Below are 57,671 nucleotides of genomic sequence, written 5' to 3'. Positions count from 1 at the left end.
ACGGAGACATCAAAAATACGCGACGTCCCTCTCCGTATTTCTTTTTCGTGTATTTAAAATAACTTACCTGCATAACGACAGAAAGATTCTCCATCAAGAAAATCCCACATAGAATAGGGATCAATAACTCCTTATGGATAATAATGGCAAACACGGCAATGATTCCACCTAATGATAAACTACCCGTATCCCCCATAAACACTTGGGCGGGAAAAGAGTTGTACCATAAAAAACCGATCGTAGCACCAATAAATGCAGCGATGAAAACCACCAGCTCGCCGGAATGCGGTATATACATAATATTCAAATAATCAGCATACACCATATTACCCGACACGTAAGCCAATATTCCCAAGGTGGCCCCGACAATAGCCGATGTGCCCGTCGCCAGACCGTCCAATCCATCGGTCAGATTAGCGCCGTTCGACACGGCCGTCACTATTAAAATGGTAATGACAATAAAAACAATCCATCCCACCTCCTCTGCATATTTGCCCGCGAATACTCCGAACCAGGCGTAATCGAACTCGTTATTTTTAAAAAACGGAATAGTCGTTTTAGTCGATTTAACATCTTTTGCCAATGCTTTAGCCGAATCTTTCGTAGAAAAACCTTCGTCTACCGTACTTACCAACTCGCCGACTTCCGAAAAAGAGACCTTTTCACGAATCACGACACCGTCATTCAGATAAAGGGTTAATCCCACGATTAATCCCAATCCTACCTGACCAATTACCTTAAAACGCCCTTTCAGCCCCTCCTTATGTTTCCGGAAAACTTTGATATAGTCATCCAAGAAACCGATTAACCCCAACCAGATCGTTGAAATAATCATCAATTGAATATAAACATTATCCAAGCGGGCAAAAAGAATAACCGGAAGCAAAATAGCCAGCAGAATAATAACCCCTCCCATTGTCGGAGTGCCTTTTTTCTGCATCTGTCCCTCTAATCCCAAATCCCGGATCTCTTCTCCGACTTGTTGACGCTGCAACATACGTATGATACGTTTTCCGACTACCGTGGCTATAAGCAACGATAAAATAATCGCACAGGCAGAACGAAAAGTAATGTAATGAAACATGCCCGCTCCCGGAAAATTTAACTGCTCCAAATAATCAAAAATGTGATAAAACATGGTTATCGATTAAATATTTCTTGTATAACTTCTTTATCGTCAAAATGGTATTTCACCCCTTTTATCTCCTGATAATTCTCGTGTCCCTTTCCGGCTACCAGCACCAGATCTCCTTTTCGGGCCAACATCAAAGCCGTACGGATAGCTTCTTTCCGATCCGAAATAGCCAAGACCTTTACCTCTTCATGCCGGGGTATTCCGGCACGCATCTCTTCAATAATAGCCGAAGGCTCCTCGCTCCTCGGGTTATCCGAAGTCAATATCACCTTATCGCTTAACCGGCAAGCAACCTCAGCCATTTCCGGCCGTTTGGTGCGATCCCGGTCTCCCCCTGCCCCGACAACGGTAATAACCTGATTATTCTTCCCCTTCAGATCCTGTATCGTTGACAACACATTCTCTAACGCATCCGGCGTATGAGCGTAATCCACTATCGCCATGATCCCCGTCGAAGACAACACGGTCTCAAAACGCCCCGATACCGGAACCAACAAACTCATTGCTTGCAAAACCTCCTCATTTTCCAATCCCAACAGACAAGCAGAAGAATAGACTGCCAACAAATTATACGCATTAAAATCCCCCGTGAATTTAGTCCATACCTCCCGGCCGTTCAATGTCAGCAAAGTCCCGTCCAAATGTCGTTCGATGACCTTTGCATTAAAATCAGCCATTCTTTTACACGAATAGGTATATTTCCGGGCAACGGTATTCTGCAACATGACCGTCCCGTTCTTATCGTCTAAATTAGTCAAAGCGAAAGCCCGGGCTGACAATCCGTCGAAAAAGGCCTTTTTAGCTTCTATATATGCTTTGAACGTTTTATGGTAATCCAAATGATCGTGCGTTATATTTGAAAAAATTGCCCCGTCAAAATCCAAACCGCTGATTCGTTTCTGATCAATAGCATGCGAACTCACTTCCATAAAACAATACTCACATCCGGCATCCACCATCCTCCGCATCAAGGCATTAATCTCCAGAGCATCGGGCGTCGTATGCGTAGCCGCCACTTTTTCCTCCCCGATGTAATTACAGACGGTAGACAAAAGCCCTGCCTTTCCTCCTAAAAGGCGGATCAATTCATACAACAAGGTAGCCGTCGTCGTTTTTCCGTTGGTACCGGTCACTCCTACCAGCTTCATCTTTTCCGAAGGATTACCGTAATAATTAGCAGCCATCCGTCCTAAAGCATCAGAAGAATCCTCCGTTACGACATAAGTCACATGCCTTGACAAATTCTCCGGTAATTGCTCGCAAACAACTGCCCCGGCACCAGCGGCAACAGCTTTATCTATAAATACATGCCCATCGATATTCACTCCTCGCTGAGCCACAAAAAGATCATTCCTATCCACCTTTCTGGAGTCGAAATGAATAGCATGAACATCTATGTTCAAATCCCCTTCCACGGACAAACAAGCTACTCCATCCAATAGATCTCCTAATTTCATCTCTTTTATTTTAGTTCTATACTGACATAACTACCCCGTTGTACCCGATTACCCGGTTGTAACGATTGTTTGTTTACGGTTCCCGAACCGATTACCCCCACTTTCAAACCGCTATTCTCCAAAATATATAAAGCATCCCTTAACCCCATACCTTTCACGTTAGGTACCAAAGTTTCGGAAATACTTCTGGGTTTCAGTACAAAACCCTCATCATTCCGGGTCGTCATGACCCATTTCGACTCTTCGGCAGGTTCGTCGTCCACGTGAAATCCGAACTCATCATATATACTCAAAAAATCCGATTTCAATCCGTTTTTACTGATGGGCAGTACAAACTCCTCCGGAACATCTTCCGACTCCTCAAACTCCAAAGAAGCCTTAGCGTATACCTTATCCGCTATTTCGCGAAACACATTTCCGGAAACAACATTCCCGTAATATCCTTTGGATAACGACGGATTTTCCACCACCACGATACAGGAATAGAGAGGATTATCTGCCGGAAAGTATCCGACGAAACTGGCTCGATATTTTCTTACTCCATATCCTTTTGAACGATCGGCGACTCTTGCCGTCCCGGTTTTTCCCGCAATTTTACACGGGGCATGGCTCAAGTTTTTCGCCGTCCCGTTTTCCACGACCCCCTCCATCATGTCCCGTAAAGCAGCCAGCGTTTTATCGCTGCAAATATGTCGATCCATCACTTCCGTACCAAACCGTTTAACAACATCTCCCCGGTTTCGTATCTCCTTGACCAATCGAGGCTTCATTCTTTTCCCATTATTCGCGATGGCATTATAAAACGCCAATACTTGCAAAGGGGTCAATTTCACCTCGTAACCAATACTCATCCACGGCAAAGAGATACCACTCCAATCTTTATCGGTCGGATACTTTATATAAGGTTCTCCCTCTCCTAATAACTCAATCCCTACCTTTTTATTCAATTGCATCGCATACAGGCGATTAATAAATTTTTCTGGTTGATTCTTATAATTTTCATACACCAACCTCGAAATTCCATTTGAGGAACGTTCGAATATCTGCTTCACGGTTATCTTACCTACCGGTTTACCATTCGACTCCCGTAATGTCTTTCCATAATAAGTATAAGTACCGTCACCCAAATCGACTGTATCCTCCGGGTGTACGTAACCGTCTTCCAACATCGCCATCATAACCGCCGCCTTGAACACGGAGCCCGGTTCCGCGGCATCTCCGATCGCGTTATTCAACATCTCCCGATAGCCTTTAGGTGTTTTGGTCAGATTAGCAATCGCCTTAATATCTCCCGTTTTCACTTCCATCAGAACGGCAGTCCCCGCGTCCGCATCGTAAATCTCCATCTGTCTATCCAGCGCATTCTGCACAATATCCTGAAAATCGACATCTATCGTGGTAATTACATCATTTCCATCCACAGGATCTTCAACGGTTACCGACACCCAACGTCCGGACATCATTTGTCGTATACTCCGTCCCAATTCACCCTTCAACTCGTTCTCGTAAGCCTTTTCCAAGCCCACGCGTCCCTCGAACGTTCCATCATTGCTCTCGTTTAAATAACCAATCGTCCGGACGGCTAAATCCCCATGAGGTTGCAATCGAACATTTTCCCGTTCCAGAATCAACCCACTCCTACTCCCCTTCTCCCGAAAAATAGGAAAGGTCTTTAACTCTTTCAACTCGTTATAAGAGACCTTTCGCCGGTTGATCAACAGATACTGGTTCGGCTTAGCTCCGTATTTTCCCTTCCACAACTTGCTTCTATATTCCACGGCAGGCGCATCCTTAAAAAAACGAGATAATTTGAAAGCCAAACTGTCTATCTTCTTTTTAAAAATATCATCCGGAACAGCCTTACAATCGAAACGTAATGAATAATAGGGAATCGAACTGGCCAACACTCTTCCGTCCGCCGCACAAATATCTCCCCGGTTGGGAGCGACAACAAAATCTTTCACGGAAACATCTCGGGACTTACTCCGCCATTTCTCTCCCTCCCAAATCTGGACATGCAAAGCCTTTACCACAATCAATGCGGCTATCCCCATCACGCAGATGTACACAAACCCCAAACGTCCGGCTAACTCATGTTTTATTGACATATCCCTATCGACACCCGTTAATTTTCGTATATCTTTGTCGGCGGTTCCTTACTTTCCACCAAATTCAATCCCTCTTTACGAATCTGTTTTATCACTTCCGATTGCGTACTGATCTTCATCAGTTCCGAAGCCGTTGTTATCGACTCAAACCGCAATTCGCTCAACTCCTTTTCCAACTTCACTTTCTTCATATACAATTTCTCCGTATTATACCCGTTAGCGATATACAATATTCCCAAAGCCGTCAAAAAAAGAATAAACAGAATATTTTTCCGCAACACGGTGTCTGCCAAGATACGTCCATCCAAAAGTTCCTTCATGGACTCTCCCAACACCTCTTTCTTCTCTTCCGAAGGCGAAACAAAATCTTTATATTTCTTTTTCTTAAACCACCTCATATTATAACTTCTCCGCAATCCTTAACTTCGCACTCCGAGCCCTCGGATTGCGATCAACTTCTTCCTCCGTCGGCACGATCACTTTCCGATTCACCAACTCAAAACTCTTTTTAACCCGACCATAAAAATCCTTTTCAACTTTTCCCTCAAAATTTCCGGATTTCAAAAAATTCTTTACGATACGATCTTCCAACGAATGGTAAGTAATAATTACCAAACGTCCCCCGGGACGCAACGCCATCTCGGCCTGTTGCAACATATCTTCCAAAGCTTCCAATTCTCCATTGACCTCGATACGCAAAGCCTGGAAAACCTGAGCCAAATATTTTTTCTCTTTCAATTTAGGAACGCATGGAGCTATAACCTGCAAAAATTCATCCGAACGAGCGATCTCCTTTTCCTCACGCTCTTTTACGATCAAACTTACCAAGCGCCGAGCGTTCTCCACTTCACCGTAATCCCGGAAGAGATGTATCAAAGACTCTTCGGTATAAGTATTCAACACATCGGTAGCTTTCAATCGGTTTCTTCTATTCATACGCATATCCAACGCCGCATCAAAACGAAAAGAAAACCCCCGCTCCGCTTCGTCAAATTCATGCGAAGAAACACCCAAATCCGCCAGTATGCCGTCAGCGTGTTCAAAACCGCAATAACGCAAGAAATTGCGTAAATAACGGAAGTTATGATTTACGAAAATAAACCGATCATCTTTCGGCACATTTTCCAATGCATCAGAATCCTGATCAAACCCGATCAAACACCCCTCGGATAGACGTTTCAGGATCTCTCTCGAATGACCTCCCCCTCCAAAAGTCAAATCCAGATAAACGCCGTCAGGATCAATATTCAATCCCGCCACAGACTCTTCCAATAATACAGGTACATGATATTCCATAACTTCTAATTTATGATTCACAATCACTTCCACGCCCGGAAATCACAGCCATGCGGCACGTTTATTTTTCCTGCTTTCCAAAAACCCGGGTCGTCAAATTTACAAAATCCTCCGTATTCATAGCACTTTCTTCATAGTTTATTTTATCCCATATCTCTATTTTTGAATCCTGCCCTACCATCACGATATCCCCCACTACTTCAATACTATCCAACATCTTCCTGGGAATTAAAATTCGACCGTTTCCATCCAACTCGACCTCCAAAACTCCCCGGAAAAATTCCCTTTTAAAACGAGACTCCTCTTGATCAAACGAACTAATCCGATTTCGTAAATCATCAATCAAATTCAACCATTCCCCCTTCGGATAAAGATCAATACATTTTTCGAAAATATTACGACGCAAAACAAAAAAACTCTCCCCCACGGCAGCCGCCCCTTTGCGAAACGCCGACGGCACGACAACCCGTCCCTTGTTGTCCAATTTGCATGTATAATCCCCTATAAATGACAACATATAGTTTTTCTAATTTATGATGTAAAGTTATGAAAATATTTCCCACTTTAAACCACTTTGAACCACTTTTTTCAATATTTTTATTCAAACTGCCAAAATCCACTTGTAATCAACGCATTTTATATAATCGATAAATCGAAAAGTATAAATTTTAAACGTAGAAAGCTTCTCGACTACCGCGTATAAATAATAAAGTTATAATTCCAATTGTTCGGGATGCCGTTATATAAAAAATCCGCAAGTATTTCTTGCGGATTCTATTTTCCACGCTCTAAGCGTCATTATTTTATAAAACAGCGGATCGTTGTGTTAACAACGTCAAAATCGAGTATGTCAAATGATTTGATTTTTTCTTTTTCCAATGTATTTCATCCTCCTTCTCTCCGGGTTCAAAACATTACTTCGAACTGTGGCGAACCACGGGTAATTAACCGATATTACATGTTAAAACAATCCTCATAGGCACTCCTTTCCGCTATGGGTTCGTAACTGAAAGAACTGTACGTCGACGACTTTCCGTTTTTTATCAAAACATCGATGAATGCACCGATCACATAGCATCAACGGACACTATAAAATTACGAATTTTTTTCCACAAAAACAAGTATTCGAGCCTCACTTTGATCTTCTGCTATGCATCCGTCTCTCTAACAACCCTTTTCCCTGTTCTCCTCTTACGTATCCGACGCAAATAGGTCGGAAGCATACAGACGATTAAATGAGATTTCGGCCATTTATAACATTTCAAAAAAAACAACATCGCCACACCTATAAAAACAGCTGTCCCCACGGCAATTTGGAAAGGAAACCATAACAGATCTTTCGCGGGAATGATCATGGGTATCAAAGCGACAGCCCCGGCAGGAGCAAAAAACTTACCGGACAATTCAAACAGAGTGAATAGACAAAGAAACAATACACAAGCAATCATGCTTTCCGGCAATTCCCATAAAACATAACCGACAAACTGAGATACGCTTCCTAACACGGCTGCCGTGACCAACAACAAATAGATTTGGACCGGACGATTTCTGAATCCGGATTTCGAGTTGGCAAATTCAACATAAGTTACAACCAAAGGGGGCAATATACAGTAGAGATTAGATGTATATACCGGAAAAAATGCGATAAGCACCCAGGAAAACAACAACCTTCCCCATCTGACGATCTCTTTCTTTCGATCCTTCCCGACCGGAACATGAATAATCTTTTTTCGAAGTCCGTATTTTTCCATTACCCCCTGGCCTATAACAAGTATCACAGACATAACCGACACCGCTATAGGATAAACCCAACTTTCTGTTTGTAGCACAACCGGCAACATACAAGCCGATAGTAACGGTATCAGACTGGCTCGCATCAATAGCAGAATCGCGGCAGCAAAAGAGAAAGCCAATGCCAAATTCACCATTAAAGGCAACGCGGAATAGCGCACGAGCACAACGCCCCAAGTAGCCCCCGACGTCATCATCACGATCATAGCAATCCGGCCCACCCGCCATACCCGTTTGTCAACAATCCACATGCCGACGGCAAGGGCTGCCATTTCCGGGAAGATAATCTCTTTTTCCCCCAGAAACTCGGACACTCCGACCATTGCTAAAATCATCAGCAATGCGGCCAAATAACGTTTTCGACCAGAAACATCGGAAAATACCGCTCTTCCCTTTTTTCCCGGAAATGTCGATTTACCTTGACCCATATCCCATTTTTTCATGACAGATCGTCAAAAGTAATATTTTTCATCCCAAAATGACACAGAAAACAAGAATCATCCGTCTAATTTTCCAGTCGTTCTTTTAATTCGTATATTTACGAAAAAATTAATTGTTCATCATGGAATATCACTTCGTTACCCGTTTAAACGGAAATATGAGTTTAACTCATGCTTTCCATGCCGATTCATCCCTTCAAAGAAACAACAGCCTTTATAAATTTATCTGGATTCAAAACGGTACACTAACATTAGAAATCGACCACATTATTATCACGTTAAATCAAGACGAGATGATCTCTTTAACCCCATTGCACCACATTGAAATAAAAGAGATCAATGGAAAATACCTAACCCTATTGTTCAACAGTAATTTTTACTGTATTTACGGACACGATAACGAAGTATCCTGCAACGGTTTCCTTTTCAACGGAGGTTTTCAAATTATGAAATTGCAATTGACGCAAGATCAATCTTCCCAGCTAAAAGAACTAACCGACAAACTCGCGGGAGAATACCGAATCAAAGACAATCTCCAGGAGGAGATGTTACGTATTCTTCTAAAACGCTTTATTATCACCTGCACGCGGATCGCAAAGGATAAATACGCGATAAGCCGGGAAAAAGAGAAAAATTTCGATCTGATCCGTCAGTTTTACGTATTGGTAGACCGCCATTTTAAAGAAAAGAAAAAAGTACAGGAGTATGCAGAACTTTTATTCCGCTCGCCCAAAACCCTCTCTAACCTTTTTGCCGCCTATCATATACCTACCCCCTTACGTATTATTCACGAAAGGATAGAAACCGAGGCGAAACGATTGTTGCTATACACTTCTAAAAACGCCAAGGAGATCGCCGATATTTTGGGATTCGAAGATCTTTCTGCTTTTAGTCGTTTCTTTAAAAACATGACGGGAGAGAGCATTTCTTCCTACAGACAAAGAGAGATCGGGAAGAATTGACAATATATCCGGTAAAATGGCCATCTATTTCCGAGGTAAAACATCCGACCTTCGTATCGTAAGTTTAACCATTTAAAACGGAAATAACATGACAACAAAATTAAACGACCTATTTTACAACTTTCTTCTAATTGCTTCCTCAACCCGGCAACTCGGTATCCATCTAATACGTATAGCCATTCTGATTATTTTTGTTTGGATAGGGGGATTGAAATTTTGGAACTACGAGGCGGAAGGGATCGTACCCTTTGTTGCCAACAGTCCTTTTATGAGTTTTTTCTATAACAAACAAGCTCCGGAATATAAAAATCACAAGATGAAAGAAGGAGAAAGAAACGAATTGAAACAAAACTGGCACCAAGGGAATAACACGTACGGGTTTTCTCATGGCCTCGGTATGCTGATCATAAGCATAGGAATCCTGGTGTTTTCAGGGTGGTTCTTTCCGAAAATAGGAGTTATCGGGTCATTACTCGCCATTATCATGACACTGGGAACCCTCTCCTTTTTAGTCACCACACCAGAAGTATGGGTTCCCGATCTCGGAAGCGGAAAATATGGATTCCCTCTACTGAGCGGAGCCGGACGATTGGTCATAAAAGACACGGCCATTCTTGCCGGAGCCGTTGTATTGCTTTCAGAATCCGCACAAAGAATATTAAAAAACAAAAAGTTATGAAACAGTACGATGCCATCATTATCGGTTTCGGCAAAGGAGGTAAAACACTTGCCGTTGAATTAGCCAAACGAAACTGGACAGTAGCCGTGATCGAAAGTTCAGCACAGATGTACGGGGGAACCTGTATCAATATCGGGTGTATCCCGACGAAAACATTAGTACATCAGGCAAAGATCGCCGAATGCCAAGCCTTTACCTCGTTTGAAGAAAAAAAGGTATTTTATCGTCGATCCATCCGTAGAAAGAATGAAGTGACCGCCCTGCTCCGCAATAAAAATTTCCACAATCTGGCCGATCAGGAAAACATAACGGTCTACACGGGAACAGGTTCTTTCGTAACTCCCGAGATCGTTGCGGTACAAACACCCGAAAAGAACTTTCAATTGCAGGGAAAACACGTGTTTATCAATACCGGAGCCGAAACAATAGTACCTTCTATCGATGGCATCGAAGAGAGTAAACGAGTGTATACAAGTACTTCCATCATGGAACTCGCGGATCTTCCCCGCCATCTTGTAATTATCGGAGGAGGCTACATCGGTCTCGAGTTCGCATCCATATACGCCTCTTTCGGTTCCGAGGTAACCGTTTTGGAAGGCTTTGCCGAACTTATCCCAAAGGAAGACAGGGACATTGCCGAACATGTAAAAAAAACGCTGGAAAAGAAAAGTATTCGTTTCCACATGAACGCCAAGGTAACGGCTATTCACGATAAAGGAGACTCAACCATAGTGACTTACCAAACTCCGGGAAACACGATCTCCACTGAATTAAAAGCAGACGCCGTTCTATTTGCCACCGGTCGTAAACCCCATACCGGGGGATTAAATCTGGAATCCGCCGGAGTGAAAACCGATGAAAGGGGAGCCATTGTCACAGACGAGCATTTAAGAACGAGCGTTCCGAATATATATGCCCTGGGAGATGTAACCGGGGGATTACAATTTACTTATATCTCCCTGGACGACTACCGAATCGTCAGCAACTACCTCTTCGGCAACAAAAAGAGAAATAGCTCCGACCGAAATCCCGTAAGTTATTCGGTCTTCATCGATCCGCCTCTATCCCGGATAGGCATGAGCGAGGAAGAAGCCCGAAAAAATAACCTGGAAATAACGGTAAAAAAATTGGCCGTAGCCGCCATTCCCAGAACCCTGACAACAGGAGAAACCGAAGGCATTTTAAAAGCCGTCATCAACGTAAAAAACGGAAAGATTTTAGGATGTACCCTTTTCTGCGCGGACTCACACGAAATGATCAACACGGTTGCTCTGGCAATGAAAAACCAGCTGGATTATACCGTACTCCGGGATTTTATCTACACGCATCCCAGTATGACCGAATCCTTCAATATATTATTTTCTTAATAAATAAAAGCGAGTATTTTCTCGCTTTTATTATAACTACCCGTTATCCTCCCTCTTTCAAACCTCATTCTACCATTTATCTTGTTTTTTAATTCAAAATATATTTATAATATAAAAATTATATGCATATTTGTCACCACACCATACAAAATAGGACAATACGTGAATCATCATTACAATATATCATTAAAAGATGGAACTCGAATAAACTTTCAAACGGTATTCGATCGATATTTCAACTCATTGGTTCTTTTTGCCGAACGTTATCTGAATAATTCTGAAGAGAGCAAATCCGTTATACAAGATGCTTTTATGGCCCTGTGGGAAAACAGATCGATCCTTCAGGACGAAACGGCAATCAAAGCCTATTTGTACTCTACCGCAAGAAACAAAGCCCTGAATCTTATAAAACATCAAAAAATTGCAGACGAATACAACCGGGAACGGTTGCAAAGAATAGATTCGGAATTTTATTATATGCAGTCGGTTATCGAAGAAGAAACCCAAAGAATGATCTTCACGGCTATAGATTCTTTACCCGAACAATGCCGTAAAGTCTGTTTACTGAATTTAGACGGATGGAATAACATGGAAATCTCCCGTCAATTAAATATCTCTCTGAACACGGTAAAATTCCACAAAAAAAATGCTTATAAACTTCTCCGGGAAAAATTACAGGATTATTTCCACCTGTTGTTTTTAGTTTAAATTATTAAATATTCCGACACGAATCGACTATCTATCAAAAATCTATCCAATACAGACCGGATAATTTTCATTACAAGATAGATTATATTTTCAGGTATCCACTACCCGTTTTTTCTTTTCAGTTGTTTTAGTAATAAAATCGAAGAAAAAATGACGCAAAAATACTTCAAAATAGCAGAGCTTATCTACAAACAAAAAAGCGGAATCATTTCCGAACAGGAGCAAAAGGAGTTGTACAAGTGGATACAAGAAAGCATTTCGAATCGAACCCTATACGACAAGCTCCTGAAAGCACCCGATTGGGCTCAAAAGTATGAACGGTATAAACAGGTATCCGGACTAAATGTATGGAGTGATTTGCAACAACGGATATCTCTTCGGAAACGACGGACCATACTGAAGCAAATGGGTTACGCGGCCGGTATCGTACTATTGCTGGGAATAGGATTCTGTCTTCAGCAACATATAAAAAACAAGGAAAACACACTCTCCTTCTCCTCACCCGTCCCGGGTTCCCGGCAAGCTATTCTTCGGCGGGCGAACGGTGAAAATGTTTTGTTAACGAATGCCGATAGTATCATTGCCTGCGACGGCAGGTCCGGAGATATCAAAAAAATAAAAAACAAACTGATTTACGCGGCAGCTAAAAACGATTCGAAAGAGGTTTGGGATACCCTTGAAACTCCAAACAGTTGTGAATTTCAAGTAACCTTATCCGACGGCACCAACGTGTGGCTAAATGCCCGATCCCGTCTTATCTATCCTGTAGGCTTTGTCGGCGAGACAAGATCGGTTCGGCTGGAGGGCGAGGGGTATTTCGAAGTCCGGCGGGACGAGAAACATCCTTTTATCGCGGAAATAAACGGCATGACGATTAAAGTACTGGGAACCTCGTTCAATCTGAAATCCTTCCCGGAAGAAGGGCGTACGACAGCCACGTTATTGAATGGAAAGATCGAAATAAGTACGGGAGGTAAAAATATCGTGTTGACCCCCGACATGCAGGCTGATTTAACCGGTGAACACCTAACGATAAAACGAGTAGATGCAAAGTCTTACCGGGCATGGACCAAAGGCAATTTTGTATTCAGAAGAGAGCGGCTGGAATCCATCATGAACGATCTTGCCCGGTGGTATAACGTGGAGATCAGGTATGAAGAGGGGACAAAAGAGATCCTGTTCTCCGGTATCATGAATCGTTACGAAACCATAAGCGAAACCTTATGGATGATAGAAAAAACGGGAAAAGTAAAATTCGACATTACCGGATCCATTGTCACGGTAAAAAAGCAATAAAAACGGGGAGATGCTCCAACACCTCCCCGATCAAAATTCAATCGTTGTCCGTTTGCTCCAACAACAGGATAACCATGTGTAACTTTTAATACTGCAAATCTATGAAAAAAAAACGAGAACCCGGCCCGCACTCCAAAGGAGAAGAGTCCGCTAATTTTGTAAAAATGAAACTAACGATCCTACTCTTTCTAATCAGTATACTTCAAAGCTTCGGAGGAGTATATTCCCAGTCCGTGAAATACGATATCTCGTTAGAGAAAGGGACATTGGAAGAAGTTTTTAAAATCATCGAACAAAAAGGAGAATATACCTTTCTCTACTCTATCGAAGACATCGACAAAATAGCCCCGATTAAAATCGATGTAAAACAGGCTGAGTTAAAAGAGATTCTAACCATTTGTTTGGCTAAAACCGATTTGACATACGAAATAAATCACCAGCTCGTCATCATCAAAAGCAGGGAAGAGAAGAAAGAAAAAATAACCATGATCACGGTAAAGGGCATCGTAAAAGACGAAGCCGGAGAACCTTTGCCGGGCGTATCGGTTATTTTGAAAGGAAGCCACACGGGGAGTACGACCAATATAAAAGGAGAATTTCAGCTGAACGTCCCTGAACAGGATACGATCGTATTGACTTTTTCTTTCGTGGGAATGAAAAGCCAGGAGGTTATGTATAAGGGAAAACCGATGAGCGTCGTTCTAAAGGAAGATATACAAAGCGTGGAGGAAGTAGTGATAACCGGATATCAAAAAATCGACCGCAAACTCTTCACGGGAGCAGCTTCGAAAGTAGACATGAAGGATATCTATCTACCCGGAGAACCGGATATCACCAAAGCCCTGGAAGGCCAGGTAGCGGGAGTCTCCATTCAAAACGTATCGAGTACTTTCGGTAGTGCTCCCAAATTACGGATTCGCGGGGCCTCTTCCATTTACGGAAACCAAAAACCCTTATGGGTAATCGATGGCGTAGTACTGGAAGATGCCGTGAATGTATCCATGGATGAGCTGAATTCCGGAAATATAGCGACCATCATCAGCTCCGGCGTGGCAGGATTGAACACGGACGACATCGCTTCCCTGCAAATATTGAAAGACGTATCGGCAACGGCCCTATACGGAGCAAGAGCCATGAACGGAGTCATTGTAATCACCACCAAAAAGGGACGACAAGGAAAGATGTCCGTGAACTATTCGACCAATATCAGCATCAAACCCATACCCTCATACGACGACTACAACATACTGAACTCCGGAGAACAGATGTCCGTGAACCGGGAACTCTATGAAAAAGGTTGGATCAACATAGCCCAGACCCCATCCGCTATCGATCACGGTCCTTACGGAAAAATGTTCGACCTCATCGCCAAAAACGAAATCGCGTGGGTAGATAACAACAACGGAATCAATACTTTCTTACGGAAATACGAGACCGCGAATACGAACTGGTTCAAGGAACTTTTTCGTACGGGAATACAACAGCAACACACGCTCAGCATTGCGGGAGGAGGAACCAAAAATACCTTCTACGCTTCCATCAGTTATCTGCACGACGACGGATGGACGATAGCCGATAAAGTAGATCGCTACACGGCTTTATTAAAAGGAACATTCGATATCACGAAGCAATTGACGGTAACGGCCTCCACCAATATGTCTTTCCGGAAGCAACGCCTGTCAGGCGCCTCGCAAAGTACGGATGATGTGAACGGCGTGGATCGTTACACGGGACGCATCGAACGAAACTTCGACAACAACCCGTTCCTGTATGCCCTGCAAACCAGCCGGGCTATTCGTTGCCGGGATGAAAACGGCAACCTGGAATTCTTCCGGAAAAATTATACGGACTACAATATCGTGGATGAATTGTCCAAAAACAGGATTGAAGCGACGGTCCGGGATATGTCTTTTACGGCAGATATCAATTACAACATCACGAGTAGTTTTTCCCTTTCCGGAAAAGTATCCGCCCGGTATTACCTATCCAAACTGGATCGAAAAGTACACGAAAATTCCAATGAAGCCAAAGCTTACCGGGCTGGAACCGGACCGGACGATTCCGGCCTGATCCAAGAAAACAATGGCCTGCTATTCCAGAAGCCGGGCGATAATTCGGGGATCAAATACAGTATCCTGCCGGAAGGGGGCATTTACGAAACCTATTGTGACGAGATGCTCAATTATTACCTGAATGCAAATGCCAACTGGAATCCCCGGATAGGCTCCGACCATATGTTTACCTTCCTGTTGGGAACAGAAATCCGTTACATCAACCGGGATAAGGATTGGAATTACGGTTACGGTCATTTTTTCGACGCAGGAAACGTATCGGCCAATTACATGGAGTATTTGGAATCGGTAGGCGGCTCCTATTTCGGAAAAGCCAAAGGTTTCGACCGTTTTGCCGCCTTTTTCCTGAATTACGGCTATTCATTCCAGGGAAAATACACCTTTAACGGAACAATTCGCTATGACGGCTCCAACCGCCTGGGACATGCCCGCTCCGCCCGTTGGTTGCCTACCTGGAACATCAGTGGCAAATGGGCCGTAAAGGAGGAAGATTTTATGAATCGTATCGAATGGTTAAGCCAGCTGAACCTGCGTCTGACCTACGGGCTGAACGCTTCCCTCGGTAACGCGACCAACTCCACCCTATTAGCCCGTACCCGGGTGAACAACCACCCCTTCCATCCCTCCTTTTCCGAATTGGAGATCGACATTGTCAGCTTGGGAAACCGGGATCTCACCTGGGAAAAGCAACATGAATTCAACGCCGGAATAGACGCGGGATTATGGGAAAATCGGTTAAACCTGATCATCGACTATTACAACAGAAAGGCCTTCGACTTGATAGGAGCCTACCCATCGTCGGGAGTGGGCGGCGAACGTCTTAAACTGGGAAATATTGCAGATATGCATTCGCACGGTATAGAATTAACCTTAACCTGCACTCCGGCACAAACACAAAAATTCCGATGGAACTTTAACATCAACTACGCCTATCACCACAGCAAGATTGTAAAACTGATCAGCCAGGACTGGGTGGGAAGAGCGGTAAGCACATACGGCGTTCCGGTACTGAACGGCCCGGTAAGAGGCATTTATTCCTCCCGCTTTGCCGGATTGGACGACCACGGGGTTCCCATGTTTTTCAATAAAAACGATGAACAGGTATACTACCTGAAATTACAAAGCTACGATTGGAGCGATTTCGTCTATAGCGGGAATTTGGAACCCACCTCGAATGCCGGCATGCAACATACTTTTACCTTCGGCAATCTCTCGCTTTCGGCCTTGTTCACCGGACAATTCGGTCACAAAAAACGGGTAATGCAAAATTACAGCTACGGATATTACGATTCGGAAGCTTTACCTTCCAAATTAAAAAACCGCTGGCGGGTAAAGGGAGATGAAAAAATCACTTCTATCCCGGCTATTTTGGATAAGGATTACTATAACCGTTCCAATGAAACGGATATCTCTACGGCCTACAATCTATACGGTATGTCGGATTTATGGTTAGCCGATGCTTCCTTTATCCGCTTAAAGAACTTGTCCCTATCCTATTCCCTGCCTAAAAAATGGATGCAAAAGCTATCGATAGATCATGTAAACCTGGGCTTTTCAGCCACGAACGTGGGCTTATTGTGGTTGGCGGATAAAGAGAAATTAGGCGGTGAAGACCCTGAATTTTCCTGGTCGGGAGGTACCATCATGCCCATCAGCCGTCAATATGTATTCACCTTAAATATAGGATTCTAAGTTTACGACAAACGTAGTAAGAAAAGAATAAACAGAACTAAAATTCAAAACGATGAAAAAATATTATTTACCGCTATATGCCATGCTCTTCTCTGCCGTTCTTTGCTTCACGGGATGCAACGACTTTTTAGACGTATCTCCGGACGAGCGCATGGAAATCGATAACCTCGACAAGGTCTATCAAACGGTCACCGGAGCTTACCAGAACAAGTACGGTTTCAGGTTTACACACATGTCTTCCGACGATGTCACTGCCGTAAAGGGGGTAAACCGCACGCAGGAAACAATCGAAGACCTGTATACATGGAATCGCGATTTCCGGAACCAGACGCATCAGGATGCTCCGGCATCTTACTGGACGATCACGTACAGCTCCATTGCCAACATCAACCATGCCCTCGAGGCTATGGATAAATTGAAAATCCTTCCGGAAGAATCGGCCAAAGCGGAAGTTATACGGGGAGAGGCCCTGATTGTCCGTTCCTACTGCCATTTCATGTTGGTCAACCTATTCGCAAAACATTTTGACAAATCCACGGCCTCGACAGATCCGGGCATTCCTTACGTTGTCAAACCCGAAGACCGATTGGTGGTTCATTACAAAAGAGCTTCCGTAGAAGAGGTATACCGACTGGCAGAAGAAGATTTGCAGGAAGGAATCCGCTTGTTGGAAAAACATCCCAAACTATTCAATCCGAGTAAATACCATTTTACGTTTCCGACGGTATACCTGTATGCCTCCCGTTTTTACACCTTCCGAAATCAGGATAAAAAAGATGTAGAGCTGGCTATCCGATATGCCAATAAAGCAATCCAACAATTCGGAGGCTTACTGGTGATGCGCTCCTGGACCGAATACGGGAAAGACCAGGAAGGTCCTGTCGATGTCACCCAAGGCGAAGTGGGATTGGTGCAGGTTTCGGCTACCATGGTCAATTATGCTTTTATTTATCAATTGACAGACGGAATTAAGGACACGGAATTAAAAAATCCGTTCAAACAAAACGACCTCCGTTTAAAAGGCAAATACCTTACCTCAGGAAACATATTTACGCCCATGTACTTTTTTGTCCCGGAAAAAGAGAACACCCTCTATTCGGCATACGATCTGTTTCCCATGTCGGAAGCCTTACTCAATGCCGCCGAAGGATACGCCCGGGAAAAAGATTTCGATCAGGCTTTGGAGATGTTACATGCTTTGGGCAAAAAAGTCTATTACAACTACAACAGCTCCAAAGTAAGCAGAGCCGCCATACAAAAAGCCTATCCGGACGACACGGAACAGGAATCCATGATCCGGTATATTCTTTTCGAAAGACGGGTACAATTTCTGATGAAAGGTATGAGATGGTTCGACATTAAACGCTACAACCTGGATGTGGAGCATCTGCTGCAGGACGGTACCACTATTCGTTTATCCGAGATCGCACCGAACAAAGATTACCAAATTCCCGGTTACGCGATCGAAGCCGGACTTGAACCCAATAAATAAATGAACATATGAAAACAAAGATATTTTTTGCCTTACTCTTTGTCGTCTCGGTCCTAACCGGATGCTCCGACAACGATTCGTTACTCCCCTCCGAAGAAGAACTTTTTCCGACAAAAACAAACACGGAGCTGGATAAGCAATTAAACGAACTTTTCCGACCCTATAACACGATTGTCGAATACCGGTATATTAAAAACCTGATTCCGGACGACTGGTATTATATTTATCCGGTCGAAGAAGAGCTGGTAGTACCGATGGCCGAATTTTTAAAAGCGTATTGGATCGGCCCCCTGGAAGCCGGATCTTCCCGCGAGTTCGTGGTAAATAACTTCCCGCGCATGATCCTCCTTATCGGGTCATCGGCCTACAACATGGACGGCACGCGGGTCACCGGACAGGCCGAGGGAGGAACTCTCATCCGCTTCACGGAGGTAAATGACTATAACATCGAAAAAGAGAAATGGATATTGGGACAATTGGAAACCGCTTTCCACGAATACGCCCATATTCTCCACCAAACGTTCGGTTTTCCGGACGATTATCGCAACATCACCCCTGACAGTTACACGAAAGGAGGATGGAAATCGTTGAAACTCAAAGACGCCATTAAACTGGGTATGGTCTCCAATTACGCCTGCTCTGCCCCGGAAGAGGATTTCGCGGAACTTTTTTATTTCTGGATCGTCAGCCCGTATGCAGATTTGGAATACGTGTTCAACGAACAACCGACCGGCGGACTTAAACCCTCCCAGGTACAAGACGTGGTAGAAATGAATGCGGGAAGAAGAATTATCCAGAAAAAATTATTGACAATGGAAAAGTACCTGCAACGGATCGGTGTCGATCTGCAAAACATTCGAAATGACTTACAACACCGTTTGGGACATGAAGAATAAGACCATTGTCAAATCCAAAAATAGAAACGATATGAAAACGACTACCTTTTTACTATTGATATGCACAACGTTCATTGTCTCTTGCCAGGACAATAAAGTAGACGACCTCTTTCAACTCTCCCCGGAGGCAAGAGTCGCCCAAAGCGTCAGCGAAATTCAAAACGAATTAATCGCCGCCAAAGAGGGATGGATCGCACACTATATTTACAACGAATCGGCCGACGATATCTACCTTAAAATTATTTTTAAAGAGAATAATCGGGCTGAAATCACCTATTCCAAGAAAGGAAAGATCATAACGGAAGAGAGCAGTTATGCCCTTCGTTATTCCCAACAAGTAGATTTGATTTTTGACACCTACTCCGTTTTCTCCATGTTTGTAAACAGCATAAACAAGGGCGATTTCCGCTTCGAACTCGAGCGGAAAGAAAACGGATTACTCTATTTCACAAGTCGCGGCAGTACTTTTGAGCCGGAGAGTCATATCGAATTCGAACCCAACACGGGCAACCCCACTTACGAAAAACTGCTGGCCATGTACAACCGATTGCTCCCTGACCCGAGCCGACCTTTTTACCGCGTTATGAATATCCAGGGTGTGGATACAAAATACTGCGTTTGGAGGGGAAGCGGCCTCAACTTGGAATGGGAAGAGGATAATGTATTTCACACCCAACGTTTACCCGTTAAAATTACGGAAAACGGATTCGAGTTCAGAGCCCCTTTTAAAGTAAAGAATACGAATATCGCGAAATTGGTTTACAATGAAACGGAGGATCATTTCGAGATTTGGGATAAAAGGGCCAAAGTGGGAACTTTGGATTACAGCGATGAAAAACCCTTCCGATTCGGAAATTCCACACAAGATTTTTTAAAAGAAGTAGGCGGATTCGTGGTCATCGAATACAGTAACCGGATGCAAGATATGGTAGACTTGGCATATGAAAACGACCCGGATTTTTACGATATCGAATTTTACGTGAATTACGGGAAAGACGAAGATATGAACGAATTGAATTTCTTTAGCGAAGAGTGGGGATACCTGGTATGGGATATGGACTTCCGGTACGACAAAGATGTCATGACGATGAATGTCATTGAAGCGCAATCGGATGAAGCCGAAGAATACGCTGCCGATATCGCTCCCGATCTGTATCAGGTCTTCGCGGACCGGGCGTTCACGTTAGTTTTACGAAACGGCAAATACTGGTTTATTCAAAACGACGATCCCTATATCTACATGCTCGTAGAGCCCTTATAAGCCCTCAAAGAGGTTGTCTTTCCGTCTCAGGCTCGATAAACCGGCAAGAACGAGATCGAAGACAACCTCTTTTCCTTATATCAGATTACCTCGTAAGTGAATTTATCGGTCGTTTTCTCCTCGCTGAGAGCAATCATTTGGGGGACCAAACGGATAAAATGTTCCGTATGACGATGAGCTTCCAGTACTCCGGCATCCGCCCAGGTTTCGATGATCTCCAACTGATCCGCTTCCATTACATTTGAAAAAATAGCATATCCCACGCATCCCTCCTCTTGCCGCGACTGAACGGCGAGTTCCCGCAAAACCGCCAATAATTTTTCTTTATTCTCCGATTTTACCCGAAGAGCAACATTAATTCTAATCATATCCTTATTTTTCTGGTTATCCTCATTTCAGCTGTAACATTTTGAATAACTGAGTTCCCAATCCCACCCTATATCCCTGGGATACGAAGATCACTTCCCCTTTCCGGTTCGCAACAACGACACAGGGCAATTGCCCCGTTTTTAACTCCAATGTCTTTTCCCATGCACTCCGTATCCTGCCCTCGATGTCATAACCGAAACTCAGTATAGCCGGGAAAAGACGAAAAACAGAACGATCAAATTTTTCCCATTGTTCCTTATTTCGGAAAATAAATGTCATCGGTATCCCCAACTCTTCAAAATCACTTTTCATGCCGCTAACATCCCGCAACAGGTGATTGGTCGGCTCTTTATCCGCTTCTATCAAAGCCAAAGCAGTATAGCCCGTCGAAGGCCAACTTAAAAATTCCCTCCCGCCGTCTTTTCCCGACCCGTAAACCAAATCGGGATCGATATATCCTTCGATCCGGCTTGTTTCCTTACACGGAACGATACGCATGTCCATGACCGTTATTTCATCGGCCCTTACTCGAAACGAAGTCATACCGGACAGCGCGGCACCGTCACTTCTGCGATTACCCGTGATCAAAAGATAGCTTCCCTCCTCTAAAGTTACCGGCTTTGCAAATATGCTTTTTAAAGAAGCTCCGGCTCCCATATCCACCGCGGCATTGCTTCCCAAATCCACGGTCCGCACTGCCCGGTCTTTCAATTGGGCGATCGTGAAATTCAAAAAATAATGGGGATCCTTTACCTCATCTCCCTTGTAACGTATCATCAGTCTCCCTTTGGAACCGGCGATATTCGAAGCGACAACCGGAAGCGATTTCCAGTTTCCGGCCTCATAATATTCCGGTCTTCCCGAAATCGGATCGATCCGAGCCGGAATCCCCAAAGAGCGGCAAGCCGCAACGAAAAAAACATCTCTCGAACGGGAATCCGTAAAACCTGTCCGCAAAACTCCTTCCGGAGGAGTAATGATTTTTGCCGGATAAATAGAATCTACCAAACAGATACGATCTATCTCCTCCGTCAAATCGGACACGGAAGAGATCCGCTTTTTCGACAAATAATCGGTCAATAACGAACGATAAGCCGTCAGAAATTCATTCCTGATTCGGGGGTTCAAAACATACTCTTTAAACATCGGGGTTTCCCTGTACTTCCATGCCGAATTCAAATGATCCGTCCATATCCGGGCCGGGGTATCCTGCAAATCCTTTTCCGGCACGACGCTTAACAACGCCATAGCCATCCCTCTCCTCTCCGGGGATATCTCCCGGATAAAACGGACCGTTTCCTCGTAGTTTCCCCGGCTTATTTTTACGAATCGGACGAATCGCTCCGGATCTACTCCTAAATCCCTCGCGATCTTTTCGGCTTCCCTTTCCTGCATAAAGGAAGCGATATAAGCATTCCGGATCGAATCTTCCCGGGTAAATCTCTTGTCATTCAAGGCTCGCTCTTCACTGTTGGCAATAGCGGTGACAGGTTCAGCGACCGGTGGCACCAGAATATACTCTTCCGCGTATCGACTATCCGAATCCTTATTCAAGACAATCCGAAGGGTATCCCCCTCCCTTACATCATACTTGCCAAAGCCGTATTTTTCTCCCTTGGAAACCCAAACGATCAGATCACCCAATCCCAAAGTCAAACGGGATTTTCCATCTTTATCCGAATATAAAGTCGCTACCGGATAATACTCCCCGTAATTAAACAACCTATATTCCACTTTTGCTCCGGCAACAGGTTGTTGTAAAGAATCAACAACCTGAACCACCGTCGGTACGACTTTCGTATAATGGGATGTCACGTTGATCCCGGTACTGTTCCCCGTGGCATACACCACCTCTTCGTCTCCCTTGTAACGCCCGAACACATCAGCCTCCACGTAAACAGCCTGCTGTACCGGAACGGTGAACCAGGCCATATTCAACCGGGGTTCGGGTTCACAAGCCCCCAAGTACTTCCAATCACCGTCCACCCATACCTCTATCCAGGCGTGGTTATCGTCACAATGTGCCCAACGGGGTGTATAAATCTGCCGAGCAGGAATAGCTACAGCTCTTAAAGCCGCCAACGCGAATACCGACTCTTCTCCGCAACGTCCGTAAGCCGTACTCACGGTTGCCAAGGGAGAAAAAGTACGTGCATCCGTCGGTCTGTAAACAACTTTCTCGTGACACCAGTGATTGACCTCTAAAGCCGCTTCTTCCATGGATTTACAACCTCTTACCCTATCCTTTAACTCCCTGTAAAAAACAACACGGGAAGAATCCAATGCCTCCTTTCCCCCTCTAACCGGAAGAACAAAATGACGAAAAATCACCTCCGGAATCTCTTTTCCCCAGGGCATCTCCTCTTTAGCCCGAAGCGAAGCCCTGACATTTTTTAGAAAGAACGCACCGCTTTGCATGGAGATATCCACCAACGGAGAATAGGCATACAAAAACTCCATCGCTTCCCGTTCTTCCCAATTCATGGGAGTATCAAAAATTTCCAACAGATTCTCCGTAGACTTTATCAGTAAATCTCTTTTACGATCGAAATCATGCCGGACCTCCACTCGATAATCCCGATCCGAAATAAAATGCGGATGCTTACAACAAGTAAAAAACAGGGACATAACCAGTCCGATAATAAGTAGTTTCATCTTTCAGGAGTTTATATAGCAAATATAACGGATATTTTCCAGAAATCTTTTACTATTTTACCAATACATGAACATTCCAAAACGGAAAATCGATATCGACGTTTTAAAGAATTCGGGATGGGTACTATTAGACGAATACGAACTTTCGGAAGAAGAAAATAAAGTAACCCTTTCGGACAAAGGAATAAAAGGGCAACGTCTTATTGCCGACGTCGTGAAATGGAAACAGATCAAAAAATAATCCGATAAAAATCGGATCTCTCTATGAATGATAAACGAGTGTACAATCGAAAGTAGGTTTATACAGGTACACGTTACTTTTAATTACCATGTCCAACCAAAGCCGTATGAAAAAAGAATTAACAAAAAAAGGACTCATGCTTTTTATTTTTATAATCGGATTGAATATAAGCGTTTTCGCTCAATTAAAACCTTAAAAGGAGAAGTAAAAGACGATTACGGTCCTCTACCCGGAACTACTGAACGCTCAACAACAGAGCACTCAGTCCCCTCTTTTTCCAAGAACTTGACACAGATCAAAAAAACGTGTTGAGTCTCCCCAACACGTTTTTATAAAACATTCGATTATCTTATTTTTTCACAGCTTCCAAAGACAAAAGAATTGATTGGTAATGAGCTTTATCGGCAGCATTAGCTGACGGAATTCTACTCTTAAGCAAAGAGATCATTTTTTCCATCAAAGCCGTATTGTAAGCCCCGGTCTCATCGATATTGTCGATGCGAACCTCACGTTGCCATCCGTATCCGTATACATCACCGAATTGATTTTTCTGCATCTGAGCGGCAACACATCCGGCACCGTACTCGCTTTCGATATGACGTAAACGTTTTTGGAAACGAGCAACAGCTCCCGACTCATCCAATCCGTAAGCAACAATCTCGTCTACGGAAGGAGCATAGGCATCGAGTTCCAGGTTTTCACCCTGCAATCCGAACAATCCGCCACTTTTCTTTCCTACTACTTTGTTAACAGAGGCTACAACTTCTGCGGCCAAATTTCTCTGCAACAATTTATCGCCTTCAGTTAATTTACGACCTTGAATCGTCGGTTCCCAAATTCCGGCATACAAATCGTCATAGAACTCTTTCAAAGAATAAGCTTTGTCAGCCACATGAGAAGATACCATCACGTTCTTATTCAATCCGAATAATTTCTTAGCGACAGCAGCTCTCAAAGTGATAGACATATTCAAAGCCAAGGGGAATTTGGAAGTCAACTCTTTGTCATTCAACCAATCGCTGTTACGAACTTGTTTGATAGCCCAATTCATCGCTTTCTTTTGAACCTCTTTCGGTACGGCCTGATAACGTTTTCCGGGAGTTCCGTCTTTCACGTCAGACAAGTAGATACCGCCGACATTCACCAATGCATTGTTCAAATAACGGAAGTACTGATTGACAATACTCATATACAAATCCTGCCGATGAGCGGTTGAAGGATCATCAGTAATCCAGTTATTCAAGTTTTTCAAAATATATTTCAAATTCTTGATTCCGTAATCACCGGCTTTCATAGCATCGTCACCTAAATCTTCTTCCAACGCACTCGGATCGTAACGGCTGAAAATTTGTTGTCTTCCGTAACGATACATCGGGTCTCCGGCTTTTTCGTCTACCCAGCTTTCCAATACCTTAGCTTCTTCTTTTACCGATTTATTTCCGGGAATCGGAGAATACAACCATTTGATAGCATACAAATCGTAAATACCCATATCAGGAGGAGTCAATCTAACTCCCTTGTCATTCGGTTGAGCAACATAGTTGAAACGGGCATAATCCATGATAGAGGGAGTGGTTCCGTACTTCTGAGTGAAAGAAGCAGAACGTAAAGAGTCTACCGGGAAAGCATTAGATGCCGCCATATTGTGCATCAAACCTAACGTATGTCCGATTTCGTGAGCAAACACATAGGTAAGAGACTCATCCATAATCTCTTTCGGCATTTTCTTCGTCCGAACAGAAGGATCTATCTGAGCTGTCTGAACAAAACGCCAATTATTGATCAATTTAACAACATCATTGTACACCAGTACGGTAGCGTTGATAATTTCACCTGTTCTCGGATCAACCCAAGAGGGACCCATAGCATTAGCAACCTCTATCGGCACGTAACGGATACAAGAATATTTCAAATTGTCCGGATCAAAGTTAGGATCGTCTTTCGGGAAATCGTATACCTGCATAGCATTTTTGAAACCGATTTTTTCAAAAGCCTGATTCCAAACCAATACGGATTTTTTCAAAGGTTCTTTCCACTCTTCCGGGAAGGCATCGTCCACGTACCACACGATAGGTTTAACGGGTTCTACCAGTTCTCCGCGTTCCCAAGCCTGCATATCTTTGGGTTCCAAACGCCAACGATTAGCTAACGTATAATTCTGAATACCGTCTTCTTCCATCGTGATGTTTTGTTTACCTGTCAGGAAGATTCCGACACGGCTATCAGCGATACGCGGTTTCATTTGTTCTTCCGGTAACAAAAGAATGGTCCGGTTAACTTTAGCAGTCACCTCTCCGCTTCCGAAAATGAACATCCAGAACTGCAATTTATAGGAATAAGTCATATAAGACTCGATGGAAACATTATCTTCAAAAGCTTTGATCTTACCCAAAATAGACAGATCCGGCTTCAAAGTAGAAACCACATTCAAAAAGCCGTAATAACTGGACATCGGGCTAAGAGCCGGTTCACTCGCGGTAAACATGGTCGTCATATCGATCATCACCGCCGTGCTATCCGCATTGTAAGCCTCGATTTTGTATTTCTTCATGAAAGGATCCATATAGTTCCTTTCCAAAGCCAATTTCAACTGAGGATCACCTTCGGTTATGGCATTCACTTCTTGAAGAACGATCGTACTGTCGATCTTATTGAATTTAACATGTAACGGATCGTTCGGTTTATAACCTACGGTAGCGATCTCAGAATTACTGGATTCTGCCGTGGTAGAAGCAATCAACATATCGCGTCCAATGTACTTCAACGGCAATTCTACATACAATTTACCATCGATTTTGTGTAAAGTCAAGAATTTACCCTCGGCAGTCTCGCGTCCCGGTTTTTTCATTAACTTTTCATAGGGAGTCTCCTTCTTCTTCGGAGCTACCTCTTCGGTTTTGTTCTTGTTTTTTTTCTTTTTGCGTGATGCAGCATAGCTGTCATTGGCAAAGGGCACAACAAACAATGCAGCCACAAATAATACAATCCATTTTTTCATACAAACAAATTTTAATAAATATGCGATAAAATTACATTAAGATTCCACATTACGATACTCTTCTCCCTACTTTAACGATAAATTAACAAGAAAAAGATGCATTTTATTCTCGCACATTTCAACAACACACTGATAATCTGATATATAAACACCAAAGTCATCTCCTTTCTACTATTTTAACACACTTTTCTCCCCAAAAATCAGAACTTTTCGATTCTCATATCTTTGTAACTTTATTACTGAATATTCATAATATATGCATAATAAACATCACCGTACGCTTTATCATCCGTTACGCCCCCCCCTTTATTACCCGAAAAGTATCATCTACGGGTGAATGACATTTCAACCCGTATTCTTTTTTTATCCTTCTGCATTTCAATACCCAAATACTTTTATCCCCCTCCGTACGGGGCATACTTCTTTTAAGAATAATCTCCCCTTTCGTCTGTTTCATACATTGGAATCCTGCCGTAAAGGAGTTAAGAAGTACCCGCCCAGCCATTACCTTTATTTAAGTCCCCTCAACACGTTGACGGCCTCTTCTTTACATCCTTAATGAACCGGTGCCCGCAAGGACCGCCGTGGGTTTCGTTTTAATTATCGGCGGAGTCTACCTGACAGGAAAAGGAAGATTAAACTTCACAAATAAACATAAATATATCTATATAGATGCATTTACCATGCATTTATTTGTTTAGTTATAAATAATATCATACCTTTACCGCAAACCAGAAACATAAAACATCACACCAAATGAAACGAATCACCTTATTCTCTTTCTTGTTACTGGGCATGACTTTTTTCTACTCATGCGTAAAAGAAAGTTCCCCGAGCACTAATACGCCGGAGAAAGTTACGAAATTAAACATACCATCCAATTTCGATTGGAAAACTTCTGCCAACATAGTCTGTAATTTTACAGCCCAACATGATACGAAAGTCGAAGTATCGCTTACAAAAAAAGAGGCATCTTTTGCCACTTTTATCGTCGGTCGCGAAACCGATAACGTATATCTAAACCTTCCGACCTCCACGAAAAAAGTGTATGTAAAATACGAAACGAAGGACGGGAATTTTAAAACAGTGGAATTAGTTCCGGCGGGGACAACCTTGTCCTGCACGATCCCCGGGGACAGCAAAGAGTATGTTGCACCCCAAACCGAAATCTTCAACATTCAAAGAGCAATAGCGCGTACTCCTCAACAAAACGTGGGGACTATATATTATCCTGCACGAAATAACGGTTGGGGAACATTAATGTTCGAGGATTTATGGCCGGGATACGGAGACTATGATTTTAACGATCTGGTTGCCAATTACAAAATACAACTTTACATGCAAAACAACAATAAAGTGAACAGCATGCTGATCGGCATTCGAGTGAAAGCCGTAGGCGGCTCTATTCCTAATGACTTTTACCTTACGTTAACGGGAGTAAAGGGAGGAGAGATCGATGAAATCACCCCTTACAGCAGTCATAACGCTGCCGCAACCGCAGAAATGGTACAACTCAATCCCGGAAATAGTGTTCACACTCCTGCCACTTTTATTTTCAAAGACATCAAAAAGAATGACAAAAAACCCCAGGGGGCAATATATCTAAACACGGAACGGGGGTACGAAATGCCGGAAAGCGACTGGGTTACAGTTGCCTATTTTGTTCAATTCAGAAATTCGATCGCTATCGAAGACGTGACATTCGATAAATTCGATTTCTTTATTGCCAACACGGAAAGAGAAATACACTTGGGAGGATTCGCCCCCTCGCTATTAGGACAATCCGTCTATGACAACTTAGCGACCAACAGCAATAATATCAATCCGAATAAATACTATTATTCCAAAACCAATCTGATATGGGGACTAAGCATTCCGGCAGACATACCACATGCCTATGAAAACACAGATTTTTTAAAAGCTTACCCCAATTTTGCCAAATGGGCCCAATCGGGAGGCTCCACAAACACAGACTGGTATGAAGACAAAGGCGATAATCGGATAAATGCCAATTTAGTTAAATAACCCTATAAAGGTAAGAGTAATATTAAGAAATAACTTCTTCGCAGGAAACGAAGAAGTTATTTTTTTATAAACAACGAAACGAATAAAAAACATCGCATGGCAATCCCCAGGAAAGCATAACTCCATTTTATTTCATTTTATAACCATATTATTAGCGATATATCAATTTTATTATTAATTTTGCATCTATTGGAGATAGATGCATGATTATTGCTTCTTTCACTTTAAGATATGCCGAGGTGGAAATACACATAGATAATCGATTTAGCAAGAGCATTGAAAATAAATTGGATTATATCTAAAATGGAATACAACAGAAACTTCTACCGACGATGGAAACAGTACATGAAAACCCCGAAATGACAACCATAGATCAAGAAATTGAGCTATATCGTTCAATGATCGGTTCCTTACCCCAAACCATTATTCTGTTGGATAAAAACAAATACGTCATTCGCATCTACAACGTCCCTTCTCAAAAAACAATAGCCGAACATCTATACAAAATTACAGGCAAATCTCTTCATTATTACTGTAAAGATCCGACCTTTCCCTATCAAAAACTTTGTTGTCAAATCGACACTATTTTCGATTCCGTCCTTAAAACAGGTAAAACGATTCATTTCGAAGACAATCTTCATGACAGAGACGTAGAAATAATCGTCTCCAGAATCCCGAATAAACGAATAGCGATCCAGATTCGCGACATCTCAAATCTCATTAACATAGAAAAAGAGAAAGAAACACAAGCGCACAACCAAGAATTACACGGTGCATTAATCGCCGGAGGTTTATCGTCATGGACTTATGATGTGGAAAAAAAGATGATATCCTCCATCCACAATAACACGGTCATCGGTAAACAGATGAAATTCGAAGAGTTGCTTCTACGTGTAGAACCGGACTACCGTCATCTACTGATCGATGCTTTCGATCAGATCATCGAACACGGCAGTGAATTTCAGAAATTCACGTTAAAAATCCGGGATCTATCCAATAAAAAAATAGATTTGAACATACACGCCATACCTTACCGACACACTCCAAACGGTAAAGTATCTATCATCATCGGTTCTCAAAAAGACGCTACCCAAAAACTTTTTTACGAGGACAGTCGAACCTCCCTGATCAAGCAAAACAAGCTGATCTTAAACAATGCTAATTCCGGATTCGTTTACATGACTACTGATTATGAGATTCTTTGGGAAAATGTATCCAAAGTTTTTTCCGACCCACAAATCGTAAATCATTTCCGGATAGGATCACATTGCAACAAATTTACCACTCATAAAAAAGATCTGTTTTGCATGGAATGCCCTACCCGCCAAGCCATAAATTCCCGCAAAATACAATACCATACTTACACTTCCCCTAAAGGATTATCGGTTAAAATAACAGCCAACCCGATCCTCAATGAAGCAGAGGAAATAGAAGGTGTCGTACTTCGTATAGACGATATCACCGAACAAATAAAAAACCGACAGGAGATAGAATACACCAAAACCCTTCTGGAATTCTCTTTCGTCATCGGGAAAATCATTCCCTGGATGTGGAATTTATCCAACGGACTCCTCTATTCAAGCAGCAAGGAGGCTCTTTTCTTCGACAAAAGAATAACATTCGAAGAATACATCAACACATTCGTACATCCCGACCACCGGATGCGAACCAAACAGGAATTCAACGATTTGGCCCACGGGAAAATCCAAGAGATAAACAGCAAAATATTGACCTTTCGATCCGGCCAGTACGAATGGAACCATATTATCGGACAAAAAATTAAGAACCCTCAAAGCGGGGACTACCAAATATTAGGTATTAACAGGCTCATAACCGAAGAGGTTCGGCAGCAAGAAGAGTTAGCCCGGGCCAAAAAGAAAGCAGAGCAATCGGATGCACTTAAATCTGCTTTTTTAGCCAATATGAGCCATGAAATACGTACTCCGTTGAACGCCATCGTAGGCTTCTCTCAACTCATACACACGGCCGAATCTTTGGAAGAACGACAAGAGTATCAACGAATCATCGACTCGAGTTGCGAGTATCTACTCAACTTAATCAATGATATTCTCGACCTGTCAAAAATCGAAGCAGGCTATATCAGTCGTACCGATTGCGAATTCGATTTGACCGAACTCTTCTCGGAACAAGAGATCATGATCCGGCCTAAACTTAAACATGGCGTACAGCTGATCTGGACCAAACCGACATCAAAGTGCATCGTTTGCTTAGATCGACTGCGGGTTGCACAAATCATAACGAATTTTCTTACCAATGCAGCAAAATTCACGGAGAGAGGATGTATAGAAATGGGATTTACATCCCGTGACGGAGGCGTCAAATTATTTGTTAAAGATACCGGTTGCGGCATAGCAGAGAACAATATCGACAAAGTATTCGAACGATTCGAAAAATTCAACAACTTCTCCCAGGGCACAGGACTCGGTATGGCTATTTGTAAGGCTATCGTCGATACCTATAACGGAAAAGTCGGGGTTACCTCTAAAATAAACGAGGGAAGTCTATTCTGGGCATGGATTCCATGCCATATCCACTCGGAGAAAAACGACAACAGTCAAACAAATACGACACGACCCTAAATACTTTACCCAACGACAAACGCAACAAAATCACACGACCTGTTTCGATTTCGTTACAATAATACTTGAACACTCCCGCAACATTTAAAGTTATTTCAATAACTGTTCTATTTTTTCGATCAATGCTTTGAAAGAGGCTTCATCATAACCGATTTCCAAGTAAACAATTTTCCCATCTTTCCCGACTATATAATTACGGGGAATGGAAGAAGTGGCAAATTTCTCAAAAATCTTCCGGTCGGTATCCATACCCATTGGAAACGTATAACCGTTCTTTTCCCGAAATTTTTTTATCTGTTCATAGCTATCTTCCCTGGATATCGGAAGAAAAACAAAATCTTTTCCCTTGAAGCGGTCGATAATCTCTTTTTGAACCCGTTTCAATTCAGCCTGACAGGGAGGGCACCAGGTAGCCCAAAAATTGATCAAAACCACTTTGCCTTTCAGATCATCGATTTTTAGTTCCGTTCCATCAAACATCTTTACCTCGAAAGAGGGAACCCTATCCCCGACTTTTACCAAAGTCTCTTTTTCTTGCGCGAACACCCAGCTGATTCCCCCCATTATCAAGAGCATTACACCCATAATCCATAATCGTTTCATAATTGATAATTTAGTTGTTCCTACACAAAGATAAGATAATTATAGCACAATTCAACATTTATTACCAATTCTCTTCCTCCCCGTTCGCATCAGCAAAATAAATCGAAGATTTTAAACATTCGGTTTGCGATTCCCGTTTAATCAATAAAACACTTATGCAAACAAAAGCAATACAACAAATTTTACCTCCACCTCCATCTCACATGGTCGGGGATGGTTTCCGGGTACACAACTTTTTTCCTCACGGTTACGATATGGCCCCCAATAGAATGAGTCCGTTCTATTTATTGGATTATAACGCCAAAATCGAATTTCCTCCCAAGGATACTCCCAGAGGAGTAGGCGTACACCCGCATCGGGGATTCGAAACCGTAACGATAGTTTATCACGGCAAGGTAGCACATCATGATAGTAAAGGTAACCACGGGGTTATCGGAGAAGGAGATATTCAATGGATGACGGCAGCATCCGGCATATTGCATAAAGAATACCACGAAGCAGGGTTCAGCCGAAAAGGAGGAGCCTTTCAAGTAGTTCAGCTCTGGATCAATCTTCCGGCCAAAGACAAAATGAGTACTCCCGGCTACCAATCCATTACCAACAAAGAAATACCCAAATATCCGTTACCACAAAATAAAGGAGTGGTAGAGGTCATTGCAGGAACTTACGAAGGGATAAAAGGCATCGCCCGTACTTTCACCCCCATCGAAATGTACAATATCCGTTTAAAGGCGGAAGAAACAATCAAAGTGATATTACCGGAATACTATAACACAGGTATACTCGTTATCGAAGGAACAGTTCGAGTAAATGAAAAAGAGACGGCACCGACGGATCATTTCATCTTATTCCGGAATGAAGGAGAAGTAATCGCGTTAAAAGCCATAGAAAACTCTATTTTATTGGTACTAAGCGGAGAACCCATCAAGGAACCCATCGTATCCTACGGCCCTTTCCTAATGAATACCAAAGATGAAATCATGAAAGCATACAAAGACCTAAACGCGGGTAAATTCGGACAATTAGAAGATTAGCAAAAAGAATTCCCCAAAATTTGAGGGAATTCCCCGCTCATCGATAAATTATTTAATATTAGACCCTATGTCGACAATTTTCCCGAAACCTTTGAATTCGTGAATACTATTTTCATCCCGCAAGATATCTCCGGAAGAGGTTAGTTTCATCTCGACCAATCCACCTTGATCGGCACTGTAGTTGAAAGCCGCTCCCAAAAGATAAGGAAGTCCCTCTTTTATGTACGCTTTCCAATCCTCGTTATACACATAATGGGTAAAATAGTTCAAACGAAACTTCAATCGCACGATTTTCACCGTAGGATCGGGGTGTTCATAAATAACTGTCGTCGTAGGAATCAGCCTGTTTAAATCCACCTTGTATATCTTATTTCCGGCCGCCATAAAAAACAGACGGTCCCATAGATAAGACGTGGTAAAACACAAATTTTCATAATCGACCCCGGCAGGTAAAGCGACTTTAAACTTACCGGAACACCAGGGAATATTACTCTCGTTTCCATAGGGAGCAGGCTTGTCGGCATCGACATTGATCTCGTAAACATATACCCCATGATCCGTCCGGCTATAGGCAAAAGACAATATCTTCCCGTAGGTATCCTCTTTCTGCGCCGTAACTCCCATATCCAACATCACTTTGTCGCTCCCTATATTGTTGGGATCAAAAACATTCGGAGCTTTCTCTTTCTCCGGGATCAATGCCAATTCGAATTTTTTCCCGGATTCATAAAGACCGGAGGATCCTGTCGTCCTGAATAATTGATTATTCTCCGCATCATAATACGACATTCCCTCCCTAAAGCCCAAAAAACGATGATTCAAATCGTCATAGACAACAAAATACTCATAGGCAGAACAGGCCATTTTAGCCCGAAAATCCGTCTTATCTCCTCGAGTCAGAACCGTCGGATAGTAGACGGAAAAACCGTCAGCCTGGGCATGATACAGCTCTCCCCGATCGATGATCATCTCTCCGGATACCTGAGTTCTGGAAAATACGAATTCGGGAATGAAGTCCGTATCTCCGTCCAATTTCTTTCCGTACAGCATATCTTCAAGCATATACTCCACGCCGAAAGTAGAGGCGTTCAACATAACGGCATCCCGGTCCGTCATTAAAATAACGACAGGTCTACCTGGAGAAAAAACTCCGCCCCAAGCATCTCCATAGCGTATATTACTCACCAACACTTTTGGGTTCCCTTCCAAAGACAGCTCTTTTCCCACATCCGTCCGATAAGCATCGGGAATAACCATAGCACTCTCCCCCATACCATCGACGGCTCCCAACACACTACGCCCATTTACCTCCTGCAATACAAACCAACATCTGTTGTAAGGAGGTATGGGAGTTACCGTTACCATCCGATACCATACCGTACCTTCCGGACTCTGATCCGTTATTGTCAAACGTACGGTAAACGGACTCACCTCTTCCGGCTGCAACCAGATACGACAGCTCTTTTCCTCCCCGCATAAACGCCAACCCTCCAAAGACTCTTTTATTTCCCATTTAAAACTCAGATTCGTTTCATTCTGTAACTGTGTTTGAGTCAATTTAGGATTCAAATCTACCGGAACCGAATCGTTTTTTAATAACCGGACTCCCACGGCTGCCGGTAAATCGACTACGACCTCATTGATGTTATGATAATCGTACGAGCCCTTATCATCATAACACCCATAAACCAATAACAAAATCCCGAACAGGAATATCATTTTTCTTTGTATTTTCATAACGTATCATTTTAAATTCATCACTATTGCCTATCGAAAACGATTTCACCACCGTCCTCATCCAACAAGGGAGGATTTGTCTTTAAATATTCGGTATATGCCGTTCTCACTTTTTCCCTTTCGGCTAATATGACAGAGCCGATCAACGGGATTTCCCTATAAGCTTTTCGGAGAACATCCATCATGAAAAGGTACTTCCCGTCCGAATATTTTCCCCAAAAAAACGATAGCCAACCATCCGGTCTTATCTTATAGTGAATCTCCACTTTACAGGCACGCCGATCCTCCCGCCCCGGTGCAAATCGGTGTAAAGGATTATTTACGTCAAAAACTATATTCACTCCCCAAGGTTCTTGTGTCGTTACCTTTTCCGGGCGTTCGGCCCGTATCGTCACGGATTGAGTAATGGTATCCAACGCCGTATAAGTATACTTATCTTCCGCTTCAACATGGGCCTTATCCGTATAACTGCTATTCACCTCTGTCGTCAGGCAAAAATCCCGGGATTTTTTCACATCTCCCTGTATCTCTACCACCACGGCCAATTCAACCCACTCCCGTCCTTTGACGTAATCGGAATCCCGAAAAGTATAAGCAATCTTGGAGGAATGAAAATTGATACATTCCGCCCCGTCGTACAAGGCTATCTCATGCTCGGTACAACTAACGTAAAGAGCACCGATAAGTAAAGCCAGCACTAAAAATTTATATCTTTTCATATCGTTCATGCTTAATTATTATTGCCAAAAATTAGTTCGTTATCCGGAACGGGCCACCGGTATTTTCCCCGGACATCGGTTAAGGGACATCGATCGAATGTTTTATAGTTCCGGTGTTTATAAAAATAAAACAACTTACCTTCCGCGTAGAAGTCCTTCCGATACTCCTTCATGATCTCGTTTATCCTGACCGTCTGGGTATTGTCATATCCCGGACGGGTATCCGGACGGTCGTAATTATCATTTGCCATAATTTCGTCCATGTAAGAGATACCTCTTGTCCAACGTACCGTATTCAACGCTTCGGCACTTTTAACTTTGTCATTTTCACACTCGGCAACGATATAATACATCTCCGAAAGCCGGATCAAGGGAACGATATTTTTACCGGAATAGTCATCCCGATAACCGGATTGGTTGTATTTCCGGCATAATTTATACACCCGGCCATTTGTTAATACCGATTTGAAGGTACTATTCTGAGCCCTGAAATCGGTTGCTCCACCCCCTAAAAACTCGTACAAGGCATTAAAATTCCCTTCCATGATAAAAGTGTGATCCCATATCGACCCGACAAATTCGTTATCACTAAAATAACTATCTATCAATTTGTTAAATTCATACACGTGTAAACCGAAAACATGCTCCTCGTAAAGTACGAGAGTATGATTGGACTCACTTAACTTAAAATAGGGAGCATTAATAACCTCCCTCGCGTATCGTACGGCTTTTCCCTTGCTCTCTTCGTCTCCTTTATAACTGTAAACTCTTGCCAGAACAGCCTTTACGGCATACAAATTCATGCGCAACTGCCGTTGATTCACGAAAGCGTCATAATCTATATCCATAAGATCCGGATAACCGAAACGTTGGGGATCGTGTTGTTCCAATAAATCATTGGCTTCCTGCAAATCCGTCAAAATATGAATAATAACTTCATCTGCCGTCAAACGAGGAGGAGCCTTCTCGTTAAGCTCTTTCCGGTAAGGAATTGTTTTTTCAGAAGAATTCGCACTGTATACCGGTCCGAACAAACGTAATAAATCGAAATGCAGAAACGCCCGCAGCCCCAGAGCCTCTCCCTTCATCATCTCGTAATAATGGTTTGTTTTAATTACCGAACGATTTTTCTCTAAATACTTCAGGAAATTATTAATATTGGCAATGATGTTATACATTTCCAAGTAAATCTTATTCTTAAGATCCAGATAAAGCCCGTCATATTCATACATCTGTGTTTTATCCAAACTTTTAGATCCCGGATAATTATCATAATTCCCCGAAAGCAGTTCCAGGTATCCGTACGTCAATTCTTTGGCATACAGATTCTCGGAACCCATCTTCAAATAAAAACCGGTTAGCACGTCTTTAAATCCGGCTTCGGATTCGAACATCTTATCTCCCGGAATAGCCGTTTTCGGTTGTACGTCCAACCAATCGGCACAAGCAGTAATCCCGAAAGCCAAAACGAGTATTATATCTATTCTTTTCATATCCAGAAAGTTTTAATTAAAAGGCAACATTCAACGACAACGAGAACTGACGGGCAAAAGGATATTTCAATCCCCGTTCTTGTTTTATAGAAGAGAGATAAAACAAATCCTCCATATTAAAAGCCAGGTTTACTGAATTCATCCCCCAACGTTCGATATATTTTGCGTTGGTTTTATCCATCCGGTAACTGAAAGAAAGAGAGGTCATCTGAAGGGTATTTTCATCCATCACGAAACGAGAACTGGCTTTCGTTTTCGATCCCTCCGCAGCCGGCGAAATCTTTTTATACTTCACCCGATCCCCCTTCTTCTTCCACCTCAAATCCAATACCCGTTTATCCGCATTGTACATCAAATCCGCATTCTCGACCTTATCCACCAATGTTTGATTATACATCTGTCCTCCGAACTTGTAGGCAAAACTCATATTCATCCCGAAACCCTTATAGGTAAACGAAGAATTGAGACTTCCCCGCCAGCGAGGTTCCGTATTTCCGCAGGCGACCATATCTATTGGATCCCAAGTCCCGGTCACGTTCCCGTTTCTTCTTAGAAAGATTTCTTCTCCGGTAGCCGGATCGATCCCCAAAGATTTCACCACCCAAATACGATTCATCGACTCTCCTTCCTCATAACGGGGGAGTGGCGAATCTTTCAATTTTTCGGCATTAACGGCATTCATATTTCTTAGTGCTTCCGAAATCTTTTTCAGTTTATCTCTATTATGGGAACCATTCACGGAAACAATCCAGTAAGCAGCCTTTTCCGCATCCCGATAGGGAATAAAAGAGAGATTCAGCTCCACTCCCTTGTTTTCAATCGTACCCATATTTTCAGGATAAGAAGTAAAACCCGACGAAGGAGCAATCGTTATATCCGTTAATGAGTTTTTGGTCCGTTTACGAAAAAACTCCGCCCGAGCAGTGATCCGTCCGTCGAACAGCCCCAGCTCCCAAGCTACATTCCATGTTTCCGTCTGTTGCCACTTCAACTTTTCGTTCGGCATAGCCACCAACTCGGCCCCGGTTCCGTCGGAAGCCAAATAGGGCTTCAACAAGACCCCGTAAGTATACAATTCCCGGGATTGGTAAGGCGCAAATCCCTGAGTTCCCGTAACCCCGTAAGATCCCCGTAAAACAAAATCGGAAATAAAGCCGATCCGGGACATAAAAAGCTCTTTTTTCACATCCCAACGTAATCCTGCAGACCAAAAAGGCGCAAACCTATTGTCTTTGCCGAACAGAGAAGAGCCGTCTGCCCGAATATTAAAATCAACCGAATATTTGTAGTTATAGGAATATCCCAAAGTCGCAACCCAGCCGATCAAACGGGAAGTGTTCTCCATCCCGGTCATTTTCTCGTCGTACTTTTTACCGAAAAGGATATCATCCATATTATCATTGGGAAACCCGGTCACGTAGGCTCCATAATTGCTATTTTGCGTCTCCTGCACAGACATACGGACATTACCGGTAAAGTAATGGACTCCTCCGAACAACTTATTATAACTTCCGGTAAGATCCAATGCATAACTAAACTCCTCCTGCTGCGTCCGGCGAAAATCACCGCGCAAAGAAGGATCCGCAATTCCGATAAACGCCGTATGCTGCGCGGGACGAAAAACATCCGTCTTCCCATTGCTTTTGGACAAGGAGAAACTCCCTTCCAAACGCATGCTCTCCAACGGATTATACTCTATTTTAAACAGATTACGCACCCCGAAACCCATCGTCCTGTTTCTCGTGTGAAAGGTCGTGTTATACATGGGATTGGCATAATCCAAAACCGCCGTCGTTCCCCGTATCATCCCGTCGAATCGGTCCAAGCGTTTCAGCACCTCTCCGTTCTCCCCGTACGGACGTAAATAAGGATTCAATCTCGTGTATTCGCTGAAATTTCCCCAAGGAGACTCATCTCCGACAGTACTATTAACGGTAATACTATTCTTTAGCAATAATTTCTGAAAACGATATTGCAAATCCAATGATCCGGTCATCGTATTTCGTTTAGACCCCTTCATTACCCCCGGTGTAAAATTGACTCCGGCATATAGCCTATAACGCAAAGCCCTGTCTCCACCCTCCAACGTCAGCGAATGCCTTTGCTGCACGGCCGTCCGTAAGGGTTTATCCAACCAATAGGTGTTTACCCCTCGTTTTACCTCCCTCATCTTCTCCTGGTATAACACCAACGCAAAATTATCGACACTCCCGTTATCCCGGTAAAAACCGGCTCTTCGTTCAGCCTCCAACTTTTCTGCGGCATTCATCAAATTGTAATCGGACAAATCCGGTGTTTCTACCCGAACATTCCCGCCGTATGTCACCCAAAGACGGCCTTCTTTAGGAATCTTGGTTTCAATCACGATTACCCCGTTAGCAGCCTTAGAGCCGTAAATAGCCGTTGCCGCCGCATCTTTCAACAACGTGATAGACTCCACCCGGTCCGGATCCAAATCCACCATCGTCTGCAAATCGATTTCGAAACCGTCCATAATCAATAAGGGTTGATTGGGATAAGTGGCGTATTCTCCCTGCAAAGTGACCACATTGGCGGAAGCCCCCGCATTACCGCCCGGCAAAGTAGCTTGTCCCCGCATCCGCAAATCGGGCAAACGATTCGGATTGGATCCGTTTTCGATATCCTCCATGACACGAAAACTCGGATCTATGGCCGCCAAGGCTTTCGCTATATTGGTCGTACTGATTTTTTTCAACTCCTCACCTTTCACGGTAACAGCCGATCCGGTAAATCCCTCCTTACGACGATTAAACATACCGGTCACGACCACTTCCGATAATTCCTCACGGTTCACCTTCATCTTAACTACCCACTCTCCCGTTTTAGGTATGTCTTCAAACGGAATGACCCGTGTCTCCATCCCTACAAAAGAAAACACAAGTTCCGCCCGGGTCGTATCCGGAACCAACAGGGAAAAAAAACCGCTCGAATCGGTAGCCTGCCCCAAATGAGTCCCTTTTATAACGACCGTTACTCCCGGTAAAGACAAACCTTTTTGATCCGCCACCCTTCCTTTTACTACTTTTGATTTAATATTCTTCTTTTCTTGTTTCTGCAATTTAGGAGAGATAATCACGATCTTATCTTCAATCTTATACCACAACTCGGTTCCTTTCAAACAATCGGCCAACACCTCTTCCACGTTCCGATCTTTAGAAACCACGTCTATCTTCCCCACCCTCTCTATTTCATTATTGCTATACACGAACTCGTATCCCGTTTGACGAGTGATCTCTTCAAACACGACCTTCAATGTCGTATTCTTCATCTTCATACTTAAACGTACTTGTGCTGCAGCTCTCTCAGCAACTGAGATAAATCCCAAAACCAAAAGGTAAAGAAAGACTCGCCTGCACCATACTTTTTTTCGTATGACACGCTTATAGTTAATCGTGTCAACATCTCGATTTTTTTTCATAAATTCGTAACGCTTTATAGTTAACAATAGTCATGTTATCACATGACTGTTATCGATTAACAGGAAAGTGTTTGCCCACTTTCCTGTTTGTTTCACTCTTTTCGAACAATCAAAGTTCTTCCGTTCCATTCAAAACGTAATCGAGCGGTTAATTCCAATATCTCAAAAACTTTATCAATACTCTCGTATTTCGGCAGATTACCCGTAAATCTGATCTCTCGTAAGGAAGCATCCTCAATAGATATCCGAACATCATACCAACGTTCTAATTTTTTCAATACCGACGGTAAAAACTCGTTTTCAAAAACGAAACGTCGTTCTACCCATGCTATACAAGAACGTACGTCTACCTGTTCCACCTTCAATTTTTCATCCCAGCAGGTCGCCCGATCGCCCGGTCGTAATTCCACTTCCTCATCCCCCGCAGTAATCCGTACCTTTCCCTCTACAAGCGTCGTTTGTTGTAACTCGTCCGGATAAGCTTTCAAATTAAAAACAGTCCCTAAAACCCGTACTTTCAATCGATTCGTTTGCACGATAAAAGGTTTTAGAGTGTCTTTTCGAACTTCAAAAAAAGCTTCACCCTCTAACTCGACCAAACGTTGGTCTCCCGCAAAACGATCCGGATAGCGGATTTTCGAATCTGCATTCAAAATCACTTTTGTTCCGTCTGCCATACACAACATGTACTCTCCGCCACGGGGAACTTTCAGTGTATGCCATTTCGCCTCTTCGGTTACGAGAGTGTCGATGTAGAGCAGCCTTTTTCCGTCATTGACAAAATTTTCCCCTTTCAACTCCCTACAAACAGAATCATATTCTGCCGTAAGAGGTACCACCTCTCCGTTTTCCAATACCAATAAGGCTTTTGAAGATCCCGGAAGAATAGAAATAGGTAGCCCGGCATTTTCGATTACGGGATTCCCTCTTTCCGATAAATAAAAAAAGATACCACCTACACACATCAAAACAACAATCATAGCAACACATCTCCAAAAGCGAAACTTCGGCCTCCGGTAAGAGAAACCGATTCGTCTCTCCACTTTTTCCCAATCTTCTTTCGAATCATAGCGTCGAAACTCCCTCATCCCCTTTTCTACATACGTTACGTCCGTCAATCGATCGAATAAAAATCGATTCTCCTCACTCTCTCGGAGCCATTTCGTCAACTCTTCTTCCTGATCCACTCCCAATTCTCCTTTCAAATAAGTCAGTATCAGATCCACAATCTTATTCCGTTTTGAATTCAAAACCATATTTCATCCATTTTCATTATAAAACAGGTAAAAAAGAAAAAGGAGGACAAAAACAGTGATCTATTTTATGCAAACCGAATCCGATAAAATGAGAAACAAACGAATCAGTGATTCAAAACACTATGAATTAACAAATTGCATCCCAATAACATTAAACATATTTTTAAATTTTCCGGGAAAATACAGGAAACCGCAAGCTATTAAATAGAATCGATACCGCAAATAATTAAATATTAACACATTATATTCTATATTGATAGAAAAAAATCATATATTTGTAGATAATGTACTAAAACCGATAAAAATAATGGAATATAATTCTTTTACTCTCCATAATTACAAAGCGATTCCTCAACTCTCAAAATTAACGCCGGCACAAATAGAAGCCATTGAAGTTGTCGGGCGAGTGTTGCCATTTAAGACCAATAATTACGTCATCGATGAACTGATCAACTGGGGCAATATTCCTGACGATCCCATATTCACTCTTACTTTTCCCCGTAGTGAGATGCTACCCGCCACCGCTTACAATAAGGTCAAATTTCTATTGGAAAACAAGGCAGATGAAGAGATATTAAAGAGAGAGATCGAAAAAATCCGTATAAGATTGAATCCGAATCCGGCCGGACAAGAGTACAATATCCCCATGCTGGGAGAGGTAAAACTCAAAGGAGTACAACACAAATACCGAGAAACCGTCCTGTTTTTTCCGGCACAAGGACAAACCTGCCACGCCTATTGCACCTTCTGTTTCCGCTGGCCGCAATTTTCGGGAATGAGTTCTTTAAAATTTCACATGAAAGAGGCTGACCTGCTTTATCAATACCTGGACAGTCACAAAAAGGTCAGCGATATACTGTTTACCGGAGGCGATCCCATGACTATGTCAGCCTCTATATTAACATCCTATATTCTTCCCCTGTTATCCGAACGATTCTCCCATATCCGTACCATTCGTATCGGTACAAAGTCCTTAGCTTATTGGCCGTATCGTTACCTGTCTGACAAGGATGCTCCCGAACTGTTAGCGTTATTCCGGCAAGTGGTCGCCTCGGGACGCAATTTAGCCATCCAGGCCCACTTCAACCATCCGGCGGAACTATCTACCTCCGCGGTAAAAGAGGCCGTACAACGGATACGCAATACCGGGGCGCAGATAAGGACGCAATCTCCCCTGCTTAAACATATAAACGACAAACCCGAAATTTGGAGTGAAATGTGGAGAAAACAAGTAGATATGAACATGATCCCCTATTATATGTTTGTAGCCCGGGACACCGGATCAAAAACATTTTTTGAACTTCCGTTGGAACGCTGTTGGCGTATATTCCGCGATGCATACAGTCACGTTAGCGGTGTGTGTCGTACGGTGCGAGGACCAAGCATGAGTACGGAACCGGGAAAAATCCAAATAGTGGGCATGAGCGAAGTAAAAGGAGAAAAAATATTCGTATTACGCTTTTTGCAAGGAAAAAAATCCCGGTGGGTGGATGTTCCTTTTTTCGCCCGATATGATCCCTATGCCACCTGGTTTGATCAACTTCACCCGGCATTCGGCGAAGAAAAATTCTTTTTTGAAAAATAATCCCTTCAAAAAATACGGCACATGTTGAAATCAATAAAACAAAAAGGCAAGAACAGGATACAAATGCTTTAAACGTTCCCGTAAAAATTTTTTAGCTCGTCGACGTTGCGTTTTAACGGTTGTTTCGGCTATATGCAACTGCTTGCAGATTGTCTTTATATCCAAAAATTCAATATAACTCATTTTGAAGATCCGCTTACATTCGGCAGGCAGTTCTTCTATTATAACAAATATCTCTTTAAAAACATCCGCTTCTACCTGCATACAAAATACTTTTTCCTCCTCATACGCGGGTTCTCCTAATTTCCGATTAGCCTTTTCCCGATTATTTCGTTTTTCCAAATAATTTAAAGCTCTGTTTTGTACACAACTATATAAAAATGATTTTAACGCTATCAGATTGCCAAACTTATTACTCGACTCCCACAAACTGATAAATACGTCCTGCACGACATCTTTTGACACTTCCTGATCATGTACAAATTTATTGGCAAAATAACAAAGCGAAGCGTAATATTCATGAAACACGTTCTCGAATACCTTCGGACATTCGACATCCAATATTTCAGGATCCATGTACTCATCTGTATAACGCACGTTATTCGACATTCACATCAATTTACACATCCAAAAATACATGTTTTTATACGATATGCAATAAAATTTGGAATAATAAATATTTTCCATACCTATCGGGGGAAATTGATATCCTCGAATAGACATAGAGCAATCATACTCCAATCGTAGCATTCGATTCATATCAATAAAATATAGGTTCTTAAACGGATCTATCGAGAATATAATAAAATTCGAGAGGGAAATTCCCTCTCGAACAAATTATTTAAAAACCCTCACGCGTTCCTCTATCGGATTGAATTCTTTTTGTCCGGGTTCCTGAAGAGGTACGCCAAACGGCATTTGTGCCACTAATTCCCAATTTTCAGGAAGTTTCCACTCCGCCATGACTGCTTTATCTACCAGTGGATTATAATGTTGGAGGGAAGCTCCGAAACCGGCATCTTCCAACATCGCCCATACAGCTAACTGATGCATGGCAGATGTATGTTGAGACCAAATCGGAAATTTTTCATGATAAAGTGGAAATGCTTTTTGCAATCCCTCCACGATCGTCCGGTCTTCAAAAAACAATACCGTACCGTATCCGGCCTTAAACGAGGTATCGACCTTTGTCTCCGTCGCCTTAAATGCCTCGGCTGAAACAATCTTTCTCAGGGTTTCTTTCACGATGTCCCAAAATTTCCGATGCTGTTCTCCCAACAAAAGTACCAAACGGGTAGATTGTGAATTAAAAGCAGAAGGAACATGCTTTACGGCAAATTTTACTATATTTTCAATCTCTTCGTCCGAGATGAGCGATTTATTACTGACGGCGTAATAGCTTCTTCTAAGCTTTAACGCCTCTTTCAAACTTCTTTCCATAATCTCTTAATTTCATTTTTTACAATATACGAAATTTTTCTAAAAAAGATTACTTAATTATACCGCAAATCGAAAAGAGCCGTCTAAACACCGACGGCCCCTTTCAAGAAACTGACTCGCTTCTAATGGAACGAAGAAATATCCATAATTTATTTCCTATAAATTATTTGAAAGTATAACAAATATCCACGACCTTTCCAAATCCTTTATATTCAAACGTGTTATTTAAATTCCGGTCCACGTCTCCCGCGGTATTCAATTGCATCTCTACAATTCCTCCCGAGTCGGTTCCGTAATCCAACACGGCGGCCAACACACGAGCATACGGGATCTCCGACTCACTCTCCCAATCGTACAAATTATAATAATACTTGAATTTCATATTTGTTATTGTCACCCCTGCATGTTCATGCTCGTATACTATCGTCATTTTAGGCGTGGATCGATTTAAATCCACCTTGTAGATTTTATTTCCGGAAGCCATAAAGAATATACGATCAAAACCTCGAGAAGTAATAAAACATAACTCTTCTCCCGTTGAACCTTCCGGAAAAGGAATTTCAAATTTACCGGAACAACGGGCATGACTCTTATCTCCGGAAATCCAACCAGCCAAAGAGAATTCAAATACATGAATTTTCCGCTCGGCAACATCTGTACTAAAAGCCAGCAATTTTTCTCCACCTGACATTTCACTCATAGCAACCATTTTGAAAGCCGGGTCTATCTTATCCGGATCAAAAAGATTTTTCGTATCCTCATTTTCCTTGTTTTCTCCGATAAACTCTAATGAAATCGGAGCATCCACAAATTTACGATCTGATGTTCTGATATATTTGTTTATATTCCTTTCCAAATTATCACTCCACTCTTTTGCAAAATTTAGAAACCGATGATTTTCTTCGTCGTACACGAAAAATCTACTTTTTGCATTTCCCCCGACTTCAACACGATAAGAAGTTCCATCTTCTACTTTCGTCGAGTTATAAACAGAATATCCGTCCATATTAGCATAGTATACTTTCCCGGCATTTATTAACATCTCTCCCCCGCTACTTCCATCCCGCGAAATCAAATACCGGGGAGAGAAGATTATTCCCTCCTGCATCAACATTTCATCCAACGACCAGACCGTTTCAAAAGTTGAAGCATCCATCACTTCCATATTCTCGTCTGTTAAAGCCATGACAGTCCGTTGCACGATCGGGTTAAACCCCATAAACGGAGGAAGAAAATTCATCGGACTTCCGTAAATTCTATTGCCCGTTAAACATTGCGGAACTCCCTTTACGGTCCATTCTTTTCCGGTATCCTCTTTGTAGGCATCCCGAATGACGACCGCGGATAAACCCTCCCCGTCAACGACACCTAACACAGCTTTACCACCATCGTCCTGCAAAACGAACCAGGTACTACTATAAGGTTGAATTATCTTTAAAACCATCTCTTTATACCAGGTTGTTCCTTCGGTATTATCTTTTAAGTTCAAACGCAAACGAATATCTTCGGTATCTTCCGGTTTAATATAAATTCGACACGTTTTTTCATGTCCACAAATTTCCCAATTATTCATCATATCTTTTTCCAATTTCTTCTCCCAAAGAAAAACCAGATCCGACTCGTTTTCCACCAGAGTCTGTTTCAAATCCGGTGTAATTTCAACGAGTACGGAATCCACTTTAGGCAAACGCACGCCTTGCGAAGTAGGAAGAGTAATAGCGACCTCGTTTATATCGTGATAATCATATGACCCTTTGTCGTCGTAACACGCGGAAAACAGTAAAAGGCCAATTACCCATAAAATCATATTTTTCATTCTCTTTTTCATAACGTCTTCTTTTAAATTAATTCGGGAATGTGATTTCTTCTCCTTCGTCATCGAGAACCGGACCATGAGCCTGTTTGTACTCTTCATAAGCTTGCTTTAACTCTGTCAATCTTCCCCGATCCATATCCTTGTATACCGCTTTGAAATAATCCATCATAAAAAAATATTTACCGGTACTGTATTCTCCCCACCAGGTTGCATTCCAAGTTGCACCGGTCGGCGTAATATTATAATACACTTCGATACGACAGGAATCTATATCCACCCGTCCGGAAGCAAACTGATGGGCCGGATCGGTCTGATCGAATTTCAGGATAGCCCCCTCCGGCTCGTTTGTCGGAGTCGGTTTTTCCGGGCGTTTCACGCTAAAAACGATCCATTGCGTATTGGTATCCAAAGCGGTATAAGTATACTTCTGGGGCAACACGATCTCCGCCCGAGTTTCGTAAGCTTTCCCTGCCTGAGCTTCAATCACGAAGTCCAAGGGCTTTTGTAACAAATACCCTTGTAACTGCACTTCTATTTTCAACTCGTGGTATTCATGACCTTTCACGTAATCCGTATCCCGAAAGGTATAATTTCGTGCATTCCACAGAAAATTGATCCGGGGCGATTCGTCATAAAGTGCTATTTCGTTTTTTTCGCATCCGATATAACCTAAACTCAATATCAGCATCCCTATTAAAAACTTATATTTTTTCATCATCTGTCGTATTAATCGTTATTACCAAATATGATTTCATCGTCCGGTAACGGCCACCGGTATTTGTCCCTCACGTCTTTTAAAGGAGCCCCCTCGTAAGTCACGTAATTATGCAGCTTATAAAAATAGAAAAGCTTTCCTTCGGCATAAAACTCCTTCCTGTACTCCTTCATGATCTCGTTTACTCTAAAAGTCTGTGAATTGTCGTACTTCGGACGGGTATCCAACCGATCGTAATGCGCACCTGCAATAATCTCGTCATCATAAGAAATCCCCCGAGCCCATCTCACCGTATTCAATGCTTCCGCACTCGTGGCAGCATCCGCACACTCCGCCACGATATAATACATTTCAGGTAAACGGATCAAAGCCAGCATATCCTTTCCGTTATAATCGGACAGGCCGTCCTGTTCGTATTTTCGGCAATACTTATATCCCTCCCCCTCGTTCTTATCCTTAAAACATTGGGATTGAGAACGCCAATCCGAATTCCCCCCTTCTCCCCATTCATACATCTTTTCAAACCTGCTTTTCGCGATGGAAAAATGTTGCCCGGCGGAAGTATTATCGATAGTCGTGTTGAAATGTTCGGTAATGATCTTGTCATATTCATAAATATACAATCCGAAAATCTGTTCATCGTATAAAAAGGATCTTGCATTTTTATACAATTCGAAATAGGGAGCTTCGATCACTTCATTGGCATATTTCACAGCCTTCGATTTGCTTTCGTCATCCCCTTTATAACAATACACCCTTGCCAACATCGCTTTTACAGCATATACATTCATACGGGTCTGACGCTGGTCTAAAAACAGCTCATAGCCCGGTTCGTCTTCTCTCTCGTAACTCTTCCAGAAGAAACGGGTATCATGTTTCTCCAGTAAAGAATCCGCCGTTTGCAAATCTTTCAACAACAAGTCCACCACTTGATTCGCGGGCAAGGCGGGAGTGGCCTGCCGATCGAAAGTCGTTCGATAAGAGATCGCTTTCGCCGCCGGGTTGACCCTGTAAACAGGACCGAATAACCGTAACAGGTCAAAATGCAAAAACGCCCGTAATCCCAAAGCCTCGGCTTTCATGACTTCATAATAATGTTCGGTCTTAATAACGGAACGATTTTTCTCCAAATAGCCCAAAAAATTATTGATATTGACAATGATATTGTACATCTTCAAATAGATACCGTCCTTTTTGGATAAAAAAAGATTGTCGTATTCGTATATCCTCGGTTTCCATGACAAACCTCCGAATTCGGGATAACCGTCATAATTACAGGCCAAAGCCTCAATATAACCATAACTCAACTCTTTGCCATACAATCCGATATCAGTCATTTTCAAATAGAATCCGGTCAAAGCATCCCTAAAACCCGATTCCGTTTCAAATAACTTATCGGCAGGAATAGCCGTCTTCGGTTGCACATCCAGCCAATCGGAACAAGAAGAGATACTCCATGCGATCAGTATTATGCTAACTATATTTTTCATATGCTTAAATTTTTAATTAAAACGACACATTTAACGAAAAGGAGAATTGGCGGGCAAAAGGATAGCTCAATCCCCTCTCCTGTTTTACCGTGGAGAGGTAAAATAAATCCTCCATATTAAAGGTCACCCCCACGGAACTCAATCCCCAACGATCGATATATTTCGCATTCGTTTTATCCATACGGTAATTCAGGGAAAGTGATCCCATTTGGAAAGTATTTTCATCCATAATAAAACGTGAACTTGCTTTGGTCGCCGCCCCATTTACTCCTCTGGAAAGTCCTTTATAACGGGCAGCCAGACCGACCTCATCCCATCTTAGATTCAAAACCCGTTTATCGGCATTATACATCAGGTCGGCATTTTCAACTTTATCCACCAACGTCTGATTATATATTTGACCTCCGAATTTATAACGAAAACTCACGTTGACCCCGAACCCCTTATAGGTGAAAGAAGAGTTGATATTTCCCTGCCATTTGGGTTCCGTATTTCCACAAGGAACCAAATCCACGGCCTCCCATTTACCGGTCATCTCTCCGTTTCTCTTCATAAAAATCTCGGCTCCGGTCGACGGATCGATCCCCAAAGATTTCACCACCCAAATCCGGTTGATAGATTCTCCCTCTTCGTAATGCGGAAGCGGTTTGTAACCGTTCTTCTTGGCCGTCCCGATATCACTCATCTGATCGGAATTTACCCGGTTCATATTCCGCATGGCTTCGGATATTTTCTTCAATTTATCCGTGTTATGGGAACCGTTCAACGAAATGATCCAATAAGCCGATTTAGCCGGATTCTGGTAGGGAATAAAAGAGATATTCAATTCGACTCCCTTATTCTCCAAAGTCCCCATGTTTTCCGGATAAGAAGCAAAACCGAGCGAAGGAGCAAGCGTAATCTGGGTCAAAGAGTTTTTGGTTAATTTCTGAAAATATTCGGCACGAGCCGTAATCCGTCCTTTTAAAACTCCCAGCTCCAATGCTAAATTCCAGGTATCCGTCTGCTGCCACTTCAACTTTTCGTTCGGCATGGCTACCAACTCAACCCCCGTTCCGTCGGAAGATACATAAGGTTTTAACAATTCCCCATACGAATAGAGTTCCCGGGATTGATAAGGTGCGAATCCTTGTGTTCCGGTCACCCCGTAAGATCCTCGTAAAACAAAATCGGAAATAAAACCGATCCGGGACATAAACTGCTCCTTTTTCACATCCCACCGCAAACCGGCCGACCAGAAAGGAGCAAACCGGTTATCCTTACCGAACTGGGAAGAGCCGTCCAACCGAATATTGAAATCAACGGAATACTTGTAGTTATATGAATAACCGAAACTCCCGATCCAACCGATCAAACGACTTGTATTCTCCGTTCCTGTCATCTTTTCGTTATATTTCTTACCGAAAAGGATATCGTCCATATTTTCGTTCGGGAAACCGGTAACGTAAGCCCCGTAACTCTCGTTACGACTTTCCTGGACAGACATTCTGGCATTTGCCGTCACGTAATGTACCTGTCCGAACAGTTTGTTGTAACTGGCCGTCAAATCCAATGAATAGGAGAGATTTTCTCTCTGCGTACGACGGAAATCCCCTTTTTTAGTCGGATCTTTCTCTTTATCGAAAGCCGTATGCTGTGCCGGCCGGAATACATCGGTTTTCCCATTGTTTTTGGAAAGAGAAAAGGCTCCCGTCAAGCGGACATCATCCGTCGGATTATATTCCACGCTGAATTGCTCTCTCACCCCGAAATTAGTCGTCCGGTTTTTCGTGTGAAGCGTGGCATCATACATCGGGTTCGCGTAACTCGTATTTTCATAACCGCGAAATTGGTTATCAAAGGAGTCCAAACGCCTTAATATTTCACCGTTAGGACCGTACGGACGTAAATAAGGATTCAGTTTCGTGTATTCGCTAAAATCACCCCAAGGCGATTCGTCCCCGAGCGAATTATCAACGGTAACGCTATTCTTTAACAGCACCTTTTTAAAACGATATTGTAAATCTAAAGATCCGGTCATAGTATTGCGTTTGGAACCTTTCATCACCCCCGGTGTAAAATTGGCACCGAAATAGAGTTTATAACGTAAAGCCCTATCCCCTCCCTCCAGTGTCAGCGCATGGCGATGCTGAACTGCTGTTCTCAAAGGCTTATCCAACCAATAGGTATTCACACCCCGTCTAACCTCTCTCAACTTTGCCTGATAACGTTCCAACTCCTCTAACGAAAGTGTGTTATCGTATACCCCCGCTTTTAACTCCACGGCTAATTTTTCAGCTGCATTCATCAAATTATAATCGGAAAGATCGGGAGTCTCGATACGCACATTACCACCGTAAGTCACCCACAAACGTCCCTCCTTCGGAGATTTGGACTCGATCACGATCACCCCGTTGGCAGCACGCGATCCGTAAATCGCCGTTGCAGCCGCATCTTTCAGCAGGGTAATGGACTCTACCCGGTCCGGATCCATATCCACCATGGTCTGCAAACCGATTTCAAAACCATCTAAAATCAACAGGGGCTTATTCGGATAGGTATCGTATTCTCCTTGCAAAGTCACCATATCAGCCGATGTGCCGGCATTGCTTCCGCCGGGTAATGTGGCCTGTCCCCGCATACGCAAATCCGGCAATCGATTCGGATTGGAACCGTTCTCTATATCATCCATGATCCGAAAGCTGGGATCTATGGCCGATAAAGCCTTGGCTATATTGGTCGTGCTGAATTTTTTTATGTCTTCCCCTTTGACCGTTACGGCCGATCCGGTAAATCCCTCTTTTCTACGATTAAACATACCTGTCACGACCACTTCACCCAACTCCTCCTTATCCTCTTCCATCATCACGTATAACAGTTTTATCTCTTTTTCCGTGCCTCTCACCACAACTGCTTTTCTCTTCATACCCACGAAAGAAAATTCCAACACGACACTATCCGTTTTAGGAACTTCGATGGAAAAAAATCCATCCTTATCCGTAGCCGTTCCGATAGTCGTACCCCGTAACAGTACCGTAACTCCCGGAATGGAAAGACTGTCCCGATCTACCACCTTTCCTTTGATCCTCAACGCCTCTTTTACCTGCCGGGCCGATGGATCCGTTTTGCTCAAAATAACAATCACCCCATCCTGAATATAATACCCTAAAGAGGTACCTTCCAAACACTTGTCCATGATCAATTTTACATTATCGGAAGTAATATCCAGGGAAATTTTTCCAACCTTGTTTACCACACGTTCATTAAAAACGAAAGTGTATCCCATTTTCTGTTTTATCTCTTTGAATACCTCTTTCAAGTGCGCATTTTCAACCTTAATGGTTGCTTTTTGCGCCGAAATAGATCCGGAAACAGACAGAAAAGTTGCCAACAAAAATACCGTTGTTAACTTCATAATCAACAAAAATTTCTTTCGGGTCTGTCGGTACAGCCCCTTTTGTCCACTTTTTTTCATAAATTTGTAACATTAAAGTTTCACAATGTGCCCTTGGGCACTTCCACGAGGGATGCTGGTAACATCCCTCGTCTTTTTATCTCACAAATACAGCATGTCCATCAATCGTTATTTTCACAGAACCGGTACGTTCGATCAAATCCGAAACATCTTTAAAATCATCATGCCGACGAAGTTCCACGGAGAAACGTTCATCTTTCACTTGCTGATTCTCAAAAAATACCTGTACGTCATACCACCGGCTCAATTCGTACATAATATCTTCCAAACGTTCGTTATCGAACAGAAAATAACCTTTCCGCCAAGCAATATAAGATTCGACATTCACCTCTTTCACCTGAATTATTTCACTATCAACCGGACTTACCGCTTGCTGACCAGGCTTTAAAACCACCTGTTTCTCTCCTTTCCCGATTACGATCTTTCCTTTTACTAAAGTCGTCGCCAACGGTAATCCTTCATAGGCTCTCATGTTAAACTCCGTTCCCAATACTTCAACCGTGTACCCATTCTCTATTTTCACCCTAAAAGGTCGGCTCTTATCGGGCGTCACCTCAAAATAAAGCTCACCTTTAGCATATACCTCCCGGCAATCATCCGCGAAAATTTCCGGAAACCGCAAATAAGATTCCGCATTCATCCAAACGATCGTTCCATCTGGTAAAGCCAATTTAAATTCCCCGGCTCTCGGGGTAGTCATGACATGATATTTGTTTCGGGAACCCGATATAGAATCGGGCAAATAGGCAACTCCTCCGTAACTATTTTTCAAAACTCCTCCGTTAGCTAAAACAAGCGTACCTATCGAATCTTTCCCCAAATGGAAAATCTGTCCGTCGGCTGATTCCAATCGGGCACAAACCATACCCGGAACAATCTCTTTTTCCACCTCAGCGGAAGGTAAAGGTTGAGGATTCTCCCGCATATACAGCCAAGCAACAACAAAGAACGGTATAATAAAAGAAGCAGCAACAATCCATCTTTTCCGAATCACCTTTCGACCAATACCCGCCCTCTCCTCCAACTGTTTCCAACTCTTTTCCTTATCATACCGATCAAAACGAAACGATTTTTTTAACATACGTTCTTTATCGCAAATCCGATCGAACAATTCCCGATTACCCGGCCTTACCAACCATTGGTTCAACTCTTTTCGTTCCTCTTCATCCAGAGTTCCTTTCAAATAACAATAGATTAAATTCGATATTTCAACACTCTTATGGTCCATTTTATATAAATTTCCCTTAAAACGAACCTATCTCGAAACAGGGTGACACTCTATCCCTTTTTTTTGCAGAAAAAATGATCAAATAGAAGCGATCCTCAGAAAAACATCAAAGAATATACTTAAAAGGGAGAATAAAGTAATAAAAACATAAGCCAATGAACACCGGACAGACGCTCCCGCAACGTCCGATACGCCCGTAGTTTTAACGTCTTAACGGTATTCGGCGATATTTGCAGCTTTTCAGCAATCTCTGGATTCGAATATCCCTCCATCGTCATCAGTACGACACGACGAGACTGCACCGACAATCCTTTTATCGTTTCATAGATCAAAGCATGTACTTCCTCCTCCAACTTAAATTCCTCTTCATCGCTCTCCGAAAAAAAAGTAGTTAAGTCAGAGGCATGCCGTAATTGCATCTGTTTATGTCGCAAATAATCGAGACATGCATTTTTTACACTCGCGTATAGATAACTTCTTAAGCTTGCCAGTAAAATAAAATCCGATTTTTTCTCCCATACCTTTACAAAAGCATCTTGCACGAAATCCTCCGTAACTTCATCATTCTCTATATAGCGAGAGGCAAAAGAACGCAAAGGGAAATAATATCGATTAAATATCTCCCTAAACACTAAATGATTACCTCTATGAAGCTGTTTTATAAGTGCCTCATCTGTTAACACTTGTACTTTTTTTAACATTACACACTTTCGCAAAGGTGACTTTGGATGTTCAAAAATAAAAAAATATACATAGAAACAAAAGATTATATATTATTAAAACGACCTATACTCTAAGATAATAAATCCATTATCTGAAATCAGATGTACAAATTCTACCCGGCAAATAATAATCTACCCCCTATCTTATTCCATTATTTATTTAATTTTTCAGTTTGGTTTTTATTTTTTAATTTTAGTCCTTACTTTTGAAATCGTTCGAAGTACGCGTGTAGTATAATAAAAGTTATATTCCAAATATATTAAAACAAAATGAAACCAAACAAAAATGCTTACGGAACGGGGATTTTTATTATCGGTATCCTCTTTTTTATTTTCGGATTCGTTACCTGGCTAAACGCAACCCTGATTCCTTATTTAAATATAGCATGTGAACTAACGGAGGAGTGGCAAGGTTATCTTGTAACCTTCGCCTTCTATATTGCCTACTTCGTCATGGCATTACCTTCCTCCTGGGTTTTAAAGAAGACCGGATACAAGAACGGTATGATGTTAGGGCTTCTGATTATGGCTTTCGGAGCTTTAGCCTTTATTCCCGCCGCTTTAACCCGGACCTACGGGTTATTCCTGTTAGGATTATTTATCATGGGAACTGGCTTATCCATACTTCAAACAGCTTCTAATCCTTATGTCATAGAATTGGGTCCGCCGGAAAGTGCCGCACAAAGAGTCAGTATCATGGGGATCTGCAATAAAGTAGCGGGAGCTATCAGTCCATTGATTTTAGGTTCCATCATGTTAAAAAATATCGATCAACTGGAAGATAGCCTACAACACATGACAGTCATCGAACGAGCTGCTGCCTTAGATATTTTAGCCTCTAAGGCGATCATTCCATACATTATTATCATGATCTCTTTTGTCATTTTAGGGTTATTTGTCAAATTCTCCCCCCTTCCTTATATCGACGACCCCGAAGGTGATTGTGATTCCCTGTTACCGGAAGACAAATGTACGATTTTTTCATTTCCTCATTTATGGATCGGCGTATTAGCCCTCTTCCTATATGTAGGGGTAGAGGTAATTGCAGTGGATTCCATCATTCGTTACGGGACGGCTCAAGGCATGTCCATGGATGTTGCCCGGGTATTTCCGACCTATTCCATGTTGGCCATGATTGTAGGTTATATTATCGGCATCATCTGTATTCCTAAATACATCAGTCAAGAAAAAGCCCTCTCCTATTGCGCTGTATTAGGACTGATTTTAGGTTGCGGGGTTATTTTCTTGCCTCTGGAGATTTCAATCTGGTGTCTCTCTTTATTAAGTCTGGCAAATTCCCTCATGTGGCCGGCCATTTTCCCGTTAGCCATATATGGGTTAGGACGACATACCAAAACAGGATCGGCCTTATTGATTATGGCCATCGCGGGAGGAGCTCTACTCCCCATGCTCTATGGCTCTTTAACAAGCATTTATGGCTACCAGCAAGCTTACTGGCTCGTCATTCCCTGCTACGCGGTAATTCTCTATTTTGCTCTTATAGGATACAGAATAGGACGGGTTACAACTATTCAATGGAGTGATTCTGTAATTAAATGATTACGTGATCAAAATTAAAAAGACAGACGATCGTAGCAGGTTAAAAATCCAAAAATTCAACGTTCGATTTACAATTTCAAAATCTACATTTTAAAATCAAATCATCTTTTCAACCATAAAAAACCGGAGTTTCAATCCTGTAAATCGATGAAACTCCGGTAATCTTTAAAATTTATATTCTATCTATTATCTGCCTCTTCTTCTAATCCATATGAATATAGCTATGAAAAGTAAAATAGCAGGCAATACTCCCATAAATCCAATCTTCGTAATATACATTCCGGTCTCACCTACATAAACCTTGTCATCAGTCAAACGGGGACGACGAACATCAATAGGCACTTCTTCATCGGATAACCAGAAGAAAGCTCCTTGTATGATCGAATAGTTGGATGCAGGAATATCCTTCCGGCTCCGGCTGAATTCACCGTTACTTACACAGTCAGCGTCTCCGAAGATCATGATTTTTTGCTCTTTCTCTCCCACTTTCCGCGACAACGCCAATCCGGTCACGAACGTTTTCTGGATCTCTCCGGTAGAAGGGTCGAAACGGGCCGTGTCATCCACGAAGTTTGTCGTCTGCAACTCGTTCCAACAATTGATGGTGTCGCTCACGAACAACGGAGTAACCTCGAAACCTTTATCTGTCGTGTAATCCAATCCGGTAGCACTCGGCATCGTAATCACCAATTCTCTACGTCTCATAGTATTATAGATATAAGAGAAATCGGCTGCCTCTTTAGTCGGTCGGGCTACGATCAGATCTGCTTGGAAATTCTCCGTCGGACGAACAAGAACACCCGGCATAAACTGAACACCAAACTGTTCGATCACAGGATTCATGATTTCCTGACGTTTCGGTTCTCCCACGATAAACAAGTTTCCGCCTCGGGCAATATAATTATCCAAATTCGCTTGTTCTTCAGCCGTTAACGGTTGACGCATCTCGGCAATCACAAGAATATTCACATCCTCCGGAATCGTTTTGTCCAACGTTACATTCTCAAAATCGAATCCCTGGTTAATCAATGAATAGCGGAAAGGTTTATCCTGCGTGAAACTACTGTAATCCCGGTCTCCCTGACGTTCCGTGTTACGTTCTCCATGTCCGGTTAAGAACCCAACTTTCGGTAATTTCATCACTAAACGTTTGAAAGCTGCAGAGATCTCCGTCTCTCCCGGGAAAACCATCATGTCATCGAACACCCGCAAGAAGGTCTTTTGACCGTTCTCTCTCTCCAACAAACGAACGAAACGATTCATTTCCGGCTTCAGGTCGATCTGTTCGCGAATCTGTTCCGGTTTCAATATTTTATTCGAATCCAATTTGATGATCTCGATCGTCTTTTTTACCATTTCCTCGAAGGTCATATCGGGATATCTCTTTTCGAGACTCTTCATATCCTTTATCGAATCATAGTAATAAACATATTTCATCGTGATATCCGGTTTGAAACGAACATATTGTTTAAAACGTTCCAAATCCCAATTCCGACTGGAAGGAGAACCATACCAATAAAAACGATCCATAATATTCACGTAGGTCGTGATCGTCAATTTACCGTCCATGCGGGCAACGATATCCTGGCTATTTTGCGTCAACGTATTATGTTTCGTACGCGTCGCATCGTAAAAAGACATCAACGACGGACGAGAAGAGAGGTAACCGATAAACAGCGCCACCGCCCAAACTCCAACGTATTTGCCCCAGTTTACCATCCAAGAACTCTTCTGTCTGCGAGCTTGTAAACGAATCACAGCCATAGACAGGAACAAAAGGATTACGATCAAAAAGTAAATGACATCTTCCGAGCAGATCAAACCGTCAACAAATTCTCCG

Annotated in this window: 41 protein-coding genes (2 of these 41 running past the window's edge); 15 read left to right on the top strand and 26 right to left on the bottom strand. The window is 42.6% G+C overall.

Annotated features, from left to right (window positions below):
* The 7 genes from mraY to BN3283_RS04880 form a co-directional block, all read right to left on the bottom strand.
* Positions 1-1,138, bottom strand: partial view of a phospho-N-acetylmuramoyl-pentapeptide-transferase gene (gene mraY, locus BN3283_RS04910; RefSeq protein WP_041503983.1) — the 5' portion only. The gene continues 113 nt to the left of window position 1, outside the view; only the first 1,138 of its 1,251 coding nucleotides appear in the window; the start codon lies at positions 1,136-1,138; its stop codon lies off the left edge, out of view.
* 2 nt (positions 1,139-1,140) lie between these two features.
* The gene (locus tag BN3283_RS04905) at positions 1,141-2,592 is read right to left on the bottom strand and encodes a UDP-N-acetylmuramoyl-L-alanyl-D-glutamate--2,6-diaminopimelate ligase (RefSeq protein WP_059025864.1); all 1,452 of its coding nucleotides are present in this window, start codon (positions 2,590-2,592) and stop codon (positions 1,141-1,143) included.
* 5 nt (positions 2,593-2,597) lie between these two features.
* Positions 2,598-4,700 (bottom strand): penicillin-binding protein, encoded by a 2,103-nt coding sequence (locus BN3283_RS04900; RefSeq protein ID WP_059025863.1) that lies wholly within the window; start codon positions 4,698-4,700, stop codon positions 2,598-2,600.
* 17 nt (positions 4,701-4,717) lie between these two features.
* On the bottom strand, positions 4,718-5,098 hold the full coding sequence (locus BN3283_RS04895; protein ID WP_041503986.1) for an FtsL-like putative cell division protein: 381 nt from the start codon (positions 5,096-5,098) through the stop codon (positions 4,718-4,720).
* Position 5,099: 1 nt separating this feature from the next.
* Positions 5,100-5,996: a 16S rRNA (cytosine(1402)-N(4))-methyltransferase RsmH gene (gene rsmH, locus BN3283_RS04890; RefSeq protein ID WP_059025862.1), complete on the bottom strand. Its 897-nt coding sequence runs from the start codon at positions 5,994-5,996 to the stop codon at positions 5,100-5,102.
* 61 nt (positions 5,997-6,057) lie between these two features.
* A complete protein-coding gene (gene mraZ, locus BN3283_RS04885; RefSeq protein ID WP_059025861.1) occupies positions 6,058-6,513 on the bottom strand; it encodes a division/cell wall cluster transcriptional repressor MraZ in 456 nt (151 codons plus the stop codon).
* Positions 6,514-7,144: 631 nt separating this feature from the next.
* Positions 7,145-8,215 carry a hypothetical protein gene (locus BN3283_RS04880; RefSeq protein WP_059027173.1) on the bottom strand — a complete coding sequence of 357 codons (1,071 nt, stop codon included), beginning with the start codon at positions 8,213-8,215 and terminating at the stop codon, positions 7,145-7,147.
* Between the two features lie 134 nt (positions 8,216-8,349).
* Here BN3283_RS04880 and BN3283_RS04875 point away from each other — a divergent pair, with 134 nt between their 5' ends.
* The 9 genes from BN3283_RS04875 (at position 8,350) to BN3283_RS04835 (ending at position 20,652) form a co-directional block, all read left to right on the top strand.
* A complete protein-coding gene (locus BN3283_RS04875) occupies positions 8,350-9,189 on the top strand; it encodes an AraC family transcriptional regulator (protein WP_059025860.1) in 840 nt (279 codons plus the stop codon).
* A gap of 88 nt (positions 9,190-9,277) precedes the next feature.
* Entirely contained in the window at positions 9,278-9,868 is a 591-nt protein-coding gene (locus tag BN3283_RS04870; protein WP_059025859.1) for a DUF417 family protein, read from the top strand.
* The gene (locus BN3283_RS04865; protein WP_059025858.1) at positions 9,865-11,235 is read left to right on the top strand and encodes an FAD-dependent oxidoreductase; all 1,371 of its coding nucleotides are present in this window, start codon (positions 9,865-9,867) and stop codon (positions 11,233-11,235) included. The genes BN3283_RS04870 and BN3283_RS04865 overlap by 4 nt, the downstream gene beginning before the upstream one ends.
* Before the next feature lie 162 nt (positions 11,236-11,397).
* Complete coding sequence (locus BN3283_RS04860; protein WP_059025857.1) at positions 11,398-11,943, top strand: RNA polymerase sigma-70 factor; 546 nt, start codon at positions 11,398-11,400, stop codon at positions 11,941-11,943.
* Between the two features lie 150 nt (positions 11,944-12,093).
* The gene (locus BN3283_RS04855) at positions 12,094-13,239 is read left to right on the top strand and encodes a FecR family protein (protein WP_059025856.1); all 1,146 of its coding nucleotides are present in this window, start codon (positions 12,094-12,096) and stop codon (positions 13,237-13,239) included.
* A 101-nt stretch (positions 13,240-13,340) separates the two neighbouring features.
* The gene (locus BN3283_RS04850) at positions 13,341-17,003 is read left to right on the top strand and encodes a SusC/RagA family TonB-linked outer membrane protein (RefSeq protein WP_059025855.1); all 3,663 of its coding nucleotides are present in this window, start codon (positions 13,341-13,343) and stop codon (positions 17,001-17,003) included.
* Between the two features lie 52 nt (positions 17,004-17,055).
* Positions 17,056-18,495, top strand: coding sequence for a RagB/SusD family nutrient uptake outer membrane protein (locus tag BN3283_RS04845; RefSeq protein WP_059025854.1), 1,440 nt, complete (start codon positions 17,056-17,058; stop codon positions 18,493-18,495).
* A gap of 8 nt (positions 18,496-18,503) precedes the next feature.
* The gene (locus BN3283_RS04840; RefSeq protein WP_059025853.1) at positions 18,504-19,391 is read left to right on the top strand and encodes a substrate import-associated zinc metallohydrolase lipoprotein; all 888 of its coding nucleotides are present in this window, start codon (positions 18,504-18,506) and stop codon (positions 19,389-19,391) included.
* A complete protein-coding gene (locus BN3283_RS04835) occupies positions 19,357-20,652 on the top strand; it encodes a DUF4302 domain-containing protein (protein ID WP_082667072.1) in 1,296 nt (431 codons plus the stop codon). Before BN3283_RS04840 ends, BN3283_RS04835 begins: the two co-directional genes overlap by 35 nt.
* Before the next feature lie 80 nt (positions 20,653-20,732).
* On the opposite strand, the gene BN3283_RS04830 is transcribed toward BN3283_RS04835, so the two are convergent.
* Positions 20,733-21,020, bottom strand: coding sequence for a putative quinol monooxygenase (locus tag BN3283_RS04830; RefSeq protein ID WP_059025851.1), 288 nt, complete (start codon positions 21,018-21,020; stop codon positions 20,733-20,735).
* Between the two features lie 22 nt (positions 21,021-21,042).
* The gene (locus BN3283_RS04825; protein ID WP_059025850.1) at positions 21,043-23,676 is read right to left on the bottom strand and encodes a transglutaminase-like domain-containing protein; all 2,634 of its coding nucleotides are present in this window, start codon (positions 23,674-23,676) and stop codon (positions 21,043-21,045) included.
* Positions 23,677-23,743: 67 nt separating this feature from the next.
* Between BN3283_RS04825 and BN3283_RS14480 the strand changes: the two genes are divergently transcribed.
* Positions 23,744-23,917, top strand: coding sequence for a carbohydrate-binding protein (locus BN3283_RS14480; protein WP_154665524.1), 174 nt, complete (start codon positions 23,744-23,746; stop codon positions 23,915-23,917).
* A gap of 349 nt (positions 23,918-24,266) precedes the next feature.
* Here BN3283_RS14480 and BN3283_RS04820 read toward each other — a convergent pair whose 3' ends face one another.
* Positions 24,267-26,915: a zinc-dependent metalloprotease gene (locus tag BN3283_RS04820; RefSeq protein WP_059025849.1), complete on the bottom strand. Its 2,649-nt coding sequence runs from the start codon at positions 26,913-26,915 to the stop codon at positions 24,267-24,269.
* 292 nt (positions 26,916-27,207) lie between these two features.
* Entirely contained in the window at positions 27,208-27,420 is a 213-nt protein-coding gene (locus BN3283_RS04815; protein WP_059025848.1) for a hypothetical protein, read from the bottom strand.
* Between the two features lie 251 nt (positions 27,421-27,671).
* On the opposite strand from BN3283_RS04815, the gene BN3283_RS04810 reads away from it, so the two are divergent.
* Entirely contained in the window at positions 27,672-28,940 is a 1,269-nt protein-coding gene (locus BN3283_RS04810) for an LruC domain-containing protein (protein WP_059025847.1), read from the top strand.
* Positions 28,941-29,272: 332 nt separating this feature from the next.
* Positions 29,273-31,540, top strand: a complete 2,268-nt coding sequence (locus tag BN3283_RS04805; protein ID WP_059025846.1) for a sensor histidine kinase — start codon at positions 29,273-29,275, stop codon at positions 31,538-31,540.
* Between the two features lie 90 nt (positions 31,541-31,630).
* Here BN3283_RS04805 and BN3283_RS04800 read toward each other — a convergent pair whose 3' ends face one another.
* Positions 31,631-32,143, bottom strand: a complete 513-nt coding sequence (locus BN3283_RS04800; RefSeq protein ID WP_059025845.1) for a TlpA family protein disulfide reductase — start codon at positions 32,141-32,143, stop codon at positions 31,631-31,633.
* Between the two features lie 155 nt (positions 32,144-32,298).
* Here BN3283_RS04800 and BN3283_RS04795 point away from each other — a divergent pair, with 155 nt between their 5' ends.
* A complete protein-coding gene (locus BN3283_RS04795; protein ID WP_059025844.1) occupies positions 32,299-33,177 on the top strand; it encodes a pirin family protein in 879 nt (292 codons plus the stop codon).
* A gap of 48 nt (positions 33,178-33,225) precedes the next feature.
* Here the strand turns inward: BN3283_RS04795 and BN3283_RS04790 are convergent, their stop codons facing one another.
* From BN3283_RS04790 to BN3283_RS04770, 5 genes are all read right to left on the bottom strand, one after another.
* Positions 33,226-34,914: a PKD-like family lipoprotein gene (locus BN3283_RS04790; protein ID WP_059025843.1), complete on the bottom strand. Its 1,689-nt coding sequence runs from the start codon at positions 34,912-34,914 to the stop codon at positions 33,226-33,228.
* Between the two features lie 23 nt (positions 34,915-34,937).
* Positions 34,938-35,633 carry a DUF4843 domain-containing protein gene (locus BN3283_RS04785; RefSeq protein ID WP_286137525.1) on the bottom strand — a complete coding sequence of 232 codons (696 nt, stop codon included), beginning with the start codon at positions 35,631-35,633 and terminating at the stop codon, positions 34,938-34,940.
* Between the two features lie 11 nt (positions 35,634-35,644).
* Positions 35,645-37,126: a RagB/SusD family nutrient uptake outer membrane protein gene (locus BN3283_RS04780; RefSeq protein ID WP_059025841.1), complete on the bottom strand. Its 1,482-nt coding sequence runs from the start codon at positions 37,124-37,126 to the stop codon at positions 35,645-35,647.
* 16 nt (positions 37,127-37,142) lie between these two features.
* Positions 37,143-40,565 (bottom strand): SusC/RagA family TonB-linked outer membrane protein, encoded by a 3,423-nt coding sequence (locus BN3283_RS04775; protein WP_082667071.1) that lies wholly within the window; start codon positions 40,563-40,565, stop codon positions 37,143-37,145.
* Between the two features lie 92 nt (positions 40,566-40,657).
* Positions 40,658-41,821: a FecR family protein gene (locus BN3283_RS04770; protein WP_059025840.1), complete on the bottom strand. Its 1,164-nt coding sequence runs from the start codon at positions 41,819-41,821 to the stop codon at positions 40,658-40,660.
* A gap of 307 nt (positions 41,822-42,128) precedes the next feature.
* Here BN3283_RS04770 and BN3283_RS04765 point away from each other — a divergent pair, with 307 nt between their 5' ends.
* A complete protein-coding gene (locus tag BN3283_RS04765; protein WP_059025839.1) occupies positions 42,129-43,406 on the top strand; it encodes a KamA family radical SAM protein in 1,278 nt (425 codons plus the stop codon).
* 30 nt (positions 43,407-43,436) lie between these two features.
* Here BN3283_RS04765 and BN3283_RS04760 read toward each other — a convergent pair whose 3' ends face one another.
* The 8 genes from BN3283_RS04760 to BN3283_RS04725 all read right to left on the bottom strand — a co-directional run bounded on the left by BN3283_RS04760 (position 43,437) and on the right by BN3283_RS04725 (position 54,232).
* Positions 43,437-44,015: an RNA polymerase sigma-70 factor gene (locus BN3283_RS04760; RefSeq protein ID WP_286137524.1), complete on the bottom strand. Its 579-nt coding sequence runs from the start codon at positions 44,013-44,015 to the stop codon at positions 43,437-43,439.
* A gap of 228 nt (positions 44,016-44,243) precedes the next feature.
* Entirely contained in the window at positions 44,244-44,846 is a 603-nt protein-coding gene (locus tag BN3283_RS04755; protein ID WP_041504007.1) for a nitroreductase family protein, read from the bottom strand.
* 163 nt (positions 44,847-45,009) lie between these two features.
* Complete coding sequence (locus BN3283_RS04750; protein ID WP_286137523.1) at positions 45,010-46,674, bottom strand: PKD-like family lipoprotein; 1,665 nt, start codon at positions 46,672-46,674, stop codon at positions 45,010-45,012.
* A gap of 16 nt (positions 46,675-46,690) precedes the next feature.
* Positions 46,691-47,377 carry a hypothetical protein gene (locus BN3283_RS04745; RefSeq protein WP_147625541.1) on the bottom strand — a complete coding sequence of 229 codons (687 nt, stop codon included), beginning with the start codon at positions 47,375-47,377 and terminating at the stop codon, positions 46,691-46,693.
* An 11-nt stretch (positions 47,378-47,388) separates the two neighbouring features.
* Positions 47,389-48,867: a RagB/SusD family nutrient uptake outer membrane protein gene (locus BN3283_RS04740; protein WP_059025836.1), complete on the bottom strand. Its 1,479-nt coding sequence runs from the start codon at positions 48,865-48,867 to the stop codon at positions 47,389-47,391.
* Between the two features lie 16 nt (positions 48,868-48,883).
* Positions 48,884-52,132, bottom strand: coding sequence for a SusC/RagA family TonB-linked outer membrane protein (locus tag BN3283_RS04735; RefSeq protein ID WP_434059167.1), 3,249 nt, complete (start codon positions 52,130-52,132; stop codon positions 48,884-48,886).
* Between the two features lie 265 nt (positions 52,133-52,397).
* A complete protein-coding gene (locus BN3283_RS04730; RefSeq protein WP_059025834.1) occupies positions 52,398-53,549 on the bottom strand; it encodes a FecR family protein in 1,152 nt (383 codons plus the stop codon).
* Between the two features lie 119 nt (positions 53,550-53,668).
* A complete protein-coding gene (locus tag BN3283_RS04725; protein WP_286137522.1) occupies positions 53,669-54,232 on the bottom strand; it encodes an RNA polymerase sigma-70 factor in 564 nt (187 codons plus the stop codon).
* A 309-nt stretch (positions 54,233-54,541) separates the two neighbouring features.
* Here BN3283_RS04725 and BN3283_RS04720 point away from each other — a divergent pair, with 309 nt between their 5' ends.
* Positions 54,542-55,831 (top strand): sugar MFS transporter, encoded by a 1,290-nt coding sequence (locus BN3283_RS04720; RefSeq protein WP_059025832.1) that lies wholly within the window; start codon positions 54,542-54,544, stop codon positions 55,829-55,831.
* A gap of 186 nt (positions 55,832-56,017) precedes the next feature.
* Here BN3283_RS04720 and BN3283_RS04715 read toward each other — a convergent pair whose 3' ends face one another.
* Positions 56,018-57,671, bottom strand: partial view of a Gldg family protein gene (locus tag BN3283_RS04715; protein WP_041505002.1) — the 3' portion only. 644 nt of this gene lie beyond the right edge of the window; 1,654 of the gene's 2,298 nt are visible here — the last part of the coding sequence; the start codon falls outside the window, past its right edge; its stop codon occupies positions 56,018-56,020.

The sequence above is a fragment of the Gabonibacter massiliensis genome (assembly GCA_001487125.1).
Lineage (GTDB): Bacteria > Bacteroidota > Bacteroidia > Bacteroidales > Marinifilaceae > Gabonibacter > Gabonibacter massiliensis.
This window is presented reverse-complemented; position numbering and strand designations above follow the sequence as displayed.

Coding starts and splice junctions, on each gene's coding strand:
- BN3283_RS04825 (WP_059025850.1), bottom strand. CDS start 23,676: ATGAAACTACTTATTATCGGACTGGTTATGTCCCTGTTTTTTACTTGT.
- BN3283_RS04760 (WP_286137524.1), bottom strand. CDS start 44,015: ATGTCGAATAACGTGCGTTATACAGATGAGTACATGGATCCTGAAATA.
- BN3283_RS04855 (WP_059025856.1), top strand. CDS start 12,094: ATGACGCAAAAATACTTCAAAATAGCAGAGCTTATCTACAAACAAAAA.
- BN3283_RS04810 (WP_059025847.1), top strand. CDS start 27,672: ATGAAACGAATCACCTTATTCTCTTTCTTGTTACTGGGCATGACTTTT.
- BN3283_RS04820 (WP_059025849.1), bottom strand. CDS start 26,915: ATGAAAAAATGGATTGTATTATTTGTGGCTGCATTGTTTGTTGTGCCC.
- BN3283_RS04775 (WP_082667071.1), bottom strand. CDS start 40,565: ATGAAAAAAAATCGAGATGTTGACACGATTAACTATAAGCGTGTCATA.
- BN3283_RS04790 (WP_059025843.1), bottom strand. CDS start 34,914: ATGAAAATACAAAGAAAAATGATATTCCTGTTCGGGATTTTGTTATTG.
- BN3283_RS04720 (WP_059025832.1), top strand. CDS start 54,542: ATGAAACCAAACAAAAATGCTTACGGAACGGGGATTTTTATTATCGGT.
- BN3283_RS04745 (WP_147625541.1), bottom strand. CDS start 47,377: ATGAAAAAATATAAGTTTTTAATAGGGATGCTGATATTGAGTTTAGGT.
- BN3283_RS04735 (WP_434059167.1), bottom strand. CDS start 52,132: ATGGGATACACTTTCGTTTTTAATGAACGTGTGGTAAACAAGGTTGGA.
- BN3283_RS04830 (WP_059025851.1), bottom strand. CDS start 21,020: ATGATTAGAATTAATGTTGCTCTTCGGGTAAAATCGGAGAATAAAGAA.
- BN3283_RS04845 (WP_059025854.1), top strand. CDS start 17,056: ATGAAAAAATATTATTTACCGCTATATGCCATGCTCTTCTCTGCCGTT.
- BN3283_RS04780 (WP_059025841.1), bottom strand. CDS start 37,126: ATGAAAAGAATAGATATAATACTCGTTTTGGCTTTCGGGATTACTGCT.
- BN3283_RS04840 (WP_059025853.1), top strand. CDS start 18,504: ATGAAAACAAAGATATTTTTTGCCTTACTCTTTGTCGTCTCGGTCCTA.
- BN3283_RS04875 (WP_059025860.1), top strand. CDS start 8,350: ATGGAATATCACTTCGTTACCCGTTTAAACGGAAATATGAGTTTAACT.
- BN3283_RS04805 (WP_059025846.1), top strand. CDS start 29,273: ATGGAAACAGTACATGAAAACCCCGAAATGACAACCATAGATCAAGAA.
- BN3283_RS14480 (WP_154665524.1), top strand. CDS start 23,744: ATGAACATTCCAAAACGGAAAATCGATATCGACGTTTTAAAGAATTCG.
- BN3283_RS04815 (WP_059025848.1), bottom strand. CDS start 27,420: ATGGCTGGGCGGGTACTTCTTAACTCCTTTACGGCAGGATTCCAATGT.
- BN3283_RS04850 (WP_059025855.1), top strand. CDS start 13,341: ATGAAAAAAAAACGAGAACCCGGCCCGCACTCCAAAGGAGAAGAGTCC.
- BN3283_RS04785 (WP_286137525.1), bottom strand. CDS start 35,633: ATGAAAAGATATAAATTTTTAGTGCTGGCTTTACTTATCGGTGCTCTT.
- mraZ (WP_059025861.1), bottom strand. CDS start 6,513: ATGTTGTCATTTATAGGGGATTATACATGCAAATTGGACAACAAGGGA.
- BN3283_RS04730 (WP_059025834.1), bottom strand. CDS start 53,549: ATGGACCATAAGAGTGTTGAAATATCGAATTTAATCTATTGTTATTTG.
- BN3283_RS04835 (WP_082667072.1), top strand. CDS start 19,357: ATGACTTACAACACCGTTTGGGACATGAAGAATAAGACCATTGTCAAA.
- BN3283_RS04880 (WP_059027173.1), bottom strand. CDS start 8,215: ATGGGTCAAGGTAAATCGACATTTCCGGGAAAAAAGGGAAGAGCGGTA.
- BN3283_RS04750 (WP_286137523.1), bottom strand. CDS start 46,674: ATGAAAAAGAGAATGAAAAATATGATTTTATGGGTAATTGGCCTTTTA.
- BN3283_RS04800 (WP_059025845.1), bottom strand. CDS start 32,143: ATGAAACGATTATGGATTATGGGTGTAATGCTCTTGATAATGGGGGGA.
- rsmH (WP_059025862.1), bottom strand. CDS start 5,996: ATGGAATATCATGTACCTGTATTATTGGAAGAGTCTGTGGCGGGATTG.
- BN3283_RS04865 (WP_059025858.1), top strand. CDS start 9,865: ATGAAACAGTACGATGCCATCATTATCGGTTTCGGCAAAGGAGGTAAA.
- BN3283_RS04770 (WP_059025840.1), bottom strand. CDS start 41,821: ATGGTTTTGAATTCAAAACGGAATAAGATTGTGGATCTGATACTGACT.
- BN3283_RS04765 (WP_059025839.1), top strand. CDS start 42,129: ATGGAATATAATTCTTTTACTCTCCATAATTACAAAGCGATTCCTCAA.
- BN3283_RS04870 (WP_059025859.1), top strand. CDS start 9,278: ATGACAACAAAATTAAACGACCTATTTTACAACTTTCTTCTAATTGCT.
- BN3283_RS04795 (WP_059025844.1), top strand. CDS start 32,299: ATGCAAACAAAAGCAATACAACAAATTTTACCTCCACCTCCATCTCAC.
- BN3283_RS04740 (WP_059025836.1), bottom strand. CDS start 48,867: ATGAAAAATATAGTTAGCATAATACTGATCGCATGGAGTATCTCTTCT.
- BN3283_RS04900 (WP_059025863.1), bottom strand. CDS start 4,700: ATGTCAATAAAACATGAGTTAGCCGGACGTTTGGGGTTTGTGTACATC.
- BN3283_RS04755 (WP_041504007.1), bottom strand. CDS start 44,846: ATGGAAAGAAGTTTGAAAGAGGCGTTAAAGCTTAGAAGAAGCTATTAC.
- BN3283_RS04895 (WP_041503986.1), bottom strand. CDS start 5,098: ATGAGGTGGTTTAAGAAAAAGAAATATAAAGATTTTGTTTCGCCTTCG.
- BN3283_RS04905 (WP_059025864.1), bottom strand. CDS start 2,592: ATGAAATTAGGAGATCTATTGGATGGAGTAGCTTGTTTGTCCGTGGAA.